Below are 44,674 nucleotides of genomic sequence, written 5' to 3' on the forward strand. Positions count from 1 at the left end.
GACTCAGGGTGCCCACAGCACGCCCCGAAAACGGACACCCCGCCCAGCAACGCCCAGGAGGTGGCAGGCCGCCCGGTTGTCACGCCGGCAGATCGGGCATCAGCCGCAGCCGGTCCGCTTTCCGCCATCAGCTCGTCCGCCCGCCCGCGTGTTGCACCCGCAGCCACGGGTCAACCGGCAGGTCGTGATCGACCGCCGGCACCGGGCCCTGCCACAGTTGCGGCTCCGCCACCCACGGCCCGAGGTAACAAACCGCGCACCCAACCCACCGCGTCAGGGTCGCGCGGGACCGGAAACGGCGGACAAGAGCACCTGGCACGGATCCGGTGGGCCAGGACACCCGGCACGGACCCGGCGGACCGGGACCGGGCGGACCGGACCCAAAGACGCGCACCGGCCGGCCCCGAGGTACAGGCCGGCCGGTGCGTGGTTCGGTGTCACCGAAGTGGTTCTATGCCACGGGAGTTGTCACCAGAGCTGGGAGACGACGTCCGCCGCCTGGTCCTCCCACTGCGCGTAGTGGAACGGGTACGCCGACACCTGCACCTGCTGCGCGGCGTTGGTCAGCGGCATTTCCTGCCAGCCGCGGACGTTCTTGAGCGCCTCGAAGAACGCGGTCGAGGAGTACTCGGGGTCGGTGATCTGTGCCTCGGTGCCCCAGCCACTGGACGGGCGCTGCTGGAACAGGCCCTGCGAGTCGTGGTCGTTGTACGCGCCCAGATGGCCGAGGTTGTACAGCTTCGACTCCTGTAGTGCGGTGGCGACGCCGATCACTGCGCCCCGCTCGCCGACGCCGGTCTCCTTGGCCACCTCGATGATGGTCTTGGCGTTGGTTTGCTGCGCGTTGTCGAGCGGGATGCGTGACTGCGCGCCCTGCACACCGTGCGGGACCAGCTCGTCGCGCTTGGGCGTGCGGGAGTCCGACCTGCCGGCACCAGCCTTGCCGGCACCAGCCTTGGCGGCATCAGACTTGCCGGCATTCTGGCTGTCGGCGGCCGCCTTGTCGGCGCCGGTGGTCTGCCCGGATTCGACCGTGGTGGTCCGGCCGGTGGCCGTGTCGATCGCCGCCACGGCGCCCTCGTGGGGGCCGGTGGTGATCGGTGTGGCGACGGCGGTCGGGCCGAAGGCCAGCCCGGCGAGGGCCGCCACGCCCGCCACGCTCAGTGCGGTTTTCCGGTTCGGGTTCGTCGCGATGGCCGGGAGCCATCGAGTGAAGTCCAGCTTCACGATGGTTGCCCTTTCGATCGTTACGAGCCGCTCGGGGTTGAGCCGCTCTCGGGGGAACTGCGGTCGCCGGTCGAGGTTTACGTGCCGGCGCTACGGGGGACACAACCCGGCTGCTATGTCGGTCATTCCGGAAATGCCCGCACTTCGCGCGGCTGCGATCCTGGTCACCCGCCAGGCCGGGCAGGCAACCCCGGAAAGGTACGAACCGGGCAGCGGGATCAGGCCACGTACGGGGTGCCGAAGTGCACCAGGACGTGCCAGAGCTGCTTGAGGTGTTGCAGGGTGTCCGTGACCGGCCCACGATCCGCCCACCGGTCCGGGTCGGTCACCACCGACGCCGCGGCCCGGCCGATCAGCGCGGCGTGCAGCGGCTCCCCCGGCCGGGCGAACTCGGCGTGCACCCGGGCCGCCAGCGGCGGGATGGCCGGCCCCCGGAACTCGGCGTCGACCTGGTGCACGGGCAGGGTGAAGCCGGCGTGCCAGGCCAGCGGGAAGCCGTACCGGCGGGCGGCGGCGGCCAGGGTCGCCGCGGTGGCGCTGCCCCGGTACGAGGGGTCGACGACCAGTTCCAGCACGTCACCGGCCAGCCGGATCTCACCGTGGACCTGCGCCTCGACGTAGTCGTCGAGGGCCCGTCCGGCCGCCCGCGGTGTGCCGGCGACATCCTCCCGGTGGCGCAGCAGTTCGCCGGTGAGGGCGACCAGATCCATGCCCGGCCGGCCGAGGCTGATCCCGGTGTCGACGGTCGCGGCGAGTAGGGCGGCCAGCACCGGCTCGACCACGTCGACGGTGCCGACGTCCCGTGGGCCGAGGTGACTGTCGCCGAAGCAGAACGTGGTGCGGGCCAGCACCTCGGGTCGCAGCCGCAGGTGGCAGGAGCCGAACCGGGGGCAGGCGCCGTCCGGGTGGTCGAGCAGGTTCAGGCCGCCGTACTTCGGCCGGTCCGCCGGGCGTACGCCCGGTCGCTGGTACGCACCGCCGAACAGGCGCCGCTCCCAGCGGTCCCGGTCCCCGCCGGGGTACGCGGTCAGCCCGCCGTTGGAGATCCCCGTCTCGAACTGGCTGCGGTAGACGCCGTCGGCGGCGAGCGCCTCGGCGACCGTCCGTCCGTCGGCGATCACCCGGTCGGGGTGGAAGTTGATGGTGACGCGGCCGGCCCGGCCGAACGCCGCGACGAGTTGTTCCCGGTGCTGCCGTACGCCGGTGCCGGCGAGCGTCCGGCCGATGGCGGCCAGCGCCGCCGGACGGTCACCCAACGCCACCGCCCGGACGTGCCGCACCGCGGCGTGCTGGGCCGGGGTCAGTCTCGGCGGCGGGGTCGACGACACGTCGGCAGTGTCGCCGGGGCCGGCGGGCCGACGCACCCGGGTTTCCGGGTGCGTCGGCACGGTGTCGGTGCGGTCCGGGCCTGGCCGACCCGGCTCGCGTCCTCAGTGCCCTCGGGCCAGCCACTGAGGCAGCTGCGGCGCCTCGGCGCCGATGGTGGTGCTGGCGCCGTGGCCGGTGTGCACGATGGTCTGCGGCGGCAGGGTGAGCAGCCGGTCCCGGATCGAGCCGATGATGGTGTCGAAGTCGCTGTACGACCGGCCGGTGGCGCCCGGGCCACCGGCGAACAGCGTGTCGCCGGTGAAGACCACGTCGAGCGCGGGAGCGTGCAGGCAGCACGCGCCGGGGCTGTGCCCGGGGGTGTGCAGCACGGTCAGCGCGGTGCCGCCCACCTCGATCATGTCGCCGTGGTGCAGCTGCCCACCGGGCGCCTCGTCGGGGTGCACCATGTCCCACAGCACCCGGTCAGCGGGGTGCAGCAGCACCGGCGCGCCGGTGGCACGGGACAGCTGCGGGGCGACCCGGACGTGGTCGTCGTGGGCGTGGGTGGCGAGGATCGCGGTGACCCGACGCCCGGCCACCACCTGGAGGATGGCGTCGACGTCGTGCGGGGCGTCGACGACGACGCACTCGGTGTCGTCGCCGACCACCCAGACGTTGTTGTCGACGTCGAAGGTCTGCCCGTCCAGGGAGAACGTGCCGGACGTGACGGCGTGATCGATCCGGGCGGCCATCAGAAGACCACCACCGAGCGGAGCACGTCACCGCGGTGCATCCGGGCGAACGCCTCCTCCACCCCGTCCAGCGGGATCTCCTCGGTGACGAAGGCGTCCAGGTCCAGGCGGCCCTGCAGGTAGAGCTCGGTGAGCATGGGGAAGTCGCGGCTGGGCAGGCAGTCGCCGTACCAGCTGGACTTCAGCGCGCCGCCCCGGCCGAAGACGTCCAGCAGGGGCAGCTCGATCCGCATCTCGGGGGTGGGTACGCCGACCAGCACGACGGTGCCGGCCAGGTCCCGGGCGTAGAACGCCTGCTTCCAGGTCTCCGGCCGGCCGACCGCGTCGATCACCACGTCGGCACCGAAGCCGCCGGTGGCCGCCTGGATCTCCGCCACCGGGTCGGCCTCGGAGGCGTTGACGGTGTGCGTGGCGCCGAACTTGCGGGCCCAGTCGAGCTTGCGGGAGTCGGTGTCCACCGCGATGATCGTCGTCGCGCCGGCCAGCGCCGCGCCGGCCACCGCCGCGTCGCCGACGCCGCCGCAGCCGATGACCGCCACCGAGTCGCCGCGGGTCACCCCGCCGGTGTTCATCGCCGCGCCGAGGCCCGCCATCACCCCGCAGCCGAGCAGACCGACCGCGGCCGGCCGGGCCGCCGGGTCCACCTTGGTGCACTGGCCGGCGTGTACCAGCGTCTTCTCGGCGAACGCACCGATGCCCAGCGCCGGGGAGAGTTCGGTGCCGTCGGTCAGGGTCATCTTCCGGGCCGCGTTGTGGGTGGCGAAGCAGTACCAGGGGCGGCCCCGGCGGCAGGCCCGGCACACCCCGCAGACCGCCCGCCAGTTGAGCACCACGAAGTCACCCGGCGCGACGGCGTCGACCCCCTCGCCGACCTGCTCGACGATGCCGGCCGCCTCATGGCCGAGCAGGAACGGGTACTCGTCGTTGATGCCGCCCTCGCGGTAGTGCAGGTCGGTGTGGCAGACCCCGCAGGACTGCACCCGCACGACCGCCTCGCCGGGCCCCGGGTCGGGCACCACGATCTCGGTGACCTCGACGGGTGCGCCCTTGCTGCGGGAGATGACTCCCCTGACCTGCTGGCTCACGCTCTCCTCCTACTCCGCGTCGGCGCGCCGCGCCGGCGCCGTTGCGCCGTCGGGTCGCCCGAGGGGCGGCGGCGCCCACGATCGCTCCAGGTGGCGAACCTACCGCCGCCACGGGCCGTCGGCACAGCATCTCGGCGGGTGGTCGGCCCGTCGTGGTGGCGACGTGCGGCGTTGCGCCAGCGCAGGACCTGTACGGCGCCGACGGCCCAGAGGACGTACTGCAGCGCGAATGCCCAGCGGAACGCGTCCAGCCCGGGGGCGTCCTGACCGGCCGGGGTGGCCACGTCCAGCACCACGCCGATCGCGAGCACCAGGATGATCGACGCGGCGAAGCCGCCGACGTTGACGATGCCGGTGGCGCTGCCGATCCGGCTGACCGGGTTGAAGGTGCGGGCGTAGTCGAAGCCGATCAGCGAGCCGGGCCCGCTGAGCGCCAGGACCAGTACCAGCGTGACGAGCAGCCAGCCGGGCGCGCGCCCCGGCCAGGCGAGCACCACCGCCCAGATTCCGGCGGTGACGCCGGTGATGCTGAAGACCAGCACCGAGCGATGCCTGGGGTACCGGCTGCACAGGTGCGCTATCGCCGGGCCGGACAGCAGCATGGCGAGGGTCATCACGGTGAGCAGCGAGGCCGCGGCGGTCGGGCTGAGTCCCTGCCCCTGCACCAGGAACGGGAAGCCCCACAGCAACGCGAAGACGGCACCGGAGAAGGAGGTGACGAAGTGCGTCCAGAGGCCGAGCCGGGTGCCCGGGTGTCCCCACGCGGCGGCGAGCCGCCCGCGGATCGGGGCCGACGGTGACCCGGTGGCGGGCCCGGGCGCGGCATGCGGTGAGTCGCGGACCGCGGCGACGACCACCAGCAGCACCGCCGCGCCCAGCCCCGCGGCGGTCAGGAAGGCGGTGGTCCAGCCCGCGTGATGCAGCAACGCCACCAGCGGTACGGCGCCGAGTACCGCGCCGAGTTGGCCGAGCGTGCCGGTCAGCTGGACCAGCAGCGGGTTACGGCGGACCGGGAACCAGTACGCGACGATCCGCAGCACGCTGATGAAGCTCATCGCGTCGCCGAGACCGATCAGGACCCGACCCGCCACGGCGAGGGGTACGTCGGTGGCGAGGGCGAAGCAGAGTTGACCGGCGACCATCAGCACGCCGCCGGTGATCAGGAGGCGGCGTGAACCGAACCGGTCGAGCAGCACCCCGACCGGCACCTGCATCAGCGCGTACACGGCAAGTTGGGCGACGCTGAAGGTGGCCAGCATCGCGGCGCTGACCTCGAAGCGGTGCGCGGCGTCCACCCCGGTGACGCCGAGCGAGCTGCGGTGGAAGACCGCCGCGATGTACGCGCTGAGCGCCACGGACCAGACCAGCACGGCGCGTCCGCGGGGTACCTCCGGTGGAGATGCCGCGACGGCGGGGCCGCTCACCGCGCTGCGCTGCCGATTCGCTCGCTGACGCTCACTCACGCCGCCACCTCGCTCCGCTCAGCGTCGACCTGAGCGATTTCCACGCTGCGCTGCCGATTCGCTCGCTGACGCTCACTCACGCCGCCACCTCGCTCCGCTCAGCGTCGACCTGAGCGATTTCCACGCTGCGCTGCCGATTCGCTCGCTGACGCTCACTCACGCCGCCACCTCGCTCCGCTCAGCGTCGACCTGAGCGATTTCCACGCTGCGCTGCCGATTCGCTCGCTGACGCTCACTCACGCCGCCACCTCGCTCCGCTCAGCGTCGACCTGAGCGATTTCCACGCTGCGCTGCCGATTCGCTCGCTGACGCTCACTCATGCGGGCACTGCGCGGAGTTGCTGATTTGCTGGCCGGCGTTCGCTCATCGCGGGCCCAGGAACACGCGCGCGGCGGTGTCGATGTGCGCGGCCACCGCGGCGAGCCAGGGCTGCGGATCGTCGGCGTCGAGGGCGGCCAGTTGCGCGGCGTGCTCGGTGAGCGCCACCTCGGCCCAGGCGGGTGAGAGCCGGAAGCTGGCCTGGGCCATCCGCAGCTGCCGGTCGCGCAGCCGCTGGTACAGCTCGGCCAGGATCTCGTTGCCGGCCGCGTCGACGACGGTGGCGTGGAAGGCCCGGTCGGCGGCCATCAGGGTGGTCAGGTCACCGGCGGCGTGCGCGGCGCGCATCTCGGCCAGCCGGGCGGCCAGAGCGGCCCGGATCTCGGCGCGCCGGGGCCAGACCCGCTCGGCGGCGTGCACCTCGACCAGCCGGCGGGCCTCGACCACGTCGGCGATCTCGCGGGCCGAGACCGGCAGGATCAACGCTCCCCGCTTGGGATAGAGCCGGACCAGACCCTCGGCCTCCAGCCGCAGCAGCGCCTCCCGGACCGGCGTCCGGGAAACCCCGGTCGCCTCGGCGATCTCACCCTCGCTGACCAGCGAACCACCGGGATGGAGTTGTTCCAGGATGGAGCGTTTCAGGTGACGGTAGGCGCGTTCGGCGGCCGACGGCGCGATCGTCCGGCCGGCCGCAGGGGGATGCGTCATGTATCTATGATGCGCCCATCGGCTGGCCGAGCAGAGACCGGGGTGCCGGAAAGCGCCGTGTCGACTACGCCGAGGACCAGAACTCCGTCAGCAGGTCGCTGAACGCCTCGGCACACTCGACCTGCGGCAGATGACCGCAGTCGCGGAACAGGTGGATGCGGGCCCGGGGCAGCAGCGCCCGCGCGGCGTCCAGGTGGGCCGGCGGCAGGATCAGGTCGCGGTCGCCCCAGACGACCAGGGTGGGCAGGTCGAGTCCGGCCAGCTCCGCCAGGAGTTCGTGACGCCACGGGCCCACCCCGCGTACGGTGCCGAGGCTGCGCGCGGTCTCCAGCACCACCCGCGCGGCGTACGGCTGGCGGGCCACGGTCCGGGCGTACGCGATCCGTTCCGCGGTGGCGAGCGACGGGTCGTGGAACAACGCCCGCTCGATCCGACTGGCCGCGTACCGGCTGGGTCGCAGCAGCAGCCGGCCCAACGGGCGCACGGTGAGCAGGCGCAGCGCCATGGTCACCTCCCGGCCGAAGCCGGCGCTGGCGACCCGGGCCGGTTCGGCCACCGCGAACCGCATGGCGACTGCGCCACCCAGCGAGTTGCCGACCAGGTGGGCCGGCCCGCCGACCCCGGCCGCGTCCAGGTACCGGCCGACGAACCCGGCCAACGCCGGCAGGGCGTACGGCTGCGCCATCGGCAACGAGCCGCCGTACCCGGGCAGGTCGACGCTGTGCACCCGGTACCGATCGGCGAGCAGTTCGTGCTGTTCGGTGAAGTCGCGCCGCGTACGCCCGATGCCGTGGAGCAGGACCACCGGCGGCCCGGCGCCGTCGACGCGGTGACGGACCCGCCGCCCGTCGACGGTGAGGTGCCGCTCGCTCACGCCACCGCTTCGCTCCGCTGCCCGGCGGCGCGAGACGCCACGCTGCCGAGTCGAATGGTTCGCTCGCTCACGCCGACGTCCGGGGCCGTTCGACGGTGGTCGGCGGGCGGTCGGCGGCGCGGCTTCCGGCGGCGGCCAGCAGGCGGCCGTGACCGGCCGGCGCGATCCGCGCCAGCAGGTCCGGCAGCTTCGCCGACCAGCCGACCAGGACCCGACCACGGCGGCGGGCGACGCCACGCAGGATGACCTCGGCGGCGGTGGCCGGTGCGATGGTGAGCAGCCGCTCGAACCGCTGGCGGCCGGCCTCGAACTCCGCGCGGTCGACGCCGCTGCCGAGCCGGGCGTCGCGGACGATGCGGGTGCGGATGCCGCCGGGGTGTACGCAGGTGACGCCGATGCCGTCGGCGACGAGTTCGTGCCGCAGCGCCTCGGTGAAGCCCCGGACGGCGAACTTGCTGGCCGAGTAGGCGGCCTGGCCCGGCGGAGCGATCAGGCCGAACAGGCTGGAGATGGTGACCAGGTGCGCGCCGGGCTCGGCCTTGAGCGCCGGCAGCAGCATGTGGGTCAGCTGCACCACGGCCCGGAAGTTGACGTCGACGACCCAGCTGAACTCGTCGAGGGTCACCTCGTCGAACCGGCCGCCGAGGGCCACCCCGGCGTTGTTGACCAGCAGCCGGATCCGGGGATGCCGGTCGCGGATCCGTTCGGCGACGGCCGCCGTGGCGGTCGCGTCGGCCAGGTCGACCACGTGGGTTTCCACCGGCGTCCCGGTGGCCCGGATCTCGCCGGCCACCGCGTCGAGCCGTTCGGCGTCCCGGTCGACCAGGACCAGCGCGCTGCCCCGGCGGGCCAGGCCGTCGGCCAGGGCGGCACCGATGCCGCCGGCGGCGCCGGTGACCACGGCCGTGCCGCCGGTGAAGTCGAACCTACGCATCGACGGAACTCCTTCGGGCCGAGTCCGCCCCGGTGAACCGGACGCCGGGGTCGGTGAGCCGCCCGTACCGCATGAGCAGCAGGTCGCGGGCGTAGTTCTGGTGCAGCCGCCAGGGTGCCCGGTGCCCCTGCCGGGGCAGTTGCCCGACGCCGCGCCGCACGTACCCGGAGGTCAGGTCGATCAGCGGGGCGCGCGGCCCATCGGGCGGGGCGAGCGGGGTGACGACCTGCGTCCCGGTGCGGTCGAGGTGACGCAGCAGCCGGCACACGTACCCGGCGACCAGGTCGGCCTTGAGCGTCCAGGACGCGTTGGTGTAGCCGAGGGTCAGCGCGAAGTTCGGCACGCCGGAGAGCGTCATCCCCTTGTACGCGACGGTCTGCGGCAGGTCGACGTCCGCGCCGTCCACCCGCAGCGTCATCCCGCCCAGGGCGAGCAGGTCGAGCCCGGTGGCGGTGACGATGACGTCGGCCGGCAGTTCCTCGCCGGAGGCGAGCCGGATGCCGCGCCCGGTGAAGGTCTCGACGGTGTCGGTGACCACGCCGGCGCGGCCGTCGGCCAGGGCGGTGAACAGGTCCCCGTCGGGGACGATGCAGAGCCGCTGGTCCCACGGGTCGTAGCGGGGGGCGAAGTGACGGTCCACGTCGAAGCCGGCCGGCAGCTGTCGGGCGGCGGCCCGGCGCAGCAGCCTCTTCACCAGCCCGGGGGCGCGCCGGCTGAGCTGGTAGTTGGCGGTGGCGAGCAGCACGTTCTTCCACCGCACGGCGGCGTACGCCAGGCGCGGCGGCAGCCGGCGCCGCAGCGCGTCGGCGAGCCCGTCGCGTGCCGGCAGCGCCAGCACGTACGTGGGTGAGCGTTGCAGCATGGTCACCTGGGCGGCCCGCTCGGCCAGGGCCGGGACCAGGGTCACCGCGGTGGCGCCGCTGCCGATCACCACCACCCGCTGGCCGGTGTGGTCGAGGTCGGCCGGCCAGTGCTGCGGGTGCACGATCCGCCCGGTGAACCGTTCCTGCCCGCTGAACTGCGGGGTGTGGCCCGCCTCGTAGCGGTAGTAGCCGGTGCAGGCGAAGAGGAAGGTGCAGGTGAGCACCACCGGCTCGGCGGTGTCGTCGCGGTGGGCGTGCACCGTCCAGCGGGCCTGCCGGCCGTCCCACTCGGCCCGGACGACCCGGTGCCGGAAGCGGATGTGCCGGGTGACGTCGTGCTGGTCGGCGGTGCGGCGGAGGTAGTCGCGGATGGTCGCGCCGTCGGCGATCGCCTTCGGCTCGGTCCACGGCTGGAAGGAGTAGCCGAGGGTGAACATGTCGGAGTCGGAGCGGATGCCGGGATAGCGGAACAGGTCCCAGGTGCCGCCGACGGCCTCGCGCGCCTCCAGCACCGCGTACGTCTTGTCGGGGCAGCTGCGCCGGAGGTGGCAGGCGGCCCCGATGCCGGACAGCCCGGCGCCCACGATGAGCACGTCGACGTGGTCCGAGGGCATCTCATCTCCCGCTAGCAAGGTGGTGCCCCGGACCCTACCCACCCGCGCCGACACCGGCTGCGCCGATCTTGGACTTTTCGTCCCGATAAACGGGGCGAAGCGGGCAATCCGGCGACCGAAACCGCAAGATCGGCGCGGTGCGGTGACCGCGACGGTGACGATCACCGTGGCGTCCATAGTGGATGGATGGTGGGGCATCGTGGGTCGGCGGACTGTGACACCCTGGGCAGACGACGGCAGTGACCGGAGGTGATGGTCACGTTACGCACGCAGGAGCTCGTCGCCGTGCCGGACATCCCACCGCTCGACCTCGACGTACCTGTCGGCGCGACGGTGGCCCTGGTGGCCGCGCCACGGCTGGGCACCACCGTGGCGCGGGTGCTGGTCGGGCTGGCCGCGCCGGCCGCCGGCCGGATCCTGGTCGGCGACCGGGAGGTCACCGACCTGCCCCCGCTACACCGCCGGATCGGGTATGTGCCGGCCGGTGGCGCCCTGCTGCCTCACCTCACCGTCGGCCGCAACATCTCCTACGGCCAACGCCGCCGGAAGCGGGTCCGCGAGGTGGCCGACGGCTGGGCGGCCGCCCTGGTCGACCGGCTCGAACTCGCCCCGACGCTGGGCCTGCGCCCGCACCTGCTCTCCGACGCGCAGCGGTTCCGGGTCGCCCTCGCCCGGGCCATGGCGTGCCTGCCCGAGGTGCTGGTGGTCGACCTGCCCGCCGCAGTCGACGGGGTACGCCTCAGCGACCTGGTCGGCCGGGTGTCCCCGCCGGATTCCCCCGGCGTCACGGTGCTGCTCTGCTCGGCCGACGGCGAGGTGCTGACCGAGCTGGCCGACCGGGCACGGGTCGAGTACGGGGCGCGCCCGTGACGGCGACCGGCCGGCTGCGCCGCCGTACCCTGCTGCGGGCCGCCGCGGCGGCGACCGCGGCCGGTGCCGGCGGTTGCGCGCGGGGAACCCGGCCGGTGCAGGTGGCGGTGGTCTGGAGCGGAAGCGAGCTGGCGCGGTTCCGCGAGGTCGTCGCCGGCTTTTCGGCGCCGGTGCAGGTGGTCGGGGTGGGCAACGACATCGACGCGTTCCTGGCCGCCCGGCAGCTGGCCGGCACCAGCCCGGACGTGGCCATGCTGTCCCGCCCGGGTCTGGTCGTCGAGTACGCCCGGCGTGGCTGGCTCACCGAGGTGACCCCCGCGGCCAGCTACGCCGTGCCCGCCGGGATGGCCGACCTGCTCACCGCCGACGGGCGACGCTACGGCGTGTGGATCAAGGCGGCGCACAAGTCGCTGTTCTGGTACCTCCCGTCGATGCTGGCCGAGCCGCCGAGAACCTGGGACGCGCTGGTCGCCCTGACCCGCCGGCTCGGCGCGCGGCACCGGGCGGGGACGGGCCCGGCACCGCTGGCCGTCGGCGCCGCCGACGGCTGGGTGCTCACCGACTGGTTCGAGAACGTGCTCGCCGACATCGCCGGCCCCGGCGGCTACGCGGCGCTGGCCCGGGGCGACGGCGACTGGCAGGACCGGCCGGTGCGGCAGGCGCTGGACCGGCTCGCCGAGCTGTGGAGCATCGACGGCGCGTTCCCGGGCGGCGGCCGGCGGGCCCTGCTCACCCAGTTCGAGGAGTCGGTCATCCAGGTGGTGCATCACCGCGACGCGACCATGGTGTTCGAGGGAGACTTCGTCGACGCGGTCGGCACCCGGTTCCGGCGCGGCACCGAGGAGCTGGCCGCCTTCCGGTTCCCGGGCGCCCGGATCGCCGACCAACCACTGATCGTCGGCGGTGACGCGGCGGTGGTGTTCGCCGGCTCGGCCGGCGGGGTGGAGCTGGTGCGCTGGCTCAGCGACGCGGCGGCCTTCCGGCCCTGGCTGGAGGCCGGCGGCTACCTCTCCCCCAACCTCGCGGTGCCGGCGGACAGCTACCGCGATCCGGTGCGCCGGCGGCTGGCCGTCGAGCTGCGGGACGCCGAGACCGTGCAGTTCGACCTCTCCGACCAGCTGTCCGGCACCTTCACCGGCACCGACGGGGTGGGGATCTGGCGGATCATGCAGGACTTCTTCATGGACGTGACCGACGGGGTGAGTGCCGCCGAGGCGGTCCGGCGGGCCACCGGGCAGCTCGCCGAGACGGCCCGGACGGCGGGGAGGCAACGGTGAGCCGGGGTCCGCTGCTCGGCGAGCTGGCGGTGCTCGACGACGTCGGGCCGCCCCGGCGTGGCCGGGCCTATCCGGCGGCCGGGGCCAGCTGGGTGCTGTTGGCGCCGGCGGTGCTGCTGCTCGGCGGGCTGCTGGCCTGGCCCGTGCTGCGTACGCTCCAGGCCAGCGTGACCACCGACGGCCGGTGGGTGGGCGCCGAACACTACCGGGCCGCCCTCGCCGCACCGGGGACCGCCGCGACGGTCGGGCGCACCGTGCTGTGGGCGCTGGTGGTGCCGAGCGTGGTCACCGTGCTGGGCTACCTGCTCGCGGCGGCCTCCCGCCGGTCCCAGGAGGGTCGGCTGGTCCGGCTCATCCTGGTGGTGCCGACCGCGCTGCCGCTGGTGGTCACCGGGGTCACCTTCCGGCTGCTCTACGACCCGGACCCGCAGCGCGGGCTGGCCACCCTGCTGCTGGCCCGGGTCACCGGGCGCGCGCCGGAGCAGGTGCCGCAACTGCTCGGCCCGGAACTGGTCACCGTGGCCCTGATGTCGGCGTTCGTGTGGGCCTGGGTCGGGCTGGCGATGCTGGTCTTCCGGGCCGCCCTCGACACGGTGCCGACCGGGCTGGTCGACGCGGTCCGCGCCTTCGGCGGCAGCCGCCGCGACGTGCTCTGGGACGCGCAGTGGCGACCGCTGCTGCTGCGTACGGTGGCGGTGGTCTTCGCCCTGGTCGCCGTCGGCACCAGCCGTACCTTCGACCTGATCCTGGTGATGACCCCCGGCTCGGTGCGCGACGAGGCGGCGGTGCTGGCGCTGCGGGTGTGGCAGACCTCGGCCGCGACGACCACCGGCGAAGGTGCTGCCCTGGGGGTGATCTGGCTGGTGGCGGTGGCCGCCGGCATCCTGGTGGCAGCGTTGTTCGTCCGGCAGGCGTGGCCGCCGCCCCGGCGGTCCGCCGCTGTCGCGCCGGTCGCACCGCCGCCCCGGCGGCTGGTCCGGCTGCTCGCCGCGGGCGCGGCCGTCGCCTGGCTGCTGCCGCTGGGCGTGCTGGTGGCCACCTCGCTGCAGGACCCCGTCCACGCGGCCACCGAGAGCTGGTGGTCCAGCCCGCCGGATCTTGACTCCTACCGGGCGGTGCTCACGGGGGCGGAGTTGTGGCCCAGCCTCGGCTTCACGCTGGTGCTGGCCACGCTGGTCACCGCCGCGGTGCTGGGCGTGGCGCTGCTCGCCGCGTACCCGCTGGCGTGGTTGACCGGGCCGGCCGCCCAGGTCACCGGGCTGGCGCTGATGGTCGCCGTGGTCGTCCCCGTGCAGGTGATCGCCGGGCCGGTCAACGAGGTGCTGGGCGTGGCGCTCTCCTCCGGCACGGCCCGGGGGCTGGCCCTGGTGCACGTGGCGCTGGGTGTCCCGTTCGCCGTGCTGGTGCTGCGCAACGCGTTCGCCGACCTGCCGGCCGAGCAGGTCCGCGCGGCCCGGGTCGGCGGGCGGCACTGGTGGGGCACGCTGCGCCGGCTCGCCCGGCACAACCGCACCCCGCTGCTGGCGGTGGCCGTGCTGGAGTTCGTCCAGGTGTGGAACGACCTGGCGGTGGGGCTGCTGTTCAGCAGCCCGGACGCCACCCCGCTCGGATTGTTCCTGGCCGGGCAGACCCGCGGGTTCGTGGCCGGCAGCGGCACGCTCGCCGCCGGCAGCGTACTCGCCTCGATCCTGCCGGTGCTGGTGTTCGTGCTGGCCCGCCGGCAGGTCGTCGCCGGGCTGGTCGCCGGGGGTGTGCGGTGACTCCGGCCGAGCGGGACGCCCGCCGACCCCGGCTGCTGAGCGTGCTGCTCGCGGTCGGTGGGGTGGCCGGCGGGGCGGTCACCGCCGTGCTCGGCAACGCCGCCGGCAACCTGCTCTCCGAGCTGTTCGTCACCGTCGCCGGCTCGGCCAGCGCCGGCCTGGTGGTCATCGGCGTGGTGACCCTGATCGTGGTGGAGTGGCGGCGCCGCCAACGGGAGCAGGCCGGGGCCACCGACGACGGCTCGCCGACCAGCACCGCGCCGACGCTGCCCTGGCCGGCGGGGTTCACCGGCCGGCGCGGGCAGGTGGAGGCCGTGGTGAGGCTGCTGGCCCCGGAACACGCGGTGGCCGTGGTGGGTCGCCGCGCGGTGGGCAGCTCGTGGTGCGCGATCCAGGCGGCCAACCTGTGCCGGACCGACTTCCCGGACGGGCAGTACTACCTCGACCTGCGCCGGGGCGGGCGGGCCCGCTCGCCCCGGGAGGTCCTGTCGGCGCTGGCCCGCATCCTCGCCACCACGCCACCGCGCTCCGGCCGGCCGGACGACCTCGCCGACGCCGCGGACGAGCTGCGGGGCCAGCTCGACGGTCGCAAGGTGCTGCTGGTGTTGGACAACGTGGACAGTCCGGCCCAGGTCCGGCCGCTGCTGCCGCCGACCGCCCGGACCTGCCGCCTGCTGCTGGCCGGCACCGGCCAGCTCGCCGCCCTCGACGGGGTGGTGGCGTACTGGCTGGCCGAGCCGAGCGCCGACGACGCGGTGGAGATGTTCGCCGACGCGGGTGCGACCACCCCGGTGGCCCGCCCGCACCGGGCGGATCCGCGCACCGACCCGGCCGTACGGGCCGTCGTCGAGCTGTGTGGGCGGCAGCCCCGCACCGCGACCGAGCTGGGCCGGCGGACGGCACAGCACGGCTGGCGGCCGGCCGACGTGTTGCAGGCGCTGCGCCGCGCCGCCGACACGCCCCCGCACCAGCGGGTCGGTGTCTCCCCGGTGACCGGGCTGGTGACCGGGCGGGACACCGCCTACCACGCGTTGAGCGCCGAGGCCAGACGGCTGTGGCGGCTGCTGTCGCTGAGCCCGGTGCCGCTGGACCGGCGGACCATCGCCGCGCTGGCCCGCCGCCACCCGAAGCGGGTCGCCACGCTGCTGGACGAGCTGGCCGACGGCGCGTTCGTCGACGGCGCGCCGGGCGACCGGTACGAGGTGCGAGCGCTGCTCGCCCCGTACGCCCGGATGCACCTGCGCGAGGCCACGTCGGTGCGGCACCGGGTGAACGGGCAGGCGCGGTTGACCCGCTGCCTGGCCCGGCAGGCCGAGCGGCAGGTTGCCGGGCTGGCCGTGGGCGGCCCGCTCGATCGGGATCACCGGTTGCCCGACGACGACCCGTACGGCTGGTTCGACCTGCACCAGGAGCTGCTGCTGGCGGTGGTGAAGGTGCCGGCCGGCGCGGTGGAGACGCTGCCGCGCCGGGTACGGCGCTGGTGGTTCCGGTTGGCCGTGGCGCTGTGCGGCTGGCTCGCGCACGCCGAGCGGTTGGACGAGTGGGCGGAGGTGTGTTCGACCGTACTGGCCAACCCCACCGCCCAGGACCGGCCGGAGATCGCCGGCTGGGCGCACAACGAGCTGGGGGTGCTGCTGCGTCGCCGGCACGACCCGCACGGCGCGGTGGGCGCGCTGAGTCTGGCCGTCACCGGTCGGGGGCGGCGCGGCACCGCCCAGGCCCGGATGAACCTCGGGCTGGCCCTGCTCGATCTCGGCCGGCTCGACGAGGCGGTGGAGCACCTGGAGCTGTCCCGCCGGCACCGGGCGGGTACCGACCGGGCCGGCCAGGCCCTCAGCGACCTGGGGCTGGGTGCCGCACGGCTGGCGCGGGGCGAGCGGGAGACCGCCCACGAACTGCTGGTCCGGGCGGCCAACACGTTCCGTTCGCTCGGCGACTCGCGCGGCTACGCGGCGGCGCTGACCAACCTCGTGCTGGTGCACTCGGCGATGGGTGAGCACCTCGACGCCGCGCAGGCGTGGCGGGCCGCGCTGCGCGAGTACGAGGGGGTCACCGACCCGACCAACCGGGCGGCCGCGTTGCTCAACGCGGGGGCGGCGCTGCTGGCGGTGGCACCGGGTCAGGCCCGCCATGCCTACGAGTTGCTGGCCGACAGCCGGCGGCTGCGCGAGGGCGGCCGGCCGGGCGCCGGGCTGGGGCGGACACTGCTGCACCTCGGCGACGCGGTGGCGGCACTGGGTGACGACGACGAGGCCCGGCGGCACTGGGTGGACGCGGCGGCGATCTGCGAGGAGGCCGGCGACGACGAGGGCCAGCGGGCGGCGGACGCCCGGTTGGCCGGCGAACGCGCTCCAAAGACCCGCCCGGGGTGAGCGAGCCGCGAGCTATCCGCTGCTCGCGGGCTGGCCGGTGGTGGAGTCGGGGACAGCGGAGTGGTCGGTTTTGAAGCTGCCAGCGGCGGCCCGGAGCGCGGCGATGCAGGCGGCCACCGCCGGGTGGTCGGCCGCGCCCCGGCGGTAGGCGACGCTGGTGCGCCGCCGCAGCGGCAACGGCAGCAGCGTGACCGGCGGCAGCGGGTGGCTGAGCGCCGACTGCGGCACCAGGCCGACGCCCTGACCGGCGGCGACCAGGGCGAGCAGGGCGGTGAAGTCGTCGGCCTGGTGCCGCACGACCGGCTGGTAGCCGGCCGCCTGGCAGGCCTGCACGGCCACCGAGTGGCACAGCGTGCCGGGGGTGGCGACGATCCAGTGCGTGACGCCGTCGGCGATCGCCCGACGCAGCCGGTCGGCGAGCCAGGCCGCCCGCCCGCCGACCGGTGCCTGCCCGATGTCCAGGTGCAGGAAGTCCGATCCGGCGTTGAGCGGGGGCCCCGCCGGCACCAAGCGGCCCCTCCGGCCACCTATGGACCTGTCGGTCGGCGTCGGTTTGGCACTGCTCATCGGACCATTCTGCCGGCAGGGTGAGGGTGAGTCGCCAACGGACCAGGGAGCAATTCTCGTGACCATCGCGTTCCTGCTGACCACGCTCGTCGTGGTCGTCACCCCGGGCGCCGGGGTGTTGTTCACCGTCTCCGCCGGGCTGACCGGCGGGCGGCGGGCCGCACTGGTGGCGGCGCTGGGCGGCACGCTGGGCACGGTGCCGCACCTGGCGGCGGCCGTCACCGGGCTCGCCGCGCTGCTGCACTCCAGCGCGCTCGCCTTCGACCTGGTCAAGTACCTGGGTGTGGGCTACCTGCTCTGGCTGGCCTTCGCCACGCTGCGCGACCGGGGCGCGATCACCGTCGAGGACACCGCCCCGGCCCGTCCGGCACGCCGGATCATCGCCTCGGCGGTGGTGACGAACCTGCTCAACCCGAAGTTGACGATCTTCTTCGTCGCGTTCCTGCCGCAGTTCGTGCACCCGGACGCGCCGGGTGCCCTCGGCCGGATGCTCGGGCTGGGCGCGGTGTTCACCGCGACCACGCTGGTGGTCTTCGTCGGCTACGGCCTCGGCGCCGCGGCGGTACGCCGGCAGGTGCTTGACCGACCGCGGGTGGCCGACTGGCTGCGCCGGTGCTTCGCCGGCTCGTTCCTGGCGCTCGGGCTGCTGCTGGCCCGAGCCGAGGCGTGAGGAGACGGAAACGTGTACTTCCAGCACTCTCCCCAGGTCCGGACGGAGCATCCGGCACTGGTCGCCGGCACGCGACGACACGGTCAGCGTCCTGGTGGTGGTCGAGGCGATGCACGACTCGGCGGCGCGGGACGTGCCGATTCTGCTGGGCGCGCTCGCCGACGAGTTGTACCGGGGCTGGGCCGCGTCGTCGCGCACGGCGCTGCTGACCCCGACCACCCCGACTTCCGCGTCGACGTCGCCGCCGGCTCAGATGTTGGCTGAGTCGGCGGGTACGCCGTCGGGCAACGTGGGCGACCCGGCCAGCGGCTTCTCCGGCTCGCCGGACCGGCCCACCGTGTAGGCGGTCATCGACAGCGACCCGTAGGCGTACCCGTCCACCAGAACGTTCGCCGCCGTGCCGTCGGCACCGGCCAGGCCGGCCAGGTAGAGCAGCGGGATGAAGTGGTCGGGCGTCGGCACGGCGACGCCGAAGTCGCGGTGGGCGTCCAACGCGGCCGCCTCGGTCGGCGCACCGAGCATGACCTCCTTCGCCGCCTCGTCGAAGCGCTGCGCCCAGTCGAACCCCTGGTCGACCATCCGGGGATTGACGCCGCCGAGGTTGTGCACCACGTTGCCGCTGGCCACCACCAGCACACCCCGCTCCCGCAGTGGCGCGAGCTTCGCGCCCAGTTCGAGGTGGTAGTCCAGCGCCTTGAACGCGTTGATGCTCAGCTGCACGACCGGGATGTCCGCCTCGGGAAAGGCGTGCACCAGCACCGACCAGGTGCCGTGGTCGATGCCCCAGGAGTCGAGGTCGGCGCCGACCCACGTCGGGTGGACGACGTCGCTGACCTCCTCGGCCAGTTCGGGCAGGCCCGGCGCCGGGTAGCGCACGTCGAACAGTTCCTGCGGGAAGCCGTAGAAGTCGTGGATCGTCCGCGGCCGGGGCATGGCGGTGACAGCCGTGGCACCGATGTACCAGTGGGCCGACACCACCAGGATCGCCCGGGGCCGGGGAACCGACTGCCCGAACCCCCGCCATGCGGCGGTGTACCGGTTGACTTCCAGTGCGTTCATCGGGCTGCCGTGGCCGAAGAACACGGCCGGCATCACTGTGGACGTCGTGTCGCTGCTCATGCTGCGCCTCCCGAGCTGGCGGTGGCCTGAGCGTAGACGGCCCGCCGGGCGCTGTCCCGCGTACCGTCACGGCGGCCGGTCCGACGCGGTGGCCGGGCCAGGCGCGGTGGCCGGGTCAGGCCGTCTCGCCGGGGGTGAGGTAGCGGTAGCCGCGCACCGTCTCGGTGAGCCAGCCGTTGACGCTGGCCAGGCCGCGCTCGTTGAGCTGGGCGTCGTGGATCGCGAAGACCTCGGCCGCGCGGGCCGCGGTGGCGAAGTCGATCGCCTCGGTCAGCTTGAGCCAGGACGCCTGCGCGGGGACCAGCAGCGTCCGTACCGGCCGGCCCGGGAGGTGCAGGGAGTCACCCGGGTGGTAGACCTCGTCGGCGACCAGGTAGCCGAGGTTGGCGCAGTCGGGAAGGCCGTCGTGGCTGGTGGCGTGCCGCCCGCCGACCGCGGTGACGTCGAGACCGGCCGCGGTGAACCGCTCCCCCGCGCCGACCCGGGTCACCGGGAGCGGGGCCAGGTCCGGCAGCACGGCGCCCTCCGGCACGAAGACCGGCACCCCCAGGCCGGCCAGCCGCAGTACGTCGATGTGGTCAGCGTGCTCGTGGCTGACCAGCACGGCGTCCGCACCGGCCAGGGCGTGCGGCTCGCTCCACGTACCGGGGTCGATCACGAGGACCGCGCCGTCGTGTTCGAGCCGGACACAGGAGTGCGTGTACTTCGTGATCCGCATGCTCTGGACGGTACGGATCGACAGGAATCGCCTTAACCGCAGGTGCCGGCGACGGTGAACCAGCAGGCCGTGTGGGGTGAGGTCTTGAAGAAGCGGAGGAGCATGCTCCCCACCTTCTGCCGCCCCGAGTTGGCGGGATGCGTACCGTCCGCGACGAAGTCCGCCCGGTCCCAGACGAGCCCGTCCGAGCGGGGCTGGAGGCCGTTGGCCCAGAGGTAGGGACCCCAGGCCGCCCACGCGGTGGCGCTGTTGTAGTTCAGGTTGCCGGCCCGAGGATCGGTGCCGCCGCCGGACATCTGGGTGATCTGCGCCTGGATCACCCACTTGACGCCAAAGCCGGTCTCGTACGCGTACGGCTCGGGGTTCAGGCTGGTGGTCGCGTAGCCGCCGTAGATGCGGCTGGAGAAGAAGACCTGCTGCAGGTTGGGATAGCGCACCTTCAACGCCCGGAGGATGTTGCCCTGCTGGCTCACGAGCTGGTAGGCGTCGGCGTTGGCCGCGGGCAGCGACACCGACGGGTTGGCGTTGGCGACCTTGACCCAGGCGACCTGGACCTGCCGCTCGGTGAGCCCGAGGGGTGCCAGCCTGGCCTCCCGGACGCGGTCGTAGTTGGCGTCGGTCGGCGCGTCCCAGGTGCCGGCGGTCTGGCCACCCGCGGCGCCGTCGACGATGACCAGCTTGTCCCGGTTGACCTGCGGGTCCGCCGCGGCCTGACCGATGAAGGAGTACGGCGCGCACCTCCCGCTGCCATCTCCCGAGCAGAATTCCTGGGTGGTGTTGGACATGCCGATGGAGAGCAGCACGTACTTGCCGTTGGCGCTCGGTGCGCCGGCGGTGTCGAGCGGGCGTACCCGGAGGGCTCGGGTGACACCAGCGGTGTGGTGGCTGTCCGGCATGGCGTTCCGGCCGGCCGGATACAGCCCGCCCTGGAAGCCGAGGTAGCTGCCGGTGCCGAGCTCGTTGATGGGGCGACCGACTGCGGCGACGGCCGCGGGCATCCCGACGACCAGGACGGTCACGAAGGCGGCCAGCATCGCCAGGAACCGTCGAACATTGAGAATCATGATGCTGAACCTAGAAAGGCGAGCGACGCCCGTCAATCTCCTCGGCGGATCGTTCCGGACCCTCGCCGGTCGAGCCGGCGATCAGCGGCGGGACGCCGACCTCGGCCGCCGACCGGCCGGCGGCTGGTCCGCCGCCTCCTCGGCCGCCTCGCAGAGGTCGGTGAGCGGGTCGAGCGCCTGCGCCGCACAGGCCACCCGCCGCAGCAGCCCCCGCAGCGTCGCGCTCTCGTCGGGAGCGAGCTCCCGCAGCAGGCGCGACTCGACCCGGCGCAGCTCGTCCCGCCGGAGCCGCGCGGCGTCCCGGCCGTCGTCGGTGAGGGTGACCAGGCGGCTGCGCCGGTCCGCCGGGTCCGGTCGGCGCAGCACCAGCCCGGCGCGTTCCAGGTCGTCGATCAGGTACGTCAGGACGGTGCGGTCGATACCCAGTTCCTCGGCGATCGCCCCCTGGTTGCGGGCGGGCTCCCGGTCGGCGGCGGTGAGCACGTGGTAGCCACGCGGCCCGCCGGGCAGGTCACCGACGGCGTGCTCGGCGGCGCGGATGTAGGCCCGGAAGACGACGCCGAGCATCCACCCGAGGTCGTCGTTGAGCGGGTCGGGGCGGGAGTCGTTGCCGTCGGCGCCGGTCATCCCCCAAGGTTAGCGCAGGTCACAGATTTTATTGGGCAAAGATGTTCTGCCCGACATAACATCTGGACGTGGTGATCGACGCCGCGCTACCGGAAGGAAGGCCGAGATGAGCGACTACGGGCACCCCCTGACCTTCGGGTCGTTCCTGACGCCCGGCAACGCCGACCCCGCCCGACCGGTCGGTCTCGCCATGCTCTCCGAGCAGGTCGGGCTCGACCTGGTCACCTTCCAGGACCACCCGTACCAGCCCGCGTTCCTGGACACCTGGACGCTGCTGAGCTTCGTCGCCGCGCGGACCGAACGCGTCCGGCTGGCCGCGAACGTCACCAACCTGCCGCTGCGCCCACCCGCCGTGCTGGCCCGTGGCGTCGCCAGCCTCGACCTGCTCAGCGGCGGCCGGATGGAGCTGGGCCTGGGCGCCGGCGCGTTCTGGGACGCCATCGAGGCGATGGGCGGCCGCCGCCTCACCCCCGGGCAGGGAGTGCGGGCCCTGGAAGAGGCGATCGAGATCATCCGCCAGATCTGGGACGCCGACGCCCGTGGCGGCGTCCGGGTCGACGGCGAGTTCCACCGCGCGGTCGGCGCGAAGCGCGGCCCGGCCCCCGCCCACGACGTCGGCATCTGGCTGGGCGCGTACAAGCCGCGCATGCTCGCGTTGACCGGGCGCCGGGCCGACGGTTGGCTGCCCTCGCTGGCCTACCTGCAACCCGGTGACCTCGCCAAGGGCAACGTGATCATCGACGACGCGGCGGCCGAGGCCGGCCGGTCCCCGACCGAGGTGATCCGGCTGCTCAACATCAACGGGCAGTTCACCACGGCCGGCCGCGGTCCGCTGCACGGACCGGCCGAGCAGTGGGCGGAGGAACTCGCCGACCTCGCCCTGACCGACGGGATCAGCACCTTCATCCTCGGCAGCGACGACCCGGACGACCTCCGGCGATTCGCCGCCGAGGTGGCCCCGGCCACCCGGGACCTGGTCGCCGCCGAGCGCTCGACCGGCACGGATGGCACCCAGCCGGGTGGCGTGGGACAGGCCGAAGCCGCGGTGGCGGCGCGGGCCGGCGGCGCGGCCCGGACCGGCGCGGCCGACCGTGCCGGGCGGTCGGCGGCAGGGCGGGCCACCGTCGCGGTCGGGCCGTTCGCTGTCGTGCCGACCCCCGACGACGGGAGCCGGCGTACCGACGAGCGGGTGTGGGACGAGTCGGAGCGCCCCACCGGACCGACGCCCGACCCGGAGCGCACCTACACCGCGCACGAGCAGGCCGGCGCGCAGCACCTGATCGACGTGCACGACGGGCTGCGCGCCGAGCTGGCCCAGATCCACGACCTGATCGAGCAGGTCGCCGCCGGGTTGATCGACGTGGGCACCGCCCGGTCCCACATCAACACGATGACCATGCGGCAGAACAAGTGGACGCTGGGCACCTACTGCGAGTCGTACTGCCGGGTGGTGACCACCCACCACACGATCGAGGACCGGTCGCTCTTCCCGCACCTGCGGCGCTCCGACCCCCGGCTCAAGCCGGTCATCGACCGGCTCGAGGAGGAGCACCACGCCATCCACGACGTGCTGGAGGGCGTCGACCGGGCCCTGGTCGCGTTCGTCGCCACGCCGGACGGGATGGCCGAGTTGCGCGCCGCGGTCGACCTGCTCAGCGACACGCTGCTGTCGCACCTGTCGTACGAGGAACGCGAACTGGTCGAGCCGATCGCCCGGCTGGGCGTGCACTGAACCGGGTCGGGTCACCGGAGCGCAGACGATCAGGGGCAGCGGGACGGCATCATCGTAGGAATGGAGCCACGAGGCGGACGGGGGCACCGGTGCGTACCGCACACCGCCGACGTACGGATCGAGGCGTGGGCGCCGGACCGGGAGGGCTGTGTGGCCGAGGCGGTCGCCGCGCTGGTCGGGTCGTTCACCGACTCGGCCGGCGCCCGACCCCGCGCCGAGCGGGAGTTCCACGCGCCGGCCGCGGGCGACGAGGACCTGCTGGTGGGCGTACTCGACGAAGTGATCTTCCGGATGGAGACGGCGGACGAGCTGCCGCTGACCACCGAGGTGGCCGACGACGGCGCCGGCGGTCTGCTGGTGTGCTGGCGCACCACGGCCACCGGCGAGGTGGAACTCATCGGCGCGGTGCCGAAGGCGGTCTCGCTGCACGAGTTGCGCTTCGGCGGCGACGGCGCCGGCTGGACCTGCGCGGTGACGCTCGACGTGTGACGCGGCCCGTCAGCCCTTGACCACGCCGAGCGGCACCAGTCGGGCCACCTTCCGGCACAGGCCGGCTCCCTCGGCGGCCTCGACCACCGCCGAGACGTCCTTGTAGGCCGCCGGCATCTCCTCGGCCAGCCCACGCCGGGAGGCGCCGCGTACCGCGATGTCCTGCGCCTCCAACTGGGCGCGCGGGTCGGCGCCGTGCCCGGCCGCGACGGCCTGCTTGCGGCTCTGCACCCGGCCGGCGCCGTGACAGGTGGAGGCGAACGCGGGCGCCCCGGCCACCCCGGTCAGCACGTACGAGCCGGTGCCCATCGAACCTGGGATGAGCACCGGCTGGCCGGCGGCGCGCAACTCGTCGGGCAGGTCGGGATGCCCGGGTGGCAGGGCGCGGGTGGCACCCTTGCGGTGTACGCACAGCCGCCGCGTCCCGCCGTCCACGGCATGGTCTTCGATCTTGGCAAGGTTGTGCGAGATGTCGTAGACCAGGTCGAGTCGGCGGCCGGTCTCCCGCTCGAAGATCTGGCCGGCCGCGTGGGCGAGCAACTGCCGGTTGGCCCGCGCGTAGTTCGCCGCGGCGGCCATCGCGCCGAGGTAGGCGCGCCCCTCGTGCGAGCCGACCGGGGCGCAGGCGAGCTGCCGGTCCGGGACGTGGATGCCGTGCCGGCCCATCACCTTCTCCATGGCCCGCACGTAGTCGGTGCAGATCTGGTGTCCCAGGCCCCGCGACCCGCAGTGGATCATCACGCAGACCTGGCCGGCGCGCAGGCCGAACGCCTCGGCCACCGGCTCGTCGTACACCTGCTCGACCGCCTGCACCTCCAGGAAGTGGTTGCCGGAGCCGAGGCTGCCGACCTGGCGCGCGCCGCGCTCGATCGCCCGCTCGCTGACCTGGGCCGGGTCGGCGTCGTGCACCGCGCCGTAGTCCTCGCAGCGGTGCAGGTCCCGTTCGACGCCGAAGCCACGCTCCACCGCGTACCGGGAGCCGCCGCGCAGCACCGCGTCGAGTTCGTCGCGGCCGGTCAGGTGCCACACCGCGCCACGGCCCATGCCGCGCGGGGTGGCCGCGCTCAGCGCGTCCATCACCGCGTCCAGGCGCGGGCGCAGTTCGTCGCGGTGCAGGTCGGCAGTGAGCAGCCGGACCCCGCAGGAGATGTCGAAGCCGACGCCGCCCGGCGAGACCACGCCGCCGGCCTCGACGTCGGTGGCGGCCACCCCGCCGATCGGGAAGCCGTAGCCCCAGTGCACGTCCGGCATGGCGTACGAGGCGCCGACGATGCCGGGCAGGGTGGCCACGTTGGCGACCTGCTCCAGCGAGCGGTCCGCCCGGGTGTCGGGCAGCAGCGACCGGGAGGCGAAGACCAGCCCCGGCACCCGCATCGGATCGTGCCGGTCGATCCGGAACCGGTACGGCGACTCCTCGACCAACTCCATGCCCCGCTGCTACCCGGCGGCGGTGGCACTACACCTGCGCCCGCGGGCAGTCACGTCGTCCGGTGACCGGGGCCGCTGCGACCCCGGTCACCGGACGATCAGGAGGCGACCGCGGCGTCGATCTGGTTGATCGCCAGCGTGGCGCCCTCCACGACACCCATGTCCAGCACCTGCTGCAGCGCCTCGGCGGACTCGTAGTTGCCCACGTAGGTCGCCCGCGTGCCGCCGTTGTGCTCGGTGAAGGTGTAGACGTTCCTGGAGACCGGCAGTTCCGGCCTCGGGTTGAAGTCCAGATCGGCGAAGCCGTCGTCGAAGGAGAGGCTCCTCGGCTCGTCGACGGCGGTGACCAGCCAGTAGCCGGCGTGCTTGTCGCCCTCCGGGCCGGTCATGTAGTAGGTCACCCGACCGCCGGGCCTGAGGTCGTGGTCGACCACCGTCGCCGGGTAGGTCGGCGGTCCCCACACCATCTCCAGTTGGCGAGGGTCGGCGTAGACCTGCCAGATCCGCTCCACCGGCGCGGCAAAGTCCGCGGTGATGGTCAGGGTCAGGTTGTCGAGGTCATGCTGGACGTCGGTCACGGGCATGGTTCAGTCCTCCTGGTCAGGGTCGGGTGTGATGAGCCGGTCGATGCGGGCGATGCGGCCACGCCAGACCTGTTCGAGCTCGGTGAGCATGGACGCCACCGACCGCACCGCCGCCACGTCACCGCTGGCCAACTGCTCGCGACCGCTGCGTCGTTTGGTCAGCAGACCGGCCTTCTCCAGCACGGCGACGTGCTTCTGTACCGCGGCGAAGCTCATGTCGTAATTCGCCGCGAGCGCGGAGACCGAGTGCTCCCCGGCCAGCACGCGGCGCAGGATGTCGCGCCGGGTGCGGTCAGCGAGCGCGTGGAACAGTGCGTCCGCCCGGTCGCTGCTCTCCTCGCCCACAGACCAAATATACAACCAATCGGTTGTACGTTGTCAACCGCAGCACGTCCCCCGCGGTGGCAGCCGGGCCAGCACCGGCGGCGGTGGCCCCCGGGCGGTCGGACGGCGGCCGATGCGGGGAGAATGACCCGTCGGCGCAGGTCGTCGGCGTCGACCGGCCGGACGACACTCGGGCATCCGGTCGAAACGGGTGGGAGGGAGAGCCAGCGTGACGGAGGCAGCCGCCGGCGAGCTGCGGGCAGACTGCGCCCGGTGCTTCGGCCTCTGCTGCGTCGCCCCCGCCTTCGCCGCGTCGACCGACTTCGCGCTCGACAAGCCCGCCGGGCAGCCGTGCCGCAACCTGCGCCCCGACTTCGGCTGCGGCATCCACGCCGAGCTGCGCGACCGGGGCTTTCCGGGCTGCACCGTCTTCGACTGCTTCGGCGCGGGCCAGCGGGTCGCCCAGGAGACCTTCGGCGGGCGGGACTGGCGTGCCGCGCCGCAGACCGCCCGGCAGATGTTCGACGTCTTCGCGGTGATGCGGCCCCTGCACGAGCTGCTCTGGTACCTGACCGAGGCCCTCGCCCTACGCCCGCCGGCAGAACTTGCCGAGGAGCTGTCCGCCGCGCTCGCCGAGACCGACCGGCTGGCCACGGACAGCCCGCAGACGCTGCTCACGCTGGACGTCGACGCGCACCGCGGCAAGGTCAACGCGCTGCTGTCGCGTACCGGCGACCTGGCCCGTGCCCGCGGCGGCGCCGCCGGTGCCGACCACCGGGGAGCCGCGCTGGTCGGCCGGGACCTGCGCCGAGCCGACCTGCGCGGGGCGAACCTGCGCGGCGCGCTGCTGATCGCCGCCGACCTGCGCGACGTCGACCTGACCCGGGCCGACCTCACCGGGGCCGACCTGCGGGCGGCCGATCTGCGCGGCGCCGACCTGTCCGGGTCCCTGTTCCTGCACCAGTCACAGCTCGACGCCGCCCGTGGCGACCGGCACACCCGCCTGCCGGCCCGGCGCACCCACCCGGCCCACTGGTCGATGCTGCCACTCACCCCGCACCGGCCATCCCGGCGCCGGAGCCGCTGACGCCGCTCACCCCACGGGCGCCGATGTCGGATAATGACGATCAACACGCCCTTGATCGGAAGGATCCTTCATGGCCAGCTCGACGCACCGGTCCACCACCCGCAGTCTGATCGGGGCATTCCTGACTGCGGTGCTGGTGGCGACCACACTCGCGGTCACCAGTTCGCCCGCCGCCGCACACCCCAAACTGAGCCCGAGGGCGTCCTGTCCCGGCACCGAGTTGTCGCCGCACCGCGACGCCTACGGCGGCGCCATCTCCGTGTTCGTCTCCTACTCCAGCGCCAACGGCGGCACCAACTGCGTCTGGGCGCAGAAGAACCTCAACCGCGACCGGGCCGAGCGGATGGAGGTCTTCATCGGCCGGTGCCCCAGCGGCAACCCGGGCTTTCCGTGTGAGCCGCTCGTCTTCGACCGCGACGCCGGAAACTTCCAGTACTACGCCGGCCCGGCGCAGGTGACCGGCACCGCCGGCCACTGCATCCTGGTGTACGTGGTCTACCGGAACCTCGCCGAGGAACGGTGGGGGCCGATCCACTGCGGCTGACGACCGCCCCCGTCCCCGTGCCCAGGCGTGGGGTCGACGTCGCAGCCCGGTGCCGCCGGCGGCGACACCGAATCTAGCGGCGGGCCGGCGCCTTTGCGGCGCGCGCCTCGGTCATCCCCTGGTTCGCCAGGGCGTCGGCCCGCTCGTTCTCCGGGTGCCCGTTGTGCCCCTTCACCCACAGCCAGGTGACCCGGTGCTGGGCGCAGGCCGCCTCCAGCCGCTGCCACAGGTCGGCGTTCTTCACCGGCTGCTTCCCGGCGGTCAGCCAACCGTTGCGTTTCCAGGACGCCAGCCAACTGGTGATGCCGTTGCGCACGTACGTGCTGTCGGTGTGCAACTCGACCGTGACCGGGCGGGTCAGGCTCTCCAGCGCCTCGATGGCGGCGGTCAGCTCCATCCGGTTGTTGGTGGTCGGGGTCGCCTCGCCGCCACACAGTTCGCGCTCGTGGGAGCCGTAGCGCAGCACCGCGCCCCAACCACCCGGCCCGGGATTGCCACTGCACGCGCCGTCGGTCCAGATCTCCACCACCCGGCCGGCCGTCTCGTCCACCATGCGGCAAACCTACCGAAGCCTCCCCCGCCAACTGGCACCCGGCCAGCCGGCGTGCCGGCGGCCGGGTCGCGCCGTCGGGTGGAGACAAACCAGCGCCAGGTCAGCCGGCGTGCCAGCGGCCGGGGTCGCGCCATCGGGTGATGGCAAACCAGCGCCGGGTCAGCGGCCTGGCCGGTCGGTCGCGGGACTATCGGGGCCGACGACGGGCGGCGGCACCGTCCAGGTCGGGCGGCGGGACGACACGAGCCGGTCGCGGAGCCGGCCGGCGGCGTCGGCCACGGTGGCGGTGACCATCGGCAACAGCCGGGCGGAGCGCATCACGGCCAGGTCCTCGGTCATCGTGGTGGCACCGTCGAGGAAACGCAGCACCCGTGGCGCCGGGTTACAGTCGAACAGCCGGCCGAAGAACTCCGGGCCGCCGACCAGGTCGCGGTCCAGGGCCCGCAGCGCGACCGCGTCCATCCACCGGTGCCGCCCGGGGTACGCGGGCGCCGGCACCGGCGGCCGTCCGGCGGCGAGCGCCCGGGCGACCTGTTCGGCCTGGCGGTGCATGGCGGCGAAGGTGAAGCCGGTCGACGGGCGGGTCGCGCCGCCGGCGGTGCCGAGGCGTACCACCCGGGGCGAGGGGCGGGCGACGAACGGGCCGTCGGTCATCGGGATGACGCCGTTCTCGACCTCCCGCACGCTGAGCCGGGCCGGGTCCAGGCCGAGCAGGTCCCGGTAGCCAGCCAGCGCCGCGTCGTACGCCGCGCTGGTGAGCAGGTCGGGCGAGAACTCGGTGTACTCGACCAGCGCGTACCGGCTGCTCACCGGCAGCAGGTAACCGAACGACACACCCCGGGGCGGCTGCGGGGTGCGAAAATCCATCAGGACCGCGCGTGCCGGGTCGAACACCGGCCGGTCCGCCGCCAGCCACCAGCCGCGAAAATGCTGCAACCAGTTCGTACGCCCCGGGCGACGCGGTGGTCGGGGCCGCGAGTCCAGCACCCAGCCGGCCCGCAACGCCGGCCCGTCACCGCCGATACCCACCAGCACCCGGTCGCCGTCGTCGTGCAAACTTTCGGCACCGGCGACGATCCGGGTCACGCCGAGGCGCCGCTCGGCCTCGGCAGCCCGGTCGTAGATCGGGCCGGAGCGCAACATCGCGTACCGCAGCGGGGCGAGGTTCAGGACGCGGTGCGCGCCGGGCGTGACCACCTCGACCTGCGACCAGCTCGCGCTGAGCAGGTCGTCCAGGTCGTTGCCCGGGTGGTCCCAGAACGCCCACGTCCGGTCCTGGCCACGTCGATGCACCGGGTCGACGACCGCGATCCGGAGATCCCGTACGCCGTGCCGAGCCAGCGCCGCCAGCACGAGTGACGCGGCACCACCCCCGCCGACCAGGGCGAGGTCGACGTCGACCGGCGCAGAACCCACCCCGTCACGCTGCCACACCCGCAGACCACCGCAAGGCGCTACCCCGGGTTACGCCGCCTCGGACCGTTCCGGCAACAAGACCCACCGCACCGCGAGCGGCGGCCAGCGGGCCAGCGACTACGCCGAGTCCGCGAGCGGGCGCCGCATGCCGACGATCGTGGCTCGGGACGACGCAACGGTCTACATCGACAAAGTGCTGGTGCACGAGCCCTCGAACCCGACCATCAGATTCCGTGCCGTCCCCCCAAGCTGGAGCCGCCGAGGCACACCGAATTGTGAATCTTGGACAGTTTCCGTTCGCGCCTGACGGTAACTGTCCAAGATTCACAATTTGGTGGCGCAGACACCGACTGGCCGGCACCCCGGGTGGGGTGCCGGCCAGTCGGCTGTACATGTGCTGTGTCAGCTGGTCCAGTGCTGGGCGACCAGGTCAGCGGCCTGCTGCTCCCACTGGGCGTAGTGATCCGGGTACGCCGACACCTGAACCTTCTGCGCGGCGGCGGTCAGCGGCATGTCCTTCCAGCCGTCGACCTGCTTCAGGCCCTTCAGGAACGCGGTGGTGGAGTACTCGGGGTCGGTGATCTGCTCGACCGTGCCCCACCCACTGGACGGGCGCTGCTGGAACAGGCCCTGCGAGTCGTGGTCGTTGCGGTCACCCAGGTGACCCAGGTTCTCCAACTTCGACTCCTGCAGAGCCGTCGCGATGGACACCACCGCGGCACGCTCGTCCATGCCGGTCTTCTTCGTCGCCGCGATGATCGCCTTCACGTTGGCGGTCTGCTCACCGTTGAGGTCGATGCGGGACTGGGCGCCCTGCACACCGTTCGGGATCAACTTGCTCGTGTCCGGCTTGTCGGCCTGCACCGCCGCGACCGGCTTACCAGCGGTCACCGCAGCAGCGTCCGCATGCGCGATCGGACCGGCGAACACACCACCAGCGAAAGCCAGACCAGCAACACCCAGAACACTCTTACGCAGCATCGAATTCATGATCAAAACTCCATTCGGGGGTAGACACGCGCACCACAGAGGGGGGAACGGCACACGCGGTCAGCGCCCAGCGGGCGCAGAAGACCAAAAGGGGGAAAGAAGAGTTCCGCGTTTCAGGCGGGGGGTCGAGCCATCAGGCGACCCACCCCGTCGGCGGAACCATGTCCAACGACCGACCGGCCACCAACATCCCGGGGCCGGGGCTCCGGCGACTCGCGGGGCACCAAGACCCTCTCGCTGCGCCGGGCCGATGCACAACGACCGAACGGCCGCCAACATTCCCGACCCGGCCCGGCCGAACCGGCCGGCACCAGAGCGCGACTTCCTCGCAGCGCCGGAACCACATCCAACGACCGACCGGCCCGGATCATTCCGGCGAACCGCCGGCCACACTCACACCCACAAGGGCGGGCGGCCCTGCTCGATCAGCCACCCGATACAACGCCCCCACCCCGCCGCCAATTCCGGCTGGCCGCCGCCCAGGACCGGACATCCGACGCGATCGGTCCGGCACCGCCCGGGGTTCGCAATCCGCCCAGCCGTCACACCACGACCACCGGCGAGTCGTGGCCACCGTTCCGGGCAGCCAAACCTGCACCGACCACGGGATCATCGGGGTGATCCCGCACCCGCTGAATCCGTGCCCGGGCCTTCCCGCGACGCCTCCCCATCCGAGGCGGACACGGGACGGCGACGAGAACTCCTCGTTTTTACCGGATCAGGTGCCCGGCCCACCTAGTGTTGGGCACACCTGCGCTTTGAGTTGGCCACCCGAACGACGTCCCACGCAATCGGCGGACGACAGGTGAGGGAAGACGCGTATGAAGGCGACCAGGGTTCTCGTAACGGCGTTGGGCAGCATTGCGCTCGGCGCGCTGCTGCTGCCGGGCGCGGCACTGGCCGACACCACCGTGTCGCCGTCGACCACAACGGTCGGGGAGACCGTCCTCCTCACCGCGACCAACTGCAGCCCGAGCGCCGGCGACGCGATCTTCCACCTCAGCGGCCCCGACCGGGACCAGAACGTCCGCTCGACCACCGCCCCGGCGAGCGGCGGGCTGAGCGCCGAACTGTTCACCGCCGGCTTCACCCTGGGCACGTACACGGTGGCGGCCACCTGCGGCGACCGCACCCCCGGCGGCAGCACGACCTTTACGGTCGCCCCGATCGGCGGTGCCCAGGCCGGGGGCGGCGCCGGCAGCGACGGCACCGGAACGCTGGTAGCTGGCGCGACTCTGCTCGTCACCGCGCTCGGCGGTGCCGTGATCCTGGCTCGTCGCCGTCGCCACGCCGCCAACGCAGCGACGCTGTGACCGGCGGCACCACTCCATCCATCCCGACGAGTGCCCGACCAGTTTCGCAGCGCCGGCACCGTGCCCAAACCGTCAACAACGACGCGGCACCCGAGCCGCGACCGACGGCGCGAGCATCCGACGCAGCGCAGGGCAGGCACCCGTGCCGTGACCGACGACGCGAGCACCCGAGACCGCGCACCGCAAGAACCCTCGCCGTGATCGACGACGCGAGCACCCGAGACCGCGCACCGCAGGCGCCCGAGGCGCGACCGACGACGCCAGCACCCAAGACCCGCCCCCACAGGCACCCGAGGCATGACCGACGACGCCAGCAGGACCCAAGACCCGCACCCGCAGGGAACCCGAGACGCGACCGAGGACGCCAGCACCCAAGACCCCGCACCGCAGGCACCTGAGGCGTGACCGAGGGCGGAGGCACAGAAGGCGGCGCGGAGGACGGCGTCGCTGCTCGCGGTGGCCGGGATCGCACTGGTCGGTACGGGGCGCGGGAGGCTGCTGCCCGATCCCCCGCAGCCTGACGGTGCCGGCCGGTCGCGGGCGTTTGACCGGCAGAGCGCCGGGAAGACCTGCGCCACGGCAGATCCCGAGGAGCGACGATGGCGCAGGCAGGACGGGCCAGGAAGCACACCGGGGCGCGCAAGGCCCCGATGCCGCGCAAGGTGGCGGCGAAGAAGGTGGCCACGGTGGCGAAGCGGGCCACCGGAGCGACGGCTGCCAAGACGCCCGGCGAGAAGCCCACGCCGACGAGCGCACGCACCGCCCGCAAGAAGACCGTCTCCGCCACGGCCGCGCCGACCCGCCGGCCCACTGCGAAGGCTACCGCCGCGAAGAAGGCCACCACCCCGAAGAAGGGCGCCCCCGCGAAGACCGCACCGGCGGTCAAGAAGGCTGCGGCAGTCACCACGAAGGCGGCAACGAAGAAGGCCGCAACGAAGAAGGCGGCAGCCAAGAAGGCGACAGCGAAGAAGACGGCAACGAAGAAGGCGACAGCGAAGAGGGCGGCAACGAAGAGAGCGCCGGCTGGGAAGGCAACGGCCACGAGGGCCCCGGCGAAGAAGACGACGACGAAGAAGGCGGCGACGCGGAAGACGGCGGCCACGCAGGCTGCGGCATCGCGGTCGCGGGCGGCCAGCACGGCGCCGGCGAAGAAGGCGACGACGATGGAGTCGTTCGGCAGCCGGCGCGGCGCCCGGACCGGGTCCCGCTGAGCGGCGGTTCACCCTCGGGACAGCCGCCCGAGGAAGCTCCGGATCCGCTCCCGGGCCCGATCGGTGATCTCCGGGCCGTGGGTGAAGGCGGCCACGTCGTACTCCAGTTCGCCGAGCACGTGTGCGGTGCGCTGGGTCATCCGGAAGTCGGCGCAGAACGCCTTGACCGGCCATCGGACGCCGGCCACGTTGAACAGCGCGTCGCCGGTGATCAGCACCCGCGTCGGCTCGTGCAACAGCGAGACATGACCCGGCGAGTGGCCCGGGGTGTGCACCACCCGCAGCCCGCCGCCGACGTCGAGCAGGTCTCCGTCGGCCAGCGGCTGGGCCACCTGGAAGGCCGGGAAGCGGCCCGACGACAGGCGGGCGAACAGCCGCGCGCCGCCGACGGTCGGATCTCCCGGCGCGGCCCTGCCGGCCTCGGCGTACGGGACGTCGGCGGCGTGCAGGGCGAGCGACGCGCCGGTGCGGCGGGCCACCTCGGCCGCCCCGCCGACGTGGTCGGGATGCGCGTGGGTGAGCACGATCCGGGTGACGTCGGCGGGCTGCTTGCCGATCGCGGCCAGCCCGCGCACGATCCGGGCCGGCGCACGCTTCACCCCGCAGTCCACGAGGGTGACGCTGCCGTCGTCGGCGACCAGGGCGTACGAGTTGACCAGCGCCCGGCCCGCGGTGGGGATACGCCAGACACCCGGGGCGAGCACAACTGCGGCTGACCGCGCCATCGGCGCACCCTACCATCCATCACGGCCGATGCTCGGGCGCGGCGTCGACCCCCGCGGGTCCGGCCGGCGTCAGGGCGGGAAGGATGACAGGGTGGCCAAGCGAGACAGACGACCGGCACAGCGGGCCGGAGCGGCCGGAGCGTGCCCGTGCGGGCAGGGTCTGCCGTACGCGGACTGTTGCGGGCGGTTGCACCGGGGTGAGGCCGACGCGCCGACGGCCGAGGCGCTGATGCGGTCCCGGTACGCCGCCTTCGCCGTCGGCGAGCCGGATTACCTGCTACGCAGTTGGCACAGCCGCACCCGGCCGCCCCGGCTGCTCCTCGATCTCGGCCAACGCTGGACCGGGCTGGAGATCGTCGGCGCCGACCAGGGCGGCCTGTTCGACAGTACGGGCACCGTGGAGTTCCGCGCCCACTACCGCGAGGGCGGCCGGCAGGGCACGCTGACCGAGCGCAGCCGTTTCGTCCGCGAGGACGGGCGCTGGGTCTACCTCGACGCCGAGTAACCCTGACCGGCGGCCGTCACCCGTCGGTCCGGACTGGCGGCGTCGGATCCGGCACCGGCTCGGGCGAGGTCCGGCCACCTGCCACCCGGGTCGCCAGCGTCACCGCGACCAGCAGGTACGGCACGGCGGCGACCGCGAACGCGAACGCCACCCCGTTGCCGGCCACGGTGGCGACCAGGCCGAACCCGGCGTACACCACGATGATGGTCAGGTCGGTCGCCATCCCGGCCAGCGAGGTGACGGTGGCTCGGCCCGGGCCGTTGATCCGCGCCTGCAACCGCGCGTCGGCCAGCACCGAGGCGAGTTGGAGACCGCAGAACGCCACCGCCACCAGCAGGAACCCGATTGGTCGGCGGAGCAGCGCGCCCCCGGCCAGGGCCAGTGCCGAGCCGGCCAGCAGGAGCGCGTACCCGGGGGTGCGCAGTCGCTGGCCGGCCGGGGCGAGCAGACCACCGGCGATCTGCCCGACCGTGACGAGTAGGAGCAGCAGGGGCACCGTCGTCAGGGCGACGCCGGTGTCCCGGGCCAACAACGGGGTGTACTCGTCCAGCGCGCCCCAGACCGCGGTGACCGCCGCGACCAGCAGCACGGCTGCGCGTACCGCCCGGTCGCCGCGTACCTCGACGATGCCCGCCCGCAGGCCCGGCCACCAGCCGGGTTCCTCGGCACCGGCGGCGGGCCGGCGGTGTTCGGGGAAGCGGGCGGCGACGGCCGCGGCGAGCAGGCAGGCCGCCACGCTGCCGGCACCGACGGCCGGGTAGCCGCCGAGACCGAGCACCGGACCGGCCAGCAGGATCGACCCGAGCACGCCGACGGTGCCGGCGGTGCGGGCCCGTCCGATGGTGCGGGCGTACCGGCTGGCGGCGCCGAGGTGGTCGAGTTCGTCGTAGACCAGTGCCTCCAGCGCGCCGGAGGCGAGCGCGCCGCCGGCTCCCCAGAGGACGAACCCGACGGCGAACGCGGGATAGGACGGCGCGAACGTCCACAGGGCGAAGCCGGCGGCCGTGCACAGCGGCGCGAGGCAGAGCAGCTGGCGTCGCGAGGTCGCGTCGGCCCACGCGCCGGAGGGCACCTCCAGCACGATGCCGGCCAGCGCCCAGATCACGAAGAGCGAGGAGATCTGGCCGACCGACAGGCCGGTGTCGGCGAACAGCAGCGCGTACACCGGGTAGAGCAGGACGAGGTCGGTGAGGAACGCGTACGCGTAGAGGGTGGCCGCCAGCCGGCGGACACCCGTCGAGGTGCGGGTCATGAGGCCTTTCCAGGTGGGACGGATCACGGACGCCGATGTAACGGCGACCGCGGGCGGCCCACGGCCTCGGATGACTCATCAATGTCGCCAGGTCATGGCGGTGATGCTAGCCCGGCGACCCGGTGGCCCGCCACGGCGAAACCGGGACGCGCCGCGGGACGGGACCGAGGTGGCCCCGTCCCGCGACCCGCTCAGCGGGGGAACTGCTCGTCGGGCCTCGGCAGCACCATGGTGGAGTCGCTGTCGTCGGTGCTGCGTGGCGCCGGGCGCGGCAAAGGTCGACGCGCCGGGTGCCGGCGTGGTGGCCGCGGGCGTCGGCTCGGCGAGGTGCGCCGCGGTGTCACGGCGGCCGGCGGAGTAGGCGCGGGCGTGCGCGGCGATGGTCCGCGACTCCTCCTCGGCGCGGGACAGCCACGAATCCCAGCGGCTCTGCATCGGCCGGACCAGCCCGCCGCCGACCCCGACCACCAGGATGCCGCCGATGGTGGCCAGCACGGCGATCAGCACCGGGGTGGTCACGGCCGTGGCGACCCCGATCTGGTTGAGCGCGGCGATGACGCCGAGGCCGATGATGAACACCGAGGCGATGGTGGCCAGCAGTCGGCCGTACGACAGCCCGCCGAGCGCGCCGGAGATGATGTCCTTCACCGCGCTGGCGATGGCGGCGGCCACGACCACGATGACGATCGCGACGAAGGCGCGGGGCAGCCAGGCGATGACCCCGGCGATCAGATCGGAGATCGGGTTCGGCCCCCACACGCCGAAGGCGAGGTAGAGGGTGAGCAGCAGGATGCCGTAGTAGGCGAGCCGGGCGACGATGCCGCTGGCGTCGTAGCGGGATCGGGCCAGTGCCCGCCGGATCCCGCCGCGCTCGACCGCCCGGTCGAAGCCGACGCGTTCGAGCAGCCGGTCGGCGAGCTTCAGGACCGCCTTGGCAATCAGCCAGCCGGCCACCAGGATCGCCACGAAGGCGACGGCCTTGGGCAGGAAGAGAAGTATCGAACGGAGGGTGTCCCCCACCGCGTCACCGAAGTTGTCTCGCATCGGATGGACCTCCACAGGGGCGGGTGCTTGGTCCGGCCCGACCTACCCGGGTGGTGTGCGAGGGAAACGTCCGCGGTGCCCCGGCGTCAGCCCGGGCAGGTGTAGACCACCTCGGTGCTCGCCTGCGCCGGAGTCGGGGAGACGATGTTCACCGTGGCGGTCTCGGTGGTGGTGCCGACCCCGCTGAACGACCAGCGCAGGGTCAGCTCCACCGTGCGCTGACCCCAACCGACCCGCTCCTCGAGCAGGGCACCGGGCGCGCTGCCGGAGCGCAGCCACTGGTACTCGATGACTCCCGCGCGGCCGTTGGTCCGCACCGTGGCGACCACGTCGACGCTGACGTCGCACTGCTCGCCGGCCGGGCGGGGCACGGCGACGCTCACCTCGGCGATCTCCACCGGGCTGAGCCGCTGCCAGATCCACAATCCGACCGCGGCGAGCAGCGCGAGGGTGAGCAGGGTGGACAGCACCGAGACGAGCCGGCGCCAGGCCGACCGACGGCGCGGTGGCGCGGTGGGTGTCGGCCAGGCCGGCGCCGGCGGCGGGGCGGCCGGCACGCCAGGCCCGAACCGCAGCTCACCGCCGGGACCGGCGGTCGGCGCCGCGAGCGGTTCGGCAGCGGTACGCGCCCCGACCGGGCCCGCCGGGGCGACGGCGGCCCCGGTCACGGTGCCTCCCGCACCGGTACGGGCGGCCTGCGGTGCCGCCAGCGGTGGTGCGTGCCGCACCGTGCGGTCCACCGACACCGTAGGGTCCAGCGACACCGTGCGATCCAGCGACACCGTGCGGTCCGGCGAGGCCGTCTGTTCCAGCGAGGCCGTCTGGTCCAGTGACACCGTCTGGTCCAGCGACACCGTTGCCTGGTTCGCGTCCAGGTGGACGGTCGGGTCGTCCGTCGACGGCCACGACATCGACCCCAGGCCGACCGTCGGCTCGGCAGCACCGAGATGCGCCGTCGACTCCGGCACGCGCTGGGTGGGTAGGGCCTCGGTCGTGTCGTCCGGCTGGGTCACCGCTGCGTCTCCCGCTCGTCGTCGGCCTGGTAGGTGGGTGCGCCCGGTCAGCCCGGCGTGCAGAAGGAGTAGAGCGTCACGTACACCGTCGAGTCGCCGACGGTGGTGTTGCCGGCGGCGTCCGTGGCGAGAACCGTCACCGGGATCCGGGTGGTCGACCCGGGTCGCGGCAGGTCGCCGAGCACCCCCCGGAACTGGCCGCTCCGGACCAGCGCCATGCTCTGCTCGTACGACTGCTTCTCGATGGTGTAGCGAAAGCGGACCCGCAGGTCGCCCACGGCCGTGCGGTCGTCGTTGACGAGCGCGGTGACCGTGCTGGCGGTGGGTCCGTAGGGACAGCCGGCCGGGTCCAGCTCGGTCGGGCTCGCCGTGACCCGGGCGACCGTGGGCCCGGTGGTGTCCGGCGGCGCTGGCGGGCTGGTGCTGGTCGACGGGGTGGGCGCCGGCGTCGACGGCGGCGGCGGGCTGCCGCTGGGCGTCATCGATGGTGTGGCCGGCGTCGTTGCGGTCGGGGTGGTGGTGCCGGTCGGGGTGGATGGTGCGGCGGTGGTCGGCGTGGTGGACCCGTCGGGCTCCCCGGGCGTGGCCGAGGCCGAGACCCTGCCGGTCGGCGGCGTGCCGGCGGTCAGTTCCGTCCTCGCCTCAGGCTTCGCCGCGCCGGCCGGGGCGACCGGGGTGTCCCGGGCGGCGTAACTGAGCCCGGCACCGCCGACCAGCATGGCCACCACCAGCCCACCGCCGACGAGCGCCGTCCGGGCGCGTCCCCGCCGTGGCGCGGTGCGTTCGCTGCCGTCACCAGTCGACGTGGCGGCCCCGAGCGAGGTACTGGCCACGGCGGTGGCACCGCCGGTGCCGTCCGGGAACGGGAAGAGGGCGGCCAGCAGCGCGGCCCGGCGGGCCAGCTCCCGCAGCCCGCGTTCCTCCCAGTCCGCGCCGTACGCCCCGGCGGCCACCTCCTCAAGGGTGGCCAGGAAGACCTGCGCGGGCTGCGGCCGGTCGGCGGGACGCTTGGCCATGCCGTGCCGCAGCAGGTCGTGCACCGGCGGCGGGGCCGGGTCGGTCGGGATCGGCGCGCGGGCGTGCTGCTGGCGCAGGGTGGCCAGGTCCCGCCCGTCGTACGGGGGATGGCCGGTCAGGCACTCGAAGAAGGTTGCGGTGGCGGCGTAGATGTCGCAGGCCGGGCTGGCCGGGGCGCCGGTCCACTGTTCGGGGGCCATGTAGCGCGGCGTACCGGTGACGCTGGCACCGGCGCTGGCACCGACCGGCATGGCGATGCCGAAGTCGGCGAGCTTGCTCGCGCCCTCGCCGTTGACCAGCACGTTCTCGGGCTTGTAGTCGCGGTGCACCACACCGTGGGCGTGTGCCGCGCCGAGCCCGGCAAGCGAGCCCTTGAGCACGCACAGCGCCGACTCCGGCGTGGTCGGGCCCTGCGCGCGCAGCATCTGCCGCAGCGAGACGCCGTTGACCAGCTCCATCACGATCGCGGCGCCGCCCGGTGCCTCGACGTACTCGTAGAGGCGGCAGACGTACGGGTCGTCGATGCCGGCCAGCAGCCGGGCCTCGTCACGGAAGGCGGCCCGGAACGAGGCGTCGTCCGGCCTATCGGTCAGGTACTTGATCGCCACGGGCGTGCCGGTGCCGTCGTGGACGGCGAGGTCGACGCTGCCGGACGCGCCGGCACCGAGCCGGCGGACCGGGGTGTAGCCGGAAACCCGCCAGCCGGTCATGCCACCACTCCCCGCGCTCCGCGGAGTCGGACGGCGCTCCTCCGCACGCTGATCATTATCGTTCCCACGGCCCGCGCGGCCATCGGCCCGACAGGTGCCGTCACCGGCCGGGTGGCTGCCTGGTGGCTCGTCCGATGGGCACAGTGGCCGGTGGGCGACCCGGCGGTCGCCGTCGCCGGCACGGGATGGTCAGTCACGGACACAACGTCACTGGGTAGCACCCCCGGTCAACGACCGGTCGACGGTGGACCAGCGGCACCTGGCCCGGGCGGGCACCGCCGCTCCTACGGTGGCGGCCCGACAACGCCCGTGGAAGGGACAAACGTCATGGTCGAGCGGTTCGCCGACTATCTGGCCGCCCGGGTCGCCGACCCGTCGCTGACCTTCCGGCAGCACCTGCGCCGCGTCGGCGGATCCATTGAGGAGTAACTCTCGATCGACCTCTGGCGCAGCCACCGGTCTTGGCAATATCCTCCACATCACACACGCTTGATGAAGCCAGTTTTCATCCCGGTCCCGGAGGAGACGCCATGCACGCCGAGCACACCGAACTGGACCGCCGGACGCTGCTGCGCGCCGGGTTCGGCGCCGCCACGGTCGCCGTGGTCGGGACCGACCTCGCCCGCCCCACCCCCGCGCGGGCCGACGCACCTGCGGACCTGGACTGGATCATCAGCTGCGACGGGTGGGGCGCCCGGCCGCCGAAGGATCCGCTATCGGTCAGCGCGACCCCGACCAACAAGATCATCGTGCACCACATGGCCTTCCCGAACGTCACCGACTACTCCCGCGAGCAGGCGGTGCAGCTGGCCCGCGACTGCCAGGACCTACACATCGACGGCAACGGCTGGTCGGACACCGGCCAGCACTTCACCGTCAGCCGGGGTGGGTACGTGCTGGAGGGCCGGCGCGGCAGCCTGGAGCGGCTGCGGGCCGGCGACCGGCAGATGATCTCCGCGCACTGCCCCGGGGAGAACGGCGCCGGGCCATCGGCATCGAGAACGAGGGGACGTACGTCGACGAGACGCCACCGGAGGCGTTGCTGGACTCGCTGGTGCGGCTCTGCGTGACGATCTGCCGGCGGTACGGGCTGCACGCGCACGATATCTTCGGCCACTGGGACTTCCGCACCACCCAGTGCCCCGGCGCGGCCTTCTACCGGCAGTTCCCTACCCTGCGGCGGCAGGTCTTCCGCGCCCTCGGCACCAGCCTCGGCGACGTGCCGGCCCGACGCTGGCCGGACCTGTGGCGCTTCGTCAACTCCCCCTCGGTACGCGTGGCCCAGTACCTGCTCGCCCACCACGGCTACCCCGTCGAACCGACCGGGGTGTTCGACGCGGCCACCGTGGCGGCGGTGCAGGACTGGCAGGCCCGCAACGCCCTGCCGGTCGACGTCGACGCCACGCTGAACGCCGGGACCTGGGAGACCCTCGCCCCGGAGCTGGACCAGCACTCCGCCGGCCTGCCGGTCACCGCCGTGCAGTACCTGCTCAACTTCAAGGGGTACGCCGACGTCGCGGTGACCGGTGGCTACGACCACGCCACCCGTCGGGCGGTACGGGACCTGCAGGCCCTGCACGGCCTGCCCCGCAACGGCAAGGTCGGCACCGGCACCTGGTGCGCGATCGTCGGCGGTGTGGTGCGGCAGTCCTTCACCCGCCGCTGACCGTCCGGCACCAGCCCTCTCCCGACCGGCCTAGCCTGTGTGGCATGTCGATCACGGATGGGGAACTCGCCGTCGCCGCCGCCGAGGCCGGTGCGGCGGCGCTGCGCGCCCGGTACGGGACGGCGCTGGCCCGCGTGGACAAGGGCGCGGGCGACTTCGCCACCGCCGCCGACCTCGACGCCGAGCGGGCGGTCCTCGACCTGCTCCGGGCCGCCCGCCCGCGGGACGAGGTGCTGGCCGAGGAGAGTGGCCGCACCGGGCCCGGCGGGAGCGAACGGGTGTGGCTGGTCGATCCGCTGTGCGGCACGTTGAACTATGCCGCCCGTACCATGCTCGCCTCGGTGAACGTCGCCCTGCGGGTGGGTGCGACGACGACGGTGGCCGCCTGCGCCGACCCGTTCGCCGGCGAGGTGTTCTGGACCGAGGGCAGCCGGGCCCACGTACGCCGCGACGGCGTCGACGAGCAGATCATCCCGTCGGCGCGGTCCCGCCTGGTGGAGGTCAACCTCGACCCGCCGTTCCCGAACGAGGCCACGTTCCGGGCGGTCCGGTTGCTCGCCGACCCGGGATTCGAGGCACGCTTCCGGCCCCGGGTGGTCTCCACCACCCTCGCGGTGGCCTGGGTCGCCGCCGGCCGGCGGGCCGCGTACGTGACCGACGGCCAACTGCGGGACAGCGTGCACTTCGCCAGCGGCATCGCGCTGTGCCGGGCCGCCGGTTGCGTGGTCACCGGCATCCGGGGGCAGCCGTTGCACACCGGGGTGGGCGGGCTGCTGGTGGCGGCCGACGAGGAGACCCACGCCGCCCTGTCCGCTCTGGTCGACCGGCAGTTCGCGGCAGGTCACGCCCAACTTTAGAACGTGTGTGCGAAGATGACCGCGTGTCGGGCGAGGCCACCATCCTGCATGCCGACCTGGACGCGTTCTACGCGTCGGTCGAGCAACGCGACGATCCACGGCTGCGCGGCCGTCCGGTGATCGTCGGCGGTGGCGTGGTGCTGGCCGCCAGTTACCAGGCCAAGGCTCGGGGCGTGCGCAGCGGCATGGGCGGGGCGCAGGCCCGCCGGCTCTGCCCGGACGCGGTCGTCGTCCCGCCCCGGATGGCCGCCTACAGCGCGGCCAGCCGGGCGGTGTTCGACATCTTCCGGCAGACCACGCCGCTGGTCGAGGGGCTCTCCATCGACGAGGCGTTCCTCGACGTGGGCGGCCTGCGCCGGCTGGTCGGGCCGCCGGCCGGGATCGCCGCCGGGCTGCGCCGGGCGGTACGCGAGGGCGTCGGCCTGCCGATCACCGTCGGGGTCGCCCGGACGAAGTTCCTGGCCAAGGTGGCCAGTGGCGTCGCCAAGCCGGACGGCCTGCTGGTCGTGCCGCCGGCCGGGGAGCTGGCCTTCCTGCACCCGCTGCCCGTCGAGCGGCTGTGGGGAGTCGGCCCGGTGACCGCCGCGAAGCTGCGCCAGCACCGGATCCGTACGGTCGGTGACATCGCCCGGCTCGGCGAGGCGACCCTGGTGTCGCTGCTCGGTGGCGGTGCCGGGCGTCACCTGCACGCCCTGGCACACAACCGTGATCCGCGGCCGGTCCAGGTCGGCCGGCGGCGCGGGTCGATGGGCGCCCAGCACGCGCTGGGCAACTCCGGGCACCGCCCGGCCGAGCTGGACGCGGTCCTCGCCGGCCTGGTCGACCGGGTCACCCGACGGCTGCGGTCGTCCGCCCGGTCCGGGCGGACGATCACCCTGCGGCTGCGCTTCGCCGACTACACCCGGGCGACCCGCTCGCGCACCCTGGCGAAGGCGACCACCGACACCGGCATCGTGCTCGACACCGCACGCGGGCTGCTCCGGGCGACCCTGCCCGAGATCGAACGGCGCGGTGTCACGCTGATCGGCGTGGCGGTCGGCAACCTCGGCGACGGGCACGTCCAGCTGGCGCTGCCCTGGCACCCCGACCCGTCGGCGGAGTTGGACGCGGCGGTCGACGCGGTCCGCGAGCGGTTCGGTTCCGCAGCCCTCACCCGGGCGGTGCTGCTCGGCCACGACACCGGCCCGGAGATGCCCCTGCTACCCGACCTCTGAGCCCGGTTGGCGTCCCACACCCAGCGCCGGCACGGCAGACCTCGCACCGCCGAGCCCGACCGGTGGCGCGGGCCGCCAGAGCAGGTCCACCGGAACCCCGTCCGGCCGCGACAGGCGGTGCCGTTCGCGGTAGCCGAGGCGGCGGAAGAGGCGGCGGTCTGCGCTGCTGTGCACCTCGGCGTACATCGGCAGGCCCAGGGTGTCCATCCACCGGTGGCTGCCGGCGAGGACCGCCGCGGCCTGGCCGGCCCGGCCGGCGTCCGGTGGCGCGGCGAGGAAGGCCAGGTGGTTGTGGGGCTCGTCGGGGCGGCGCGCGGCGAGGACGTGATCGAGCCGGCGGAAGCGTACGGCGTGATCGCCGCAGGCGTCCTCGATGCGCTCGTCGTACCGAGGTGGCGGTGGGATCGGGCGGTAGCGGTGGAACCAGACGGTGGCGGCGGCCCCGTCCTTGAGCAGGAACGCGTCGCCGAACAGCAGCGCGTGTTCGATCCAGATACGGGCCACGGCGGCGACCACCGCGGGTCGGCGCCGCTCGTCGGGTACGAGCCAACCGCCGAGCGGCGTGGGGACGACGGTCGCGGTCACCAGGTCGATGATCCAGTCGATGTCGCGCCAGCGGGCGCGGTTGACCGGCAGGGTGATGTGCATGGGTAACTCCTGGTCAGGTGAAAGTCCGAGGTGGAGGATCCGGCCTGGCCGGCGACCCGCGGACGAACGCGGGCGGCGGGCGGGGCCGGTGACGCCCGACTGCGCACGGCGGGCGTCAGGCGTCGCGCCGACCGGCCGTCACGGTGGCGGCGGCCGCGACAGGATGGCGTCGGCCCGGCGTGGGGTCGCGGTCGGCGTACCCGATGAACCCCGAGTGGCCCCGTAGCGGGGCCCGGCGCATGGCGTCGGCCCGATGGTCAGGCCGGTCTGCTCCCCGGGCGCGGCGATCGGGACGGACGTCGCGGGGTGCGGGCGGGCCGGGTCACCTGGCCTCGAAGCGGGGGCGGCGTCCAACCGACCGGGGAGTTGTCGGCGGTCCCGCCGTGGGTGGTCACGGTCGAGTCGACGCCGCTGGTACCCGGCGCCGGCGACACCGGAAACGGCGTCGGGGTGTGGTCGGGCTGCCGGTCGACCGGGTCCGGCGCACCGGTGCCGGTGGCTCCGACCGCCCGTGGCCGAGGCATCGCCGGGTAGGCAGACCCGTGCCGGACGGTGTCGGCGGCAACCGGGGCGCCGGGCGGCGTACAGCAGGGCGACACGTCGACCGCCGGTGACGCTGGCGACCAGGTGGGCAGCGGCGCCGGTTGGGGCGCCGGATCGGAGTCGAATTCGGGATCGGAGTCGGGATCGGGATCGGGTGCCGCCGGTGGGGTGGCCGGCGGCGGCTGGGGCAGGCCGGCGACCGGATCCAGGATGTCGAGCACCGGGTCGAGCGGACCGAGGATCGGCCCGGCCTCCCGCAGGATCGGATCGAGACCGGCCACGATCGGGTCGAGCAGCGGCGACAGCGGGCCGAGGAGTTGGCTCAGGGCGTCGACGAGCGGGTCCAACACCGGGCGTACGGCGGCGGCCACCGGGGCGACGACCTGATCACGGGCGGCCTCGGTCACCGGCGCGACCACCCGCGCCACGGCGTCCACCACCTGGCCGCCCGACCAGGCCGGACCCGGCGGTTCCGACCCGACAGGCGGTGCGGGCGGCTCGGCGGACGCACCGTGACCGGCAACCGGTGGGCGCGCGGGCGCCGGTGATGTCTCGGCCGGCGGCGGGGCGGGGTCGGTCGGCTGCTTCTTGCCGGACCGTGAGTCCGGCTCGGCCGGAG

The 44,674-nt window shown here is 73.8% G+C and carries 41 protein-coding genes and 3 pseudogenes; 16 read left to right on the top strand and 28 right to left on the bottom strand.

The window, feature by feature from the left end; all coding sequences use genetic code 11:
• Positions 1-468 precede the first annotated feature (468 nt).
• From C1I95_RS37290 to C1I95_RS05345, 10 genes and pseudogenes are all read right to left on the bottom strand, one after another.
• Positions 469-903 (bottom strand): annotated as a pseudogene (locus tag C1I95_RS37290) (hypothetical protein); the annotation flags it as partial.
• Between the two features lie 137 nt (positions 904-1,040).
• Positions 1,041-1,227: pseudogene (locus C1I95_RS37295) on the bottom strand (hypothetical protein); the annotation flags it as partial.
• Positions 1,228-1,445: 218 nt separating this feature from the next.
• Positions 1,446-2,555 (bottom strand): DUF3626 domain-containing protein, encoded by a 1,110-nt coding sequence (locus C1I95_RS05310; protein WP_111212672.1) that lies wholly within the window; start codon positions 2,553-2,555, stop codon positions 1,446-1,448.
• Between the two features lie 102 nt (positions 2,556-2,657).
• Positions 2,658-3,287: an MBL fold metallo-hydrolase gene (locus C1I95_RS05315; RefSeq protein ID WP_111212636.1), complete on the bottom strand. Its 630-nt coding sequence runs from the start codon at positions 3,285-3,287 to the stop codon at positions 2,658-2,660.
• Positions 3,287-4,372: an S-(hydroxymethyl)mycothiol dehydrogenase gene (locus C1I95_RS05320; protein WP_111212637.1), complete on the bottom strand. Its 1,086-nt coding sequence runs from the start codon at positions 4,370-4,372 to the stop codon at positions 3,287-3,289. Before C1I95_RS05320 ends, C1I95_RS05315 begins: the two co-directional genes overlap by 1 nt.
• Positions 4,369-5,835, bottom strand: a complete 1,467-nt coding sequence (locus C1I95_RS05325; RefSeq protein WP_233513370.1) for an MFS transporter — start codon at positions 5,833-5,835, stop codon at positions 4,369-4,371. Before C1I95_RS05325 ends, C1I95_RS05320 begins: the two co-directional genes overlap by 4 nt.
• Positions 5,836-6,198: 363 nt before the next feature.
• Positions 6,199-6,861, bottom strand: a complete 663-nt coding sequence (locus C1I95_RS05330) for a GntR family transcriptional regulator (protein WP_111212639.1) — start codon at positions 6,859-6,861, stop codon at positions 6,199-6,201.
• A 64-nt stretch (positions 6,862-6,925) separates the two neighbouring features.
• Positions 6,926-7,735, bottom strand: a complete 810-nt coding sequence (locus C1I95_RS05335; protein ID WP_111212640.1) for an alpha/beta fold hydrolase — start codon at positions 7,733-7,735, stop codon at positions 6,926-6,928.
• Between the two features lie 67 nt (positions 7,736-7,802).
• Positions 7,803-8,669, bottom strand: a complete 867-nt coding sequence (locus C1I95_RS05340; protein ID WP_111212641.1) for an SDR family NAD(P)-dependent oxidoreductase — start codon at positions 8,667-8,669, stop codon at positions 7,803-7,805.
• Positions 8,662-10,146 carry a flavin-containing monooxygenase gene (locus tag C1I95_RS05345; RefSeq protein ID WP_111212642.1) on the bottom strand — a complete coding sequence of 495 codons (1,485 nt, stop codon included), beginning with the start codon at positions 10,144-10,146 and terminating at the stop codon, positions 8,662-8,664. The genes C1I95_RS05340 and C1I95_RS05345 overlap by 8 nt, the downstream gene beginning before the upstream one ends.
• A 252-nt stretch (positions 10,147-10,398) precedes the next feature.
• Between C1I95_RS05345 and C1I95_RS05350 the strand changes: the two genes are divergently transcribed.
• The 4 genes from C1I95_RS05350 to C1I95_RS05365 are packed head-to-tail and all read left to right on the top strand — an operon-like array spanning position 10,399 to position 16,425.
• Positions 10,399-11,016 carry an ATP-binding cassette domain-containing protein gene (locus C1I95_RS05350; RefSeq protein ID WP_111212673.1) on the top strand — a complete coding sequence of 206 codons (618 nt, stop codon included), beginning with the start codon at positions 10,399-10,401 and terminating at the stop codon, positions 11,014-11,016.
• On the top strand, positions 11,013-12,293 hold the full coding sequence (locus C1I95_RS05355) for an ABC transporter substrate-binding protein (RefSeq protein ID WP_158566295.1): 1,281 nt from the start codon (positions 11,013-11,015) through the stop codon (positions 12,291-12,293). Before C1I95_RS05350 ends, C1I95_RS05355 begins: the two co-directional genes overlap by 4 nt.
• On the top strand, positions 12,290-14,053 hold the full coding sequence (locus C1I95_RS05360) for an ABC transporter permease (protein WP_158566297.1): 1,764 nt from the start codon (positions 12,290-12,292) through the stop codon (positions 14,051-14,053). Before C1I95_RS05355 ends, C1I95_RS05360 begins: the two co-directional genes overlap by 4 nt.
• On the top strand, positions 14,050-16,425 hold the full coding sequence (locus C1I95_RS05365) for a tetratricopeptide repeat protein (protein WP_111212645.1): 2,376 nt from the start codon (positions 14,050-14,052) through the stop codon (positions 16,423-16,425). The genes C1I95_RS05360 and C1I95_RS05365 overlap by 4 nt, the downstream gene beginning before the upstream one ends.
• A 12-nt stretch (positions 16,426-16,437) precedes the next feature.
• On the opposite strand, the pseudogene C1I95_RS05370 reads toward C1I95_RS05365, so the two are convergent.
• A pseudogene (locus C1I95_RS05370) lies at positions 16,438-16,800 on the bottom strand (LysR substrate-binding domain-containing protein); the annotation flags it as partial.
• Between the two features lie 250 nt (positions 16,801-17,050).
• On the opposite strand from C1I95_RS05370, the gene C1I95_RS05375 reads away from it, so the two are divergent.
• Positions 17,051-17,662 (top strand): LysE family translocator, encoded by a 612-nt coding sequence (locus tag C1I95_RS05375; protein ID WP_111212647.1) that lies wholly within the window; start codon positions 17,051-17,053, stop codon positions 17,660-17,662.
• Between the two features lie 249 nt (positions 17,663-17,911).
• On the opposite strand, the gene ygiD is transcribed toward C1I95_RS05375, so the two are convergent.
• The 4 genes from ygiD to C1I95_RS05400 all read right to left on the bottom strand — a co-directional run bounded on the left by ygiD (position 17,912) and on the right by C1I95_RS05400 (position 21,190).
• The gene (ygiD, locus tag C1I95_RS05385) at positions 17,912-18,781 is read right to left on the bottom strand and encodes a 4,5-DOPA-extradiol-dioxygenase (RefSeq protein WP_233513371.1); all 870 of its coding nucleotides are present in this window, start codon (positions 18,779-18,781) and stop codon (positions 17,912-17,914) included.
• Between the two features lie 115 nt (positions 18,782-18,896).
• A complete protein-coding gene (locus tag C1I95_RS05390) occupies positions 18,897-19,499 on the bottom strand; it encodes an MBL fold metallo-hydrolase (protein ID WP_111212650.1) in 603 nt (200 codons plus the stop codon).
• Positions 19,500-19,531: 32 nt separating this feature from the next.
• Positions 19,532-20,563 (bottom strand): hypothetical protein, encoded by a 1,032-nt coding sequence (locus C1I95_RS05395; protein ID WP_146605638.1) that lies wholly within the window; start codon positions 20,561-20,563, stop codon positions 19,532-19,534.
• A gap of 81 nt (positions 20,564-20,644) precedes the next feature.
• Positions 20,645-21,190: a MarR family winged helix-turn-helix transcriptional regulator gene (locus C1I95_RS05400; protein WP_111212652.1), complete on the bottom strand. Its 546-nt coding sequence runs from the start codon at positions 21,188-21,190 to the stop codon at positions 20,645-20,647.
• Positions 21,191-21,296: 106 nt separating this feature from the next.
• On the opposite strand from C1I95_RS05400, the gene C1I95_RS05405 reads away from it, so the two are divergent.
• Both C1I95_RS05405 and C1I95_RS05410 read left to right on the top strand, forming a co-directional pair.
• Complete coding sequence (locus C1I95_RS05405; protein ID WP_111212653.1) at positions 21,297-22,922, top strand: LLM class flavin-dependent oxidoreductase; 1,626 nt, start codon at positions 21,297-21,299, stop codon at positions 22,920-22,922.
• Positions 22,923-22,982: 60 nt separating this feature from the next.
• Positions 22,983-23,411 carry an archease gene (locus C1I95_RS05410; RefSeq protein WP_111212654.1) on the top strand — a complete coding sequence of 143 codons (429 nt, stop codon included), beginning with the start codon at positions 22,983-22,985 and terminating at the stop codon, positions 23,409-23,411.
• A gap of 9 nt (positions 23,412-23,420) precedes the next feature.
• Here C1I95_RS05410 and C1I95_RS05415 read toward each other — a convergent pair whose 3' ends face one another.
• The 3 genes from C1I95_RS05415 to C1I95_RS05425 form a co-directional block, all read right to left on the bottom strand.
• Positions 23,421-24,839, bottom strand: a complete 1,419-nt coding sequence (locus C1I95_RS05415) for an RtcB family protein (RefSeq protein ID WP_111212655.1) — start codon at positions 24,837-24,839, stop codon at positions 23,421-23,423.
• Positions 24,840-24,937: 98 nt separating this feature from the next.
• Complete coding sequence (locus tag C1I95_RS05420) at positions 24,938-25,423, bottom strand: SRPBCC family protein (protein ID WP_111212656.1); 486 nt, start codon at positions 25,421-25,423, stop codon at positions 24,938-24,940.
• A 3-nt stretch (positions 25,424-25,426) separates the two neighbouring features.
• The gene (locus tag C1I95_RS05425; RefSeq protein WP_111212657.1) at positions 25,427-25,768 is read right to left on the bottom strand and encodes an ArsR/SmtB family transcription factor; all 342 of its coding nucleotides are present in this window, start codon (positions 25,766-25,768) and stop codon (positions 25,427-25,429) included.
• A gap of 208 nt (positions 25,769-25,976) precedes the next feature.
• On the opposite strand from C1I95_RS05425, the gene C1I95_RS05430 reads away from it, so the two are divergent.
• Together C1I95_RS05430 and C1I95_RS05435 are read left to right on the top strand one after the other, a co-directional pair.
• Complete coding sequence (locus tag C1I95_RS05430) at positions 25,977-26,834, top strand: pentapeptide repeat-containing protein (RefSeq protein ID WP_111212658.1); 858 nt, start codon at positions 25,977-25,979, stop codon at positions 26,832-26,834.
• Positions 26,835-26,904: 70 nt separating this feature from the next.
• Positions 26,905-27,378 carry a hypothetical protein gene (locus C1I95_RS05435; RefSeq protein WP_111212659.1) on the top strand — a complete coding sequence of 158 codons (474 nt, stop codon included), beginning with the start codon at positions 26,905-26,907 and terminating at the stop codon, positions 27,376-27,378.
• Positions 27,379-27,451: 73 nt separating this feature from the next.
• Here the strand turns inward: C1I95_RS05435 and rnhA are convergent, their stop codons facing one another.
• From rnhA to C1I95_RS05450, 3 genes are all read right to left on the bottom strand, one after another.
• Complete coding sequence (rnhA, locus tag C1I95_RS05440; protein ID WP_111212660.1) at positions 27,452-27,931, bottom strand: ribonuclease HI; 480 nt, start codon at positions 27,929-27,931, stop codon at positions 27,452-27,454.
• 159 nt (positions 27,932-28,090) lie between these two features.
• Positions 28,091-29,365, bottom strand: coding sequence for a lycopene cyclase family protein (locus tag C1I95_RS05445; RefSeq protein ID WP_438941285.1), 1,275 nt, complete (start codon positions 29,363-29,365; stop codon positions 28,091-28,093).
• A 384-nt stretch (positions 29,366-29,749) separates the two neighbouring features.
• Positions 29,750-30,337: a hypothetical protein gene (locus C1I95_RS05450; protein WP_111212661.1), complete on the bottom strand. Its 588-nt coding sequence runs from the start codon at positions 30,335-30,337 to the stop codon at positions 29,750-29,752.
• Between the two features lie 821 nt (positions 30,338-31,158).
• On the opposite strand from C1I95_RS05450, the gene C1I95_RS05455 reads away from it, so the two are divergent.
• Positions 31,159-31,650, top strand: coding sequence for a hypothetical protein (locus C1I95_RS05455; RefSeq protein ID WP_111212662.1), 492 nt, complete (start codon positions 31,159-31,161; stop codon positions 31,648-31,650).
• A 599-nt stretch (positions 31,651-32,249) separates the two neighbouring features.
• Positions 32,250-32,861 (top strand): histone H1, encoded by a 612-nt coding sequence (locus tag C1I95_RS05460; protein WP_146605639.1) that lies wholly within the window; start codon positions 32,250-32,252, stop codon positions 32,859-32,861.
• A gap of 8 nt (positions 32,862-32,869) precedes the next feature.
• Here C1I95_RS05460 and C1I95_RS05465 read toward each other — a convergent pair whose 3' ends face one another.
• Positions 32,870-33,586, bottom strand: a complete 717-nt coding sequence (locus tag C1I95_RS05465; protein WP_111212664.1) for an MBL fold metallo-hydrolase — start codon at positions 33,584-33,586, stop codon at positions 32,870-32,872.
• Positions 33,587-33,677: 91 nt separating this feature from the next.
• Here C1I95_RS05465 and C1I95_RS05470 point away from each other — a divergent pair, with 91 nt between their 5' ends.
• Entirely contained in the window at positions 33,678-34,091 is a 414-nt protein-coding gene (locus C1I95_RS05470) for a YchJ family protein (RefSeq protein ID WP_111212675.1), read from the top strand.
• A gap of 16 nt (positions 34,092-34,107) precedes the next feature.
• On the opposite strand, the gene C1I95_RS05475 is transcribed toward C1I95_RS05470, so the two are convergent.
• The 4 genes from C1I95_RS05475 to C1I95_RS05490 form a co-directional block, all read right to left on the bottom strand.
• Positions 34,108-35,343: an MFS transporter gene (locus tag C1I95_RS05475; protein ID WP_111212665.1), complete on the bottom strand. Its 1,236-nt coding sequence runs from the start codon at positions 35,341-35,343 to the stop codon at positions 34,108-34,110.
• Between the two features lie 78 nt (positions 35,344-35,421).
• Entirely contained in the window at positions 35,422-36,387 is a 966-nt protein-coding gene (locus C1I95_RS05480; RefSeq protein ID WP_233513372.1) for a mechanosensitive ion channel family protein, read from the bottom strand.
• 86 nt (positions 36,388-36,473) lie between these two features.
• Positions 36,474-37,400: a hypothetical protein gene (locus C1I95_RS05485; RefSeq protein WP_111212666.1), complete on the bottom strand. Its 927-nt coding sequence runs from the start codon at positions 37,398-37,400 to the stop codon at positions 36,474-36,476.
• Between the two features lie 47 nt (positions 37,401-37,447).
• A complete protein-coding gene (locus tag C1I95_RS05490) occupies positions 37,448-39,127 on the bottom strand; it encodes a serine/threonine-protein kinase (RefSeq protein ID WP_111212667.1) in 1,680 nt (559 codons plus the stop codon).
• Positions 39,128-39,657: 530 nt separating this feature from the next.
• On the opposite strand from C1I95_RS05490, the gene C1I95_RS36175 reads away from it, so the two are divergent.
• Genes C1I95_RS36175 through dinB form a run of 4 tightly spaced genes read left to right on the top strand, consistent with a single transcriptional unit; the run spans position 39,658 to position 42,864 of the window.
• Positions 39,658-40,197: a peptidoglycan recognition protein family protein gene (locus tag C1I95_RS36175; RefSeq protein ID WP_233513375.1), complete on the top strand. Its 540-nt coding sequence runs from the start codon at positions 39,658-39,660 to the stop codon at positions 40,195-40,197.
• Entirely contained in the window at positions 40,167-40,793 is a 627-nt protein-coding gene (locus C1I95_RS36180) for a peptidoglycan-binding protein (RefSeq protein WP_325048776.1), read from the top strand. The genes C1I95_RS36175 and C1I95_RS36180 overlap by 31 nt, the downstream gene beginning before the upstream one ends.
• A gap of 44 nt (positions 40,794-40,837) precedes the next feature.
• A complete protein-coding gene (locus C1I95_RS05500) occupies positions 40,838-41,650 on the top strand; it encodes an inositol monophosphatase family protein (protein ID WP_111212668.1) in 813 nt (270 codons plus the stop codon).
• Between the two features lie 23 nt (positions 41,651-41,673).
• Entirely contained in the window at positions 41,674-42,864 is a 1,191-nt protein-coding gene (gene dinB, locus C1I95_RS05505) for a DNA polymerase IV (RefSeq protein WP_111212669.1), read from the top strand.
• Here dinB and C1I95_RS05510 read toward each other — a convergent pair.
• Both C1I95_RS05510 and C1I95_RS05515 read right to left on the bottom strand, forming a co-directional pair.
• Positions 42,850-43,512 (bottom strand): hypothetical protein, encoded by a 663-nt coding sequence (locus tag C1I95_RS05510; RefSeq protein WP_111212670.1) that lies wholly within the window; start codon positions 43,510-43,512, stop codon positions 42,850-42,852. The two genes, dinB and C1I95_RS05510, sit on opposite strands and share 15 nt — an antisense overlap.
• Positions 43,513-43,769: 257 nt before the next feature.
• A partial coding sequence (locus C1I95_RS05515; protein WP_233513373.1) for a hypothetical protein occupies positions 43,770-44,674 on the bottom strand: 905 nt, incomplete at its 5' end.

Origin of the sequence: Micromonospora craterilacus (assembly GCF_003236315.1) — a bacterium.
Lineage (GTDB): Bacteria > Actinomycetota > Actinomycetes > Mycobacteriales > Micromonosporaceae > Micromonospora > Micromonospora craterilacus.

Bases quoted from the DNA above. Each gene is read 5' to 3' on its own strand.
- C1I95_RS05315 (WP_111212636.1), bottom strand. From the start codon at position 3,287: ATGGCCGCCCGGATCGATCACGCCGTCACGTCCGGCACGTTCTCCCTG.
- C1I95_RS05330 (WP_111212639.1), bottom strand. From the start codon at position 6,861: ATGACGCATCCCCCTGCGGCCGGCCGGACGATCGCGCCGTCGGCCGCC.
- C1I95_RS05340 (WP_111212641.1), bottom strand. From the start codon at position 8,669: ATGCGTAGGTTCGACTTCACCGGCGGCACGGCCGTGGTCACCGGCGCC.
- C1I95_RS05345 (WP_111212642.1), bottom strand. From the start codon at position 10,146: ATGCCCTCGGACCACGTCGACGTGCTCATCGTGGGCGCCGGGCTGTCC.
- C1I95_RS05350 (WP_111212673.1), top strand. From the start codon at position 10,399: ATGGTCACGTTACGCACGCAGGAGCTCGTCGCCGTGCCGGACATCCCA.
- ygiD (WP_233513371.1), bottom strand. From the start codon at position 18,781: ATGAGCAGCGACACGACGTCCACAGTGATGCCGGCCGTGTTCTTCGGC.
- C1I95_RS05390 (WP_111212650.1), bottom strand. From the start codon at position 19,499: ATGCGGATCACGAAGTACACGCACTCCTGTGTCCGGCTCGAACACGAC.
- C1I95_RS05395 (WP_146605638.1), bottom strand. From the start codon at position 20,563: ATGATTCTCAATGTTCGACGGTTCCTGGCGATGCTGGCCGCCTTCGTG.
- C1I95_RS05400 (WP_111212652.1), bottom strand. From the start codon at position 21,190: ATGACCGGCGCCGACGGCAACGACTCCCGCCCCGACCCGCTCAACGAC.
- C1I95_RS05405 (WP_111212653.1), top strand. From the start codon at position 21,297: ATGAGCGACTACGGGCACCCCCTGACCTTCGGGTCGTTCCTGACGCCC.
- C1I95_RS05410 (WP_111212654.1), top strand. From the start codon at position 22,983: ATGGAGCCACGAGGCGGACGGGGGCACCGGTGCGTACCGCACACCGCC.
- C1I95_RS05415 (WP_111212655.1), bottom strand. From the start codon at position 24,839: ATGGAGTTGGTCGAGGAGTCGCCGTACCGGTTCCGGATCGACCGGCAC.
- C1I95_RS05420 (WP_111212656.1), bottom strand. From the start codon at position 25,423: ATGCCCGTGACCGACGTCCAGCATGACCTCGACAACCTGACCCTGACC.
- C1I95_RS05435 (WP_111212659.1), top strand. From the start codon at position 26,905: ATGGCCAGCTCGACGCACCGGTCCACCACCCGCAGTCTGATCGGGGCA.
- rnhA (WP_111212660.1), bottom strand. From the start codon at position 27,931: ATGGTGGACGAGACGGCCGGCCGGGTGGTGGAGATCTGGACCGACGGC.
- C1I95_RS05450 (WP_111212661.1), bottom strand. From the start codon at position 30,337: ATGAATTCGATGCTGCGTAAGAGTGTTCTGGGTGTTGCTGGTCTGGCT.
- C1I95_RS05455 (WP_111212662.1), top strand. From the start codon at position 31,159: ATGAAGGCGACCAGGGTTCTCGTAACGGCGTTGGGCAGCATTGCGCTC.
- C1I95_RS05460 (WP_146605639.1), top strand. From the start codon at position 32,250: ATGGCGCAGGCAGGACGGGCCAGGAAGCACACCGGGGCGCGCAAGGCC.
- C1I95_RS05465 (WP_111212664.1), bottom strand. From the start codon at position 33,586: ATGGCGCGGTCAGCCGCAGTTGTGCTCGCCCCGGGTGTCTGGCGTATC.
- C1I95_RS05475 (WP_111212665.1), bottom strand. From the start codon at position 35,343: ATGACCCGCACCTCGACGGGTGTCCGCCGGCTGGCGGCCACCCTCTAC.
- C1I95_RS05480 (WP_233513372.1), bottom strand. From the start codon at position 36,387: ATGCGAGACAACTTCGGTGACGCGGTGGGGGACACCCTCCGTTCGATA.
- C1I95_RS05490 (WP_111212667.1), bottom strand. From the start codon at position 39,127: ATGACCGGCTGGCGGGTTTCCGGCTACACCCCGGTCCGCCGGCTCGGT.
- C1I95_RS36175 (WP_233513375.1), top strand. From the start codon at position 39,658: ATGCACGCCGAGCACACCGAACTGGACCGCCGGACGCTGCTGCGCGCC.
- C1I95_RS05500 (WP_111212668.1), top strand. From the start codon at position 40,838: ATGTCGATCACGGATGGGGAACTCGCCGTCGCCGCCGCCGAGGCCGGT.
- C1I95_RS05510 (WP_111212670.1), bottom strand. From the start codon at position 43,512: ATGCACATCACCCTGCCGGTCAACCGCGCCCGCTGGCGCGACATCGAC.